The sequence below is a fragment of the Acinetobacter sp. 1294243 genome (genome assembly GCF_000588015.1).
Lineage (GTDB): Bacteria > Pseudomonadota > Gammaproteobacteria > Pseudomonadales > Moraxellaceae > Acinetobacter > Acinetobacter pittii.
In genome coordinates, this window is the sequence record NZ_JFXG01000011.1 from 1 (window position 1) to 57,671 (window position 57,671).

The 57,671-nt window shown below is 39.5% G+C and carries 52 protein-coding genes (1 of these 52 running past the window's edge); 20 read left to right on the forward strand and 32 right to left on the reverse strand.

What is annotated here, in order from left to right; all coding sequences use genetic code 11:
- From J655_RS25765 to J655_RS17395, 5 genes are all read right to left on the reverse strand, one after another.
- A partial coding sequence (locus J655_RS25765) for an Ig-like domain-containing protein (protein WP_416201984.1) occupies window positions 1-1,403 on the reverse strand: 1,403 nt, incomplete at its 3' end.
- Window positions 1,404-1,416: 13 nt separating this feature from the next.
- Complete coding sequence (locus tag J655_RS0104620) at window positions 1,417-4,296, reverse strand: Ig-like domain-containing protein (protein WP_416201983.1); 2,880 nt, start codon at window positions 4,294-4,296, stop codon at window positions 1,417-1,419.
- Window positions 4,297-4,753: 457 nt separating this feature from the next.
- Complete coding sequence (locus J655_RS17385; RefSeq protein WP_032052713.1) at window positions 4,754-6,256, reverse strand: cation:proton antiporter; 1,503 nt, start codon at window positions 6,254-6,256, stop codon at window positions 4,754-4,756.
- A gap of 240 nt (window positions 6,257-6,496) precedes the next feature.
- Window positions 6,497-7,396, reverse strand: a complete 900-nt coding sequence (locus J655_RS17390) for a neutral zinc metallopeptidase (protein WP_014207472.1) — start codon at window positions 7,394-7,396, stop codon at window positions 6,497-6,499.
- A gap of 27 nt (window positions 7,397-7,423) precedes the next feature.
- Window positions 7,424-8,353 carry a DUF808 domain-containing protein gene (locus J655_RS17395; RefSeq protein ID WP_017482085.1) on the reverse strand — a complete coding sequence of 310 codons (930 nt, stop codon included), beginning with the start codon at window positions 8,351-8,353 and terminating at the stop codon, window positions 7,424-7,426.
- 208 nt (window positions 8,354-8,561) lie between these two features.
- Between J655_RS17395 and trpS the strand changes: the two genes are divergently transcribed.
- Complete coding sequence (gene trpS / locus J655_RS17400) at window positions 8,562-9,575, forward strand: tryptophan--tRNA ligase (RefSeq protein ID WP_017482086.1); 1,014 nt, start codon at window positions 8,562-8,564, stop codon at window positions 9,573-9,575.
- 410 nt (window positions 9,576-9,985) lie between these two features.
- On the opposite strand, the gene sucD is transcribed toward trpS, so the two are convergent.
- From sucD to sdhC, 10 genes are all read right to left on the reverse strand, one after another.
- Entirely contained in the window at window positions 9,986-10,876 is an 891-nt protein-coding gene (gene sucD / locus J655_RS17405) for a succinate--CoA ligase subunit alpha (RefSeq protein ID WP_000114637.1), read from the reverse strand.
- A gap of 14 nt (window positions 10,877-10,890) precedes the next feature.
- Entirely contained in the window at window positions 10,891-12,057 is a 1,167-nt protein-coding gene (gene sucC / locus J655_RS17410) for an ADP-forming succinate--CoA ligase subunit beta (RefSeq protein WP_001048573.1), read from the reverse strand.
- 148 nt (window positions 12,058-12,205) lie between these two features.
- Complete coding sequence (lpdA, locus tag J655_RS17415; RefSeq protein WP_002116053.1) at window positions 12,206-13,639, reverse strand: dihydrolipoyl dehydrogenase; 1,434 nt, start codon at window positions 13,637-13,639, stop codon at window positions 12,206-12,208.
- Window positions 13,640-13,700: 61 nt separating this feature from the next.
- A complete protein-coding gene (gene odhB, locus J655_RS17420; RefSeq protein WP_032006544.1) occupies window positions 13,701-14,897 on the reverse strand; it encodes a 2-oxoglutarate dehydrogenase complex dihydrolipoyllysine-residue succinyltransferase in 1,197 nt (398 codons plus the stop codon).
- Window positions 14,897-17,737 (reverse strand): 2-oxoglutarate dehydrogenase E1 component, encoded by a 2,841-nt coding sequence (locus J655_RS17425; protein ID WP_025466613.1) that lies wholly within the window; start codon window positions 17,735-17,737, stop codon window positions 14,897-14,899. Before J655_RS17425 ends, odhB begins: the two co-directional genes overlap by 1 nt.
- Before the next feature lie 157 nt (window positions 17,738-17,894).
- A complete protein-coding gene (locus tag J655_RS0104625; protein ID WP_002116082.1) occupies window positions 17,895-18,023 on the reverse strand; it encodes a hypothetical protein in 129 nt (42 codons plus the stop codon).
- A 283-nt stretch (window positions 18,024-18,306) separates the two neighbouring features.
- Window positions 18,307-19,017 carry a succinate dehydrogenase iron-sulfur subunit gene (locus J655_RS17430; RefSeq protein WP_002116292.1) on the reverse strand — a complete coding sequence of 237 codons (711 nt, stop codon included), beginning with the start codon at window positions 19,015-19,017 and terminating at the stop codon, window positions 18,307-18,309.
- 14 nt (window positions 19,018-19,031) lie between these two features.
- Entirely contained in the window at window positions 19,032-20,867 is a 1,836-nt protein-coding gene (gene sdhA / locus J655_RS17435) for a succinate dehydrogenase flavoprotein subunit (protein ID WP_002116225.1), read from the reverse strand.
- A 12-nt stretch (window positions 20,868-20,879) separates the two neighbouring features.
- Window positions 20,880-21,245: a succinate dehydrogenase, hydrophobic membrane anchor protein gene (gene sdhD, locus J655_RS17440; protein ID WP_000833672.1), complete on the reverse strand. Its 366-nt coding sequence runs from the start codon at window positions 21,243-21,245 to the stop codon at window positions 20,880-20,882.
- On the reverse strand, window positions 21,245-21,646 hold the full coding sequence (gene sdhC / locus J655_RS17445; protein WP_075384165.1) for a succinate dehydrogenase, cytochrome b556 subunit: 402 nt from the start codon (window positions 21,644-21,646) through the stop codon (window positions 21,245-21,247). The genes sdhD and sdhC overlap by 1 nt, the downstream gene beginning before the upstream one ends.
- Window positions 21,647-22,120: 474 nt before the next feature.
- On the opposite strand from sdhC, the gene J655_RS24685 reads away from it, so the two are divergent.
- Window positions 22,121-22,246 (forward strand): hypothetical protein, encoded by a 126-nt coding sequence (locus J655_RS24685; protein ID WP_017400187.1) that lies wholly within the window; start codon window positions 22,121-22,123, stop codon window positions 22,244-22,246.
- A gap of 342 nt (window positions 22,247-22,588) precedes the next feature.
- Window positions 22,589-23,863 carry a citrate synthase gene (gene gltA, locus J655_RS17450; RefSeq protein ID WP_002116327.1) on the forward strand — a complete coding sequence of 425 codons (1,275 nt, stop codon included), beginning with the start codon at window positions 22,589-22,591 and terminating at the stop codon, window positions 23,861-23,863.
- A 73-nt stretch (window positions 23,864-23,936) separates the two neighbouring features.
- Here the strand turns inward: gltA and J655_RS17455 are convergent, their stop codons facing one another.
- Window positions 23,937-24,422, reverse strand: a complete 486-nt coding sequence (locus J655_RS17455) for a DUF1289 domain-containing protein (protein ID WP_005064555.1) — start codon at window positions 24,420-24,422, stop codon at window positions 23,937-23,939.
- 111 nt (window positions 24,423-24,533) lie between these two features.
- Between J655_RS17455 and J655_RS17460 the strand changes: the two genes are divergently transcribed.
- Window positions 24,534-25,466 carry a rhodanese-related sulfurtransferase gene (locus J655_RS17460; RefSeq protein WP_005064553.1) on the forward strand — a complete coding sequence of 311 codons (933 nt, stop codon included), beginning with the start codon at window positions 24,534-24,536 and terminating at the stop codon, window positions 25,464-25,466.
- 123 nt (window positions 25,467-25,589) lie between these two features.
- Here the strand turns inward: J655_RS17460 and J655_RS17465 are convergent, their stop codons facing one another.
- Entirely contained in the window at window positions 25,590-26,114 is a 525-nt protein-coding gene (locus J655_RS17465) for a YecA family protein (RefSeq protein WP_002116105.1), read from the reverse strand.
- Window positions 26,115-26,188: 74 nt separating this feature from the next.
- Entirely contained in the window at window positions 26,189-26,395 is a 207-nt protein-coding gene (locus J655_RS17470) for a PA3496 family putative envelope integrity protein (RefSeq protein WP_002116495.1), read from the reverse strand.
- 358 nt (window positions 26,396-26,753) lie between these two features.
- Between J655_RS17470 and rpoD the strand changes: the two genes are divergently transcribed.
- From rpoD to J655_RS17500, 6 genes are all read left to right on the forward strand, one after another.
- Complete coding sequence (gene rpoD, locus J655_RS17475) at window positions 26,754-28,640, forward strand: RNA polymerase sigma factor RpoD (protein ID WP_002116414.1); 1,887 nt, start codon at window positions 26,754-26,756, stop codon at window positions 28,638-28,640.
- Between the two features lie 97 nt (window positions 28,641-28,737).
- Window positions 28,738-29,025 (forward strand): YbeD family protein, encoded by a 288-nt coding sequence (locus J655_RS17480; RefSeq protein WP_002116017.1) that lies wholly within the window; start codon window positions 28,738-28,740, stop codon window positions 29,023-29,025.
- Window positions 29,026-29,228: 203 nt separating this feature from the next.
- A complete protein-coding gene (gene lipB / locus J655_RS17485) occupies window positions 29,229-29,882 on the forward strand; it encodes a lipoyl(octanoyl) transferase LipB (protein ID WP_005064548.1) in 654 nt (217 codons plus the stop codon).
- Between the two features lie 81 nt (window positions 29,883-29,963).
- A complete protein-coding gene (locus J655_RS17490) occupies window positions 29,964-30,497 on the forward strand; it encodes a hypothetical protein (protein ID WP_005072911.1) in 534 nt (177 codons plus the stop codon).
- A 1-nt stretch (window position 30,498) separates the two neighbouring features.
- Complete coding sequence (locus J655_RS17495) at window positions 30,499-31,683, forward strand: iron-containing alcohol dehydrogenase (RefSeq protein ID WP_002116403.1); 1,185 nt, start codon at window positions 30,499-30,501, stop codon at window positions 31,681-31,683.
- A 250-nt stretch (window positions 31,684-31,933) separates the two neighbouring features.
- Window positions 31,934-33,337: an APC family permease gene (locus J655_RS17500; protein WP_005064540.1), complete on the forward strand. Its 1,404-nt coding sequence runs from the start codon at window positions 31,934-31,936 to the stop codon at window positions 33,335-33,337.
- 47 nt (window positions 33,338-33,384) lie between these two features.
- Here J655_RS17500 and J655_RS17505 read toward each other — a convergent pair whose 3' ends face one another.
- Window positions 33,385-33,945: a flavodoxin family protein gene (locus J655_RS17505; protein ID WP_005064539.1), complete on the reverse strand. Its 561-nt coding sequence runs from the start codon at window positions 33,943-33,945 to the stop codon at window positions 33,385-33,387.
- A gap of 117 nt (window positions 33,946-34,062) precedes the next feature.
- Here J655_RS17505 and J655_RS17510 point away from each other — a divergent pair, with 117 nt between their 5' ends.
- On the forward strand, window positions 34,063-34,443 hold the full coding sequence (locus J655_RS17510) for a winged helix-turn-helix transcriptional regulator (protein WP_002116344.1): 381 nt from the start codon (window positions 34,063-34,065) through the stop codon (window positions 34,441-34,443).
- A gap of 43 nt (window positions 34,444-34,486) precedes the next feature.
- Here J655_RS17510 and J655_RS17515 read toward each other — a convergent pair whose 3' ends face one another.
- From J655_RS17515 to J655_RS17525, 3 genes are all read right to left on the reverse strand, one after another.
- On the reverse strand, window positions 34,487-35,119 hold the full coding sequence (locus J655_RS17515) for a hypothetical protein (protein ID WP_078224265.1): 633 nt from the start codon (window positions 35,117-35,119) through the stop codon (window positions 34,487-34,489).
- A gap of 16 nt (window positions 35,120-35,135) precedes the next feature.
- The gene (locus tag J655_RS17520; protein WP_017400190.1) at window positions 35,136-35,945 is read right to left on the reverse strand and encodes a DUF6502 family protein; all 810 of its coding nucleotides are present in this window, start codon (window positions 35,943-35,945) and stop codon (window positions 35,136-35,138) included.
- An 85-nt stretch (window positions 35,946-36,030) separates the two neighbouring features.
- Window positions 36,031-37,221, reverse strand: a complete 1,191-nt coding sequence (locus J655_RS17525; RefSeq protein WP_017400191.1) for a cupin-like domain-containing protein — start codon at window positions 37,219-37,221, stop codon at window positions 36,031-36,033.
- Window positions 37,222-37,322: 101 nt separating this feature from the next.
- Between J655_RS17525 and J655_RS17530 the strand changes: the two genes are divergently transcribed.
- Entirely contained in the window at window positions 37,323-38,912 is a 1,590-nt protein-coding gene (locus tag J655_RS17530; RefSeq protein WP_032006543.1) for a PT dipeptide repeat lipoprotein, read from the forward strand.
- A 60-nt stretch (window positions 38,913-38,972) separates the two neighbouring features.
- Here the strand turns inward: J655_RS17530 and J655_RS17535 are convergent, their stop codons facing one another.
- From J655_RS17535 to rplU, 7 genes are all read right to left on the reverse strand, one after another.
- Window positions 38,973-39,446 (reverse strand): tRNA (cytidine(34)-2'-O)-methyltransferase, encoded by a 474-nt coding sequence (locus J655_RS17535; RefSeq protein WP_002116042.1) that lies wholly within the window; start codon window positions 39,444-39,446, stop codon window positions 38,973-38,975.
- Window positions 39,447-39,489: 43 nt separating this feature from the next.
- On the reverse strand, window positions 39,490-40,863 hold the full coding sequence (gene cysG, locus J655_RS17540) for a siroheme synthase CysG (RefSeq protein ID WP_032042404.1): 1,374 nt from the start codon (window positions 40,861-40,863) through the stop codon (window positions 39,490-39,492).
- A 67-nt stretch (window positions 40,864-40,930) separates the two neighbouring features.
- Window positions 40,931-42,202, reverse strand: a complete 1,272-nt coding sequence (serS, locus tag J655_RS17545) for a serine--tRNA ligase (protein WP_032006541.1) — start codon at window positions 42,200-42,202, stop codon at window positions 40,931-40,933.
- Window positions 42,203-42,320: 118 nt separating this feature from the next.
- On the reverse strand, window positions 42,321-43,121 hold the full coding sequence (locus tag J655_RS17550) for an RsiV family protein (protein WP_032006540.1): 801 nt from the start codon (window positions 43,119-43,121) through the stop codon (window positions 42,321-42,323).
- A gap of 116 nt (window positions 43,122-43,237) precedes the next feature.
- Complete coding sequence (gene lolA / locus J655_RS17555) at window positions 43,238-43,933, reverse strand: outer membrane lipoprotein chaperone LolA (RefSeq protein WP_004789378.1); 696 nt, start codon at window positions 43,931-43,933, stop codon at window positions 43,238-43,240.
- Window positions 43,934-44,172: 239 nt separating this feature from the next.
- Entirely contained in the window at window positions 44,173-44,430 is a 258-nt protein-coding gene (rpmA, locus tag J655_RS17560; protein WP_002116037.1) for a 50S ribosomal protein L27, read from the reverse strand.
- A gap of 18 nt (window positions 44,431-44,448) precedes the next feature.
- Window positions 44,449-44,760, reverse strand: a complete 312-nt coding sequence (gene rplU, locus J655_RS17565) for a 50S ribosomal protein L21 (RefSeq protein WP_000271409.1) — start codon at window positions 44,758-44,760, stop codon at window positions 44,449-44,451.
- A 441-nt stretch (window positions 44,761-45,201) separates the two neighbouring features.
- Here rplU and sdsA point away from each other — a divergent pair, with 441 nt between their 5' ends.
- From sdsA to J655_RS17605, 8 genes are all read left to right on the forward strand, one after another.
- On the forward strand, window positions 45,202-46,179 hold the full coding sequence (sdsA, locus tag J655_RS17570; RefSeq protein WP_002116233.1) for an All-trans-nonaprenyl-diphosphate synthase: 978 nt from the start codon (window positions 45,202-45,204) through the stop codon (window positions 46,177-46,179).
- A gap of 14 nt (window positions 46,180-46,193) precedes the next feature.
- Window positions 46,194-48,254: a site-specific recombinase gene (locus J655_RS17575; RefSeq protein WP_032006537.1), complete on the forward strand. Its 2,061-nt coding sequence runs from the start codon at window positions 46,194-46,196 to the stop codon at window positions 48,252-48,254.
- Between the two features lie 183 nt (window positions 48,255-48,437).
- A complete protein-coding gene (locus J655_RS17580) occupies window positions 48,438-49,064 on the forward strand; it encodes a phosphatase PAP2 family protein (protein ID WP_032006536.1) in 627 nt (208 codons plus the stop codon).
- Between the two features lie 24 nt (window positions 49,065-49,088).
- Entirely contained in the window at window positions 49,089-50,336 is a 1,248-nt protein-coding gene (gene adeI, locus J655_RS17585; RefSeq protein ID WP_032052714.1) for a multidrug efflux RND transporter periplasmic adaptor subunit AdeI, read from the forward strand.
- A gap of 12 nt (window positions 50,337-50,348) precedes the next feature.
- Window positions 50,349-53,525 (forward strand): multidrug efflux RND transporter permease subunit AdeJ, encoded by a 3,177-nt coding sequence (gene adeJ / locus J655_RS17590; RefSeq protein ID WP_032006535.1) that lies wholly within the window; start codon window positions 50,349-50,351, stop codon window positions 53,523-53,525.
- Window positions 53,525-54,976 carry a multidrug efflux RND transporter outer membrane channel subunit AdeK gene (adeK, locus tag J655_RS17595; RefSeq protein WP_002116015.1) on the forward strand — a complete coding sequence of 484 codons (1,452 nt, stop codon included), beginning with the start codon at window positions 53,525-53,527 and terminating at the stop codon, window positions 54,974-54,976. The genes adeJ and adeK overlap by 1 nt, the downstream gene beginning before the upstream one ends.
- A gap of 108 nt (window positions 54,977-55,084) precedes the next feature.
- Window positions 55,085-55,435: a YbjQ family protein gene (locus tag J655_RS17600; protein WP_000927245.1), complete on the forward strand. Its 351-nt coding sequence runs from the start codon at window positions 55,085-55,087 to the stop codon at window positions 55,433-55,435.
- 7 nt (window positions 55,436-55,442) lie between these two features.
- Window positions 55,443-55,877, forward strand: a complete 435-nt coding sequence (locus J655_RS17605; protein ID WP_032052715.1) for a YbjQ family protein — start codon at window positions 55,443-55,445, stop codon at window positions 55,875-55,877.
- Here the strand turns inward: J655_RS17605 and J655_RS17610 are convergent.
- The 3 genes in view from J655_RS17610 to J655_RS17620 are tightly spaced (at most 53 nt apart) and all read right to left on the reverse strand, a layout consistent with a single transcriptional unit that may run on beyond the window.
- On the reverse strand, window positions 55,874-56,308 hold the full coding sequence (locus J655_RS17610; RefSeq protein ID WP_005064505.1) for a nuclear transport factor 2 family protein: 435 nt from the start codon (window positions 56,306-56,308) through the stop codon (window positions 55,874-55,876). The two genes, J655_RS17605 and J655_RS17610, sit on opposite strands and share 4 nt — an antisense overlap.
- A 53-nt stretch (window positions 56,309-56,361) precedes the next feature.
- Window positions 56,362-57,168, reverse strand: a complete 807-nt coding sequence (locus J655_RS17615) for an SDR family NAD(P)-dependent oxidoreductase (RefSeq protein WP_032052716.1) — start codon at window positions 57,166-57,168, stop codon at window positions 56,362-56,364.
- Window positions 57,169-57,193: 25 nt separating this feature from the next.
- Window positions 57,194-57,671, reverse strand: partial view of a hypothetical protein gene (locus J655_RS17620; RefSeq protein WP_032052717.1) — the 3' portion only. The gene runs 194 nt beyond the window's last position; only the last 478 of its 672 coding nucleotides appear in the window; the start codon falls outside the window, past its right edge; the stop codon is at window positions 57,194-57,196.

Genomic DNA, 57,671 nt, shown 5'->3' on the forward strand with positions numbered 1-57,671 from the left:
CCATCCACGTTCACAACCACAGTGGCTGTTGGATCGTTCACTGTACCAGTGAGTGCTGGTGTGCTGTCATTCGTCAACACATCATCAAGTGCAACCACCGGCGGTGTGATGTCGGCAGAGACTGTGCCTGTATCTGGCAATGAAGTATTGCCTGCAGGGTCAGTCGCTGTTGCAGTCACTGTATCGCCATCCACCAGATTGCCCGGGTTTGGTACTGACCAGCTGCCATCTGTGCCTGCCACGACTGTTGCAGTGGTGCCATCAGGATATGTCACAGTCACTGTAGAACCAGGTTCTGCTGTACCGCTCACTGGGTCAGTTGCATTGATTGGATCAAGTACAGGTGCATTTGGTGCGGTGGTATCAATTGTTACCACTGCTGTATCTGTACCTGCATTGCCTGCTGCATCTGTTGCAGTCACGGTAATGGTGTGTGGACCATCAGTTAATGCAGGAAGTGTATTGTCTGCAAGCGTCCAGGTGCCGTCACCATTGTTCACTGCTGGATAGTCAACACCATCCACGTTCACAACCACTGTTGCTGTCGGATCGTTCACTGTACCAGTGAGTGCTGGTGTGCTGTCATTCGTCAACACATCATCAAGTGCAACCACCGGCGGTGTGATGTCGGCAGAGACTGTGCCTGTACCTGGCAATGAAGTATTGCCTGCAGGGTCAGTCGCTGTTGCAGTCACTGTATCGCCATCCACCAGATTGCCCGGGTTTGGTACTGACCAGCTGCCATCTGTGCCTGCCACGACTGTTGCAGTGGTGCCATCAGGATATGTCACAGTCACTGTAGAATCAGGTTCTGCTGTACCGCTCACTGGGTCAGTTGCATTGATTGGATCAAGTACAGGTGCATTTGGTGCTGTGGTATCGACTGTATAAGTTTGTGTATCATTAACAGTGCTGCTATTACCTACTGCATCAGTGAAGGTTACTTTGGCATCAATTGTTTTATCTGCATCCGCTGTTAAACCACTACCAGGCACACTTACTGTCCATGTACCTGCGGCACTGTCTACAGTTGCAGTATAAGTTACCCCATTAATAACAACTGTAACGGCTGTAGTAGCCGCATCTGAAGGAACGTTTGTCAGAACACCAGTAATCGTGACATTACCCGCTGCTTCTGATGCATTAATCACATTGTCAGCTGTTACTGAATCAACTGTGAAGTTAACACCATCGGTATTTGGGCCTACCGCATCAACCACAGCTGTTGCTGGGCCTGATGTATTGCCAGCAGGATCTTCTGTTACTGCTGTTACCGTATCGCCATCATTTAAGCCTGGGTTTGGCACAGTCCAAGTACCATCCGGTCCTGCTACAACACTTGCTGTACTACCGTCTGGATAAGTTACTGTTACTGTTGAACCAGGTTCTGCTGTACCTGTAATTGGGTCTGTCCCGTTAACCGGGGTCGATCACTGGTGCTGCTGGAGCAGCTGTATCAACTGTCACAACACCTGTATCTGTACCTGCATTGCCTGCTGCATCTGTTGCAGTCACGGTAATGGTGTGTGGGCCATCAGTTAACACAGGAAGTGTATTGTCGGCAAGCGTCCAGGTGCCGTCTCCATTGTTCACTGCCGGATAGTCAGTACCATCTACATTCACCACCACGGTTGCAGTCGGATCGTTCACTGTACCGGTTAACTCAGGTGTACTGTCATTGGTCAATACATCGTTAAGCGCTACTGTCGGCGCAACCGCATCAACCACAGCTGTTGCTGGGCCTGATGTATTGCCAGCAGGATCTTCTGTTACTGCCGTTACTGTATCGCCATCATTTAAGCCTGGGTTTGGCACAGTCCAACTACCGTCCGGTCCTGCAACAACACTTGCTGTACTACCATCCGGATAAGTCACAGTTACTGTTGAACCAGGTTCTGCTGTACCTGTAATTGGGTCTGTCCCGTTAACCGGGTCAATCGCTGGTGCTGCTGGAGCTGCTGTATCAACTGTCACAACACCTGTATCTGTACCTACGTTACCTGCTGCATCTGTTGCAGTCACGGTAATGGTGTGTGGGCCATCGGTTAATGCAGGAAGTGTATTGTCTGCAAGCGTCCAGGTGCCGTCACCATTGTTCACTGCCGGATAGTCAGTGCCATCTACATTCACCACCACGGTTGCAGTCGGATCGTTCACTGTACCGATTAACGCAGGGGTGCTGTCATTCGTTAATAGATCATTTAGAATAACTACTGGTGCAACTGCATCAACAGTAGCTGTACCTGGTAAAGATGGGTTGCCTGCTGGATCAGTAGCAATTGCCTCAACTTTATCACCATCATTTAAGCCTGGGTTTTGTACAGTCCAAGTACCATCCGGTCCGGCTACAACTGTTGCTGTGTTACCATTAGGATAGGTTACTGTTACTGTTGAACCAGGTTCTGCTGTACCTGTAATTGGGTCTGTCCCGTTAACCGGGTCAATCACTGGCGCTGAAGGAGCAGCTGTATCCAGTGTATAAGTTTGTGTATCGTTAACTGTGCTGCTATTACCTGCTGCATCAGTGAAGGTCACTTTAGCATCAATCGTTTTATCTGTATCAGCAACCAAACCGCTGCCAGGTACACTTACTGTCCATGTACCTGCTGCACTGTCTACAGTTGCAGTATACGTCTGGCCATTGATCACAACAGTGACCACTGTATTTGCTGCATCTGCCGGAACATTTTTCAATACACCTGTAACAGTGACATTGCCTGACGCTTCTGATGCATTAATTACATTATCAGAAGTAACAGAATCAACTGCAAAGTTAACACCAGCTGTATTTGGTGCAGCTGTGTCAACAGTCACAACACCTGTATCAGTACCTTTATTACCTGCTGCATCAGTTGCAGTCACGGTAACAGTGTGTGGACCATCAGTTAACGCAGGAAGTGTATTGTCTGCAAGCGTCCAGGTGCCGTCACCGTTATTTACTGCAGGATAATCAACACCATCAATAGTAACCACAACAGTCGCTGTTGGGTCACTTACAGTACCTGTTAATGCAGGAGTATTATCATTAGTAGAAACATCTTCAAGTACAACCGTTGGTGCAGTCGTATCAAGTGTATAAGTTTGTGTATCGCTAACCGTACTGCTGTTACCTGCTGCATCTGTAAACGTTACAGTAGCATCAATGGTTTTATCTGCATCAGCCTCTAAGCCACTGCCTGGAACATTTACTGTCCATGTTCCTGCTTCACTATCTACAGTTGCAGTATAAGTCACCCCATTCACAACAACTGTTACTACAGTATTGGTTGCATCTGACGGAATATTTTTCAAAACACCTGTAATAGTGACATCCCCAGCCGCTTCTGATGCATTAATCACATTGTCAGCTGTTACAGAATCAACCGAAAAATCAACCTCATCCGTATTAGGAGCAGCAGTATCAATCGTATAAGTTTGTGTATCTTTAACAGTACTGCTATTACCTGCCGCATCTGTAAACGTTACAGTCGCATCAATGGTTTTATCTGCATCAGCTGTTAAACCACTACCAGGCACACTTACTGTCCATGTACCCGCTGTTTTGTCTACAGTTGCATTATAAGTTACCCCATTAATAACAACTGTAACGGCCGTATTGGCCGCATCTGCTGGAATGTTTTTCAAAACACCAGTAATCGTGACATTACCTGCTGCTTCTGATGCATTAATTACGTTATCTGAAGTAACAGGGTCAACAGAGAAAGTAACTCCATCTGTATTTGGTGGAGTAGTGTCAGCAGGTGTTGAGTCATCATCATTATCACTATTCGATGCTGCAGCGATAATACCGCCCGCAACTAAAGGAATAGCTGCCCACAACCATGGGTTTACACCTGCATCGTGATAAAGTAATGGTTCAATTGAAGAAATAGGCTGGTAAATAACGTCAGATACCAACTCTTGTGGTGCTTCTGCCGGTAAAGCAGCAGGTAAATCCTCAGCTACCAGAGCTTGTGGTTCAACATCACTGTCTGCGTCAGCGTCCGCATCGGCATCGGCGTCCGCATCATTTTCAGCATCTTTGAATTTTGCCCAAATCAACTGTCCATTTTCATCTTGAAAAACAAGACTGTTATCTTTAGGCTCAGCTGTTCCACTAAAGAAGCCTTCAATAACAATAGTCTCGCCATTTTTCAGGCGAATGACTGCATTGGTCCCCTCCCTATTCACTACCAATACATCACTGGCAGCCACTTTTACCAATACGACCGACGCTTCTGAAAGCTTTGCAGAAGTTCCCTTGATTGTTGACAAGGTATCGTGACTATCCTTGGCAATAATTTGTATTTCAGGCATATCTGTATTCCTTTTATATTATTGATTTAAATGATTTTATATATAATTCTTTTTACTTAATCTTTCTAAGTTTTTGACCTACAACTTAAAAACATTAAGTAATGTGATCATTTTTACATTAAACACTTTAAAATAAAAAAAACAAATACTAAAGTACCTAAAGAAAAAATTTTAATTAATAGAAATTATATATAAGTCTTAGTTAAGTTTTTCTTAAGTTAATTTAATGAAAAATCACGTTAAACGTTTTATATATAAAACAAATTTATTATTTTTCTATTTACCATTTGTTGAAAAATCATTTAATTAAAATATTCATATAACAATTATTAATATCTTAATAAAATAAAATATATTATTAATGATATATATAGAAAAAAAAGGCTTTAGGTAATATTTTACTATTACACTAAAACCTCATTTTTAAATATCTTATAAATTTTAAAAATATTTATATTTAGAAATTATCTGGACTCTCAAATCTTTTTACTTCTTGTAACTTATTCGGATCATGCATTGTCGCAATTCCATCCTCAGTTTTTTGGTCTACAAGAATATCTGGATTATAAACGGTGATTGTTTCTCTACCCAGCGCATCCTCCCCCACAATATACTGAAAACCTCTTCGGTTCATCTTATGGCACAACCTTTGATAGAAGCCTTTTAAGCCTTCAGTTTCTTCGTTGGGGTTGTAATAAAAAGCATTCATCACAGCTGGTAAGCCTAAACCGCACACAATACCTGATAACAATACACTAATAAATGTATATCCAATCAGAATACTACTATAGGGACTTAAGGCAGGGATATTGGCTACTGCCAAAATCAATGCAAGTGAAATTCCTCCTCGTACCCCACCCCAAGATAAAATAGTCAAACTACCATTGTAGCTTTTGGTTCTACGCATTGTGGGGAAAAAAGCGAAAGCCATAAAGTTGGCAGCAAAACGAGAAATATGAAGAATAAAGAACGCAATAATACCGCCTAAAATCAGGCTAAAGTTTAGATCAAGAATAAATAACTCTAAGCCAATTAAAGTAAATAAGAATGAGTTAATAATTCCTTCCACTGTATGCCAAAAATGGTTAACCTCATGAATCTCCCGTTCTTCTCGTATTTCTTTCCATTTGTTTCCAACAATTAAGCCACCAATTACACAAGCAATCGGAGCTGATGCATGAGCAAACAAAGCGACTAAATATGTTCCACTTGCGAGTAAAGCTGTTGTTAAAATCAGGGACTCCATTTCGTGTTTACCACGTAATAAACGCAACCCTCCTACCCCAAATGCCCAACCAATCCCGACGGCGACAACAATTTCATAAAGTAGAGCTTCTAATGTCGCTACCAATGAAAAATGTTCACCCTGTAAAACATTAAGCAAAGTCATAAACAATGCAATACACATTGCATCATTAAATAATGATTCACCTTCTAGCTTAACAATTAAATGATGTGGTGCTCGAATCGAACTAAGCACACCTTTAATACCAATTGGGTCTGTTGCCCCTAAAGCTGCACCTAAAAGTAACAGCACCAGAATTGGCACATGATATCCAACCAGTAATTGGAATCCGTAGAGTAAACTACCAAACAATACAGCACAAAGTACTAAGGCAATCGTTGCCAAAATACTGATTTGCTTCCAATAACTTTTTAGATCTGAGATTTTAAATTTGAGTGCAGAAGAAGTTAGAATAAAACAAATAACACCATTAATTAAAAAATCATAAAAATCGATATGGCGTACTGCTTCTTCAATATTATGAATGTTAATGGTAATAAACTGGTTACCATTTAGTAGGCTGGCACCCCACTGTAGAATAAAGACAAAAATTGCTGAGACTAGAGGAACACCAATCGCCTGTGGAAAGCCTAAAATACGCTTATTAAAGATCGTGGTTGCAATTGATAGTGCAAAAACCACTGTAAAAGCTTGTAATAGAAAAAAATTACCCATGAATACCCTTCTTCTGGGTCAACGACCAAATAAACAACTTTGCTAGATCGACCAAACTTAATAAAAAGCTGACATAAACAATGCCATAATCATAAAAAACAGAAATTAGGATGCAAGTTTAACGAATTGATTGAACAATCTATCAATCTGTTAAATTTCTTAACATTATTTATAGTCATGATCGAAACAAAAAAGATGAGCTTATTAAATTATGTTTAACAAGACTCATCCTATAGAATTTTAAACTGGATTATTAAAAGTATCGCATTGGTTAATATCACCAGTTTTTAAACCAACCTGAAACCAATGCATGCGCTGTTCACTACTACCATGAGTAAAGCTATCCGGAACGACCTGACCTGTGGAACGCTTTTGTAAATAATCATCTCCAATTTTTTGAGCAGCATCCATCGCCTCTTCAATGTCACCTTGCTCTAAAAATTGAGTTCGCTGTTGATTATGACTCGCCCAAATCCCCGCTAAACAGTCAGCTTGTAATTCTTGACGAACAGATAATTGGTTACCTTCTCTTTGGCTGACTTGTGCACGGGCTTGCTGTACTTGTGACGAAATACCCAGCAAGGTTTGAACATGGTGCCCTACTTCATGTGCAACCACATAAGCTTGTGCGAAATCGCCAGCCTGATCTTCCCTAGAAAGTTCAGTTTGGTTCTGCTCACCAGAAATTCCCATTTGCTGACGCATATCTTTAAAGAATTCTGTATCGATATAAACCTTTTGGTCTGCAGGACAATAAAATGGCCCCATCGCAGATTGGGCAGTACCACATCCTGATTGAGCTATTCCACTAAACAAAACTAATTTAGGTGGCGTATAGCTTTTACCTAACTGTTTAAATATAGGAGTCCAGACGTCCTCTGTATCAGCCAAAACCGTTCCAACAAAATCCGAGGCTTCTTTTTGCTCGGCCGTTAAACTTTCTGGCGCAGTTGCATTTGATTGTTGTGAAGCAGTAACTTGCTGCGTTGCTTGATAAGCCTGTTGTGGATCAACACCAAAGAACTTCCACGCAACAAATGCAACAACTAAACCAATAATACTGATACCGCCAGCTCTAACACCGCCACCACCTCGACGGTCCTCAACATTGCTACTAATTCGTCGACCTTTCCAGCGCATAATTTCCCTCTTCTTTTTAGAATGGCATCATGAACCCGATGCTTTTTTAGGCCACATTTTTTGTATTAAGCTCACAATTAATAGAACAATTGCACCTGCAACAAGTCCTATTCCAAAGTTAATCAATGTTGGTGTTAAAGCACCAATGATGTTACCCACTGCTGGTATTGTTTCCACATGATCCACTGTGTCTTCAGTTAAGTGATGAAGCAATGGAATCGTATGATTAATAATCCCGCCACCCACTAAAAACATTGCAATAGTGCCCACGATTGAAAGTAATTTCATCAAAATAGGAGCAAAAGCTAATAGGCCTCGACCTATAGTTTGTTTAAATGAGGTCGACTGCTCTGTTAAAAATAATCCCAAATCATCAATCTTAACAATCATACCGACCAGGCCATAAACGCCAATCGTCATCACAACTGCAATAACACTTAAAACGCTTACTTTGGTCATTAAAGTAGCCGTAGCAACTGTACCGAGCGTAATCACCACGATCTCAGCCGATAAAATAAAATCAGTTCTTACTGCTCCTTTTATTTTTTCTTTTTCAAAAGTTGCTAAGTCTAATTCTTCAGTTTCAAGCTCTGCTTTTGCTTCCTCTGATGTAGAAGCTTTTTTATGCATAATGGTATGAAGAACTTTCTCTACTCCCTCATAACATAAAAATAAGCCTCCGAGCATTAATAGCGGATTAATAAGCCAAGGTGCAATCACACTAATTAACAATGCTAAAGGAACTAAAATAAGCTTATTAACAAATGAACCTTTGGCCACCTTCCAAACAATAGGTAGTTCACGATCTGCACGCACACCTGTTACTTGCTGAGCATTTAAGGCCAAATCGTCACCTAAAACTCCAGCAGTTTTCTTGGCTGCCATTTTGCTCATTAAAGCAACATCATCTAAAATTGTTGCTATATCATCTAGTAATAAAAGTAAGCCACTCGCCATTTCTTATCCAAGTTTGTATTTATTAAAGCTATTGTAAGATGATTTTTTTGAATTTCTGTAATTTTACTGAATAAATTCACAATATTATTTTAAGAAAAGTTTCCCCAATCGCTGACGAAAAAAATTTATTTCCCGTACAATAATGCCAATCTTTTATATTACAGGGCTTACTACCCCTGATTAAGCCAATACGATAGTGGAATAAATAATGAGTAATGTTGATCAGCGTCCAATTATTTTGACAGGCGACCGCCCAACCGGACAACTTCATCTTGGGCATTTTGTCGGTTCTTTGCGTTCTCGTGTAGGTTTACAGGATAGCCATCATCAACATCTCTTATTAGCAGATGCACAAGCATTAACAGATAATGCAGATAATCCAGATAAAGTTCGTCGTAATATTCTAGAAGTTGCTCTAGATTATTTAGCTGTAGGTATTGATCCAACAAAAACTACCATTTGTGTTCAATCTTGCCTACCAGCACTCAATGAACTCACAATGCTTTATCTCAACTTCGTGACTGTTGCGCGCTTAGAACGTAACCCGACCATTAAATCTGAAATTCAAATGCGTGGTTTTGAGCGTGACATTCCAGCTGGTTTCCTCTGCTACCCTGTTGCACAAGCGGCTGACATTACTGCTTTCAAAGCATCTGTGGTTCCAGTGGGTGAAGATCAGATTCCAATGATTGAACAAACCAATGAAATTGTACGTCGAGTAAATCGCCAAATCGGTCAAGATCTTTTGCCTGAATGTAAAGCTTTGCTTTCTAATATGGCACGTCTACCTGGTTTTGATGGTAAAGCGAAAATGTCTAAATCATTAGGCAATACCATCGTTTTAAATGCTTCTGATAAAGACATTAAAAAAGCTGTTAATGCGATGTACACCGATCCAAATCACCTTCGTATTGAAGATCCAGGTCAAGTTGAAGGCAATATTGTATTTACTTATTTAGATGCATTTGATCCAAATAAAGAAGAAGTTGAAGAATTAAAAGCTCACTATCGTCGCGGTGGTCTTGGTGACGGTACGGTTAAAAAACGTCTTGAAGGTGTCTTAAAAGAGTTAATTACACCTATTCGTGAACGTCGCGAAGAACTTGCTAAAGATCCTGACTATATTATGGATGTTTTACGTCAAGGTACAGATAAGTGCCGTCTTATTACTCAACAGACTTTAGACGAAGTTAAAGATGGTTTAGGTTTATTTAAATTTTAATCCTTTTTGAAAACTAAAAGCCCTTCGGGGCTTTTTTTATTTATTAGATTCAATAATATTCATTTTTTAGAATTACTAATGTATTGATAGCCATTCACAGGCTTTTACCCTATTAACGTGAAGTAACACTTATTAACGCTAATAGCGATGAAGAATATCTTAACTTTATCTATTATCCTCTATGTAGGTTACATCATATGAGCCTCACGACATTTCTCCTTAAACCGAAACTGTTTTTACAGATTCGTTGTTCTACGCAATGATCACCCCAATCATTGCGTATTTTTTTGCCTAAAAATTTTATTTATGAATTAGCTATACTTATAAAAATTCTGATTTTTCTTTAATAAATAAAAAAACACCGCATCATTTTTCAGATACGGTGCTTTTTAAGATTCAGCGTAAAGCGATTAAGCTAAACCTTTCTCTTTTAAAACTTGCAACATAGTTGAACCAAGCTCAGCTGGGCTACGAGTGTAAGCCATACCTGCTTTTTCAAATGCAGCGAATTTCTCTTCAGCAGTACCTTGACCACCAGAAATGATCGCACCAGCGTGACCCATACGCTTACCTTTAGGAGCAGTTACACCAGCAATGTAACCTACTACAGGCTTAGTCACGTTAGATTTGATGAATTCAGCAGCTTCTTCTTCCGCTGTACCACCGATCTCACCGATCATGATGATTGCATCAGTATCTGGATCGTCTTGGAACAATTGAAGCGCTTCGATTTGGTTCATACCTGGGATTGGGTCACCACCGATACCGATACAAGTAGATTGACCTAAACCAAGCTTAGTTGTTTGAGCAACAGCTTCATAAGTCAATGTACCTGAACGCGAGATGATACCAATACGGCCTGGTTGGTGAATATGACCAGGCATAATACCAATCTTACATTCACCCGGAGTGATCACTCCTGGACAGTTAGGACCAACTAAACGAGTACCGTTACCGTTAGTTTCTAAGTAGCGTTTTGCTTTAAGCATGTCGATTGTTGGAACACCTTCAGTGATCACAACGATTAGGCCAACACCTGAATCAACCGCTTCAACGATTGAGTCTAAAACAAATGGAGCTGGTACATAGATTACAGATGCATCTGCATTTGTTTCACGTACAGCTTCTTTCATTGTGTTGAATACTGGTAGGTCAAGGTGAGTAGTACCGCCTTTACCCGGAGTAACACCACCAACAACTTTTGTACCGTAGTCTAAAGCTTGTGCAGAGTGGAAAGTACCGTTTTTACCAGTAAAACCTTGTACCAATACTTTAGTGTCTTTATTAATTAATACGCTCATGATTGATACTCCCCTTACGCTTTAACTGCAGCTACAACTTTTTCTGCGGCATCAGACAAGCCGTTTGCAGAAATTAATTTCAAACCAGATTCATCAAGTAATTTAGCACCTAACTCAGCGTTGTTACCTTCTAAACGAACAACAACTGGAACAGTTACGTTTACTTCTTGAACCGCTGCAATAATCGCTTCAGCAATCATGTCACAACGTACGATACCACCAAAGATGTTGATTAAAACACCTTGTACAGATGTATCAGCAAGGATGATTTTAAACGCTTCGATTACGCGCTCTTTAGTTGCGCCGCCACCAACGTCAAGGAAGTTTGCAGGCTGACCACCATAAAGTTTAATGATGTCCATAGTTGCCATTGCAAGACCAGCACCGTTAACCATACAACCGATGTTACCTTCTAAAGCAACATAGTTAAGATCAAATTCAGATGCTTTTAATTCACGCTCATTCTCTTGAGATTTGTCACGTAAAGCAGCAACTTTAGGTAAACGGTAAAGCGCGTTAGAGTCGATACCTACTTTCGCGTCTACACATAAAATTTCGCCATTTTCACGAACTGAAAGTGGGTTAATTTCAAATAAAGCAAAATCATTTTCAACAAATGCTTGGTAAGCAGCTGTCATGATTTTTACGAATTGACCGATTTGTTTGTCTTTCAAACCTAAAGCAAACGCAACTTCACGTGCTTGGAATGGTTGTAAGCCAACTAATGGATCAACTTCAACTTTGATAATTTTTTCTGGAGTTTCTTCAGCAACTTTCTCGATTTCTACACCACCTTCTGTAGAAGCCATGAAAGTAATACGACGGCTAGAACGGTCTACAACCGCACCTAAGTAAAGCTCACGCTCAACTGGGTATACGTCTTCAGCAACAATAATGCTGTTTACTGGTTGACCATTTGCATCTGTTTGATACGTTACAAGACGAGTACCAATGATATTGTTTGCAAATTCGATAACGTCTTCTTTAGATTTTGCAACTTTAACGCCACCAGCCTTACCACGACCACCAGCATGAACTTGCGCTTTCATTACCGCGAATTTACCACCAAGCTGTTCAAATGCAGCAACTGCTTCGTCTGCATTGGTAGCCAAGATACCTTCTTGTACTGGCATACCATATTCTTTCAATAACGCTTTAGCTTGATACTCATGTAAGTTCATTTAGTTACCTACTTAACTTTGTTTGTTGTCTTCAATTTGCGCAACATTCTCATGTTACATATGCAAATTGCTGTCTACGTCTTTCACCTTGATGCTTTTTTAATCACACCATCGAATGTGAAAAAGAGCGGAGAACCCGCTCTTTATTTTATTTACGCTTACGTTGAATCGCGTGAATTGCACGACCATCTACAGCAAGTGCAGCTTCATGAACAACTTCAGAGAATGTTGGGTGACCAAAAGTCATCAACTGAAGATCTTCAACTGAAGATACAAATTCAAGAGCGATCATACCTTGGTGTACGATATCAGATGCTGCAGGTCCAATAACATGCATACCTAATAAACGGTCAGTTTTTGCATCAGCAACAAACTTAACAAAACCAGCACCTTCACCCGCCGCTAAAGCACGACCATTTACAGCAAAACCGAATTGACCAGTTTTAACTTCATGACCTTTTTCTTTAGCTTGTTCTTCAGTTAAACCAACCCATGCCGCTTCCGGATGTGTATAGATAACAGAAATGATTGTGTCATAGTTCACTTGAGCTGCATGACCATGAATACGTTCAACAGCCATTACACCTTCTTCCATTGCTTTATGAGCAAGCATTGGACCACGAACTAAGTCACCAATCGCGTATACACCTTCTACAGAAGTTGCACAGTGATCATTTACTTCAACTAGACCGCGTTCAGTCAATTTAATGCCTGAATCATCTGCCAATAAACCTTCTGCATAAGCTTTACGGCCTACACAAACGATTAATTTGTCAAAAGTCTGAGTTTTTTCTTCGCCGCCTTGAGTGTATTTAACAGTCACTTCACGACCATTAATTTCAGTACCAGAAACTTTAGCACCGATACGAATATCAAGACCTTGCTTAGTTAAAAGTTTTTGGTAGTCTTTTGCCAAAGCTTTATCAGCCATTGGTAAGAATGCATCCATTGCTTCAAAAACAACAACTTCAGCACCAAGACGACGCCAAACAGAACCAAGCTCTAAACCGATTACACCTGCACCAATTACACCTAAACGCTTAGGTACTTCTGGGAAGTTCAATGCACCAGTTGAATCAACAATAATATCTTGATCTACAGGAGCTACTGGAATATTTACAGGCACAGAACCAGACGCAAGAATAACGTATTTAGGTTCTAAAACTTGAGTTTCGCCTTCATGAGAAACGAACTCAACTTTTTTACCAGCAAGTAATTTACCAGTACCTTTTAACCATTCAATGCCATTGCCTTTAAGCAATTGATCGATACCACCAGTTAATTGGTCAACAATTTTGTCTTTACGAGCAAGAAGCTTAGCAAGATCAAAATTCACTTCACCTGTAGTGATACCGTGATCAGCTAAGTGATGTACTGTATCTTCGTAACGGTGAGAAGAGTCAAGTAATGCTTTAGAAGGAATACAACCTACGTTTAAGCATGTACCACCCAAAGATGGCTTACCGTTGTGAATACGTTTTTCGATACAAGCGACTTTAAAACCTAGTTGAGCAGCGCGAATTGCAGCTTCATAACCACCAGGACCACCGCCAATAACAACAAGATCAAATTGTTGAGACATTGTTTATCTCCATGGTCCGAGATAGAGGATCACTCTACCTCGGTAATATTATTCGAAGAAATTAAAGATCAAGGATGAGTTTAGCTGGCTCTTCTAACAACTCTTTGATTGCTACCAAGAAACCTACAGCTTCTTTACCATCGATCATACGGTGGTCATAAGAAAGTGCTAAATACATCATTGGCAAGATTTCAACTTGACCATTTACAGCCATAGGACGCTCTTGGATTTTGTGCATACCCAAGATACCAGTTTGTGGCTGATTCAAAATTGGAGTTGAAAGTAATGAACCGAAAGTACCACCGTTAGTGATTGTGAAAGTACCACCAGTCATTTCTTCGATAGATAATTTACCATCACGTGCTTTAGCAGCATATACACCAATACCAGATTCAACTTCTGCATAGCTCATACGATCAGTATCACGTAATACTGGTACAACAAGACCACGATCAGAAGATACTGCAACACCGATGTCGTAGTAACCGTGATAAACGATATCGTCGCCATCAATTGAAGCGTTTACAGCTGGGTAGCGTTTAAGCGCTTCAGTTGCTGCTTTAACGAAGAATGACATGAAGCCTAAACGAGCGCCATGACGTTTTTCAAAAGCATCTTTATATTGCTTACGCAATTCCATGATTGGCTTCATGTTAACTTCGTTGAATGTAGTTAACATTGCTGTTTCTTGAGTTGCAGCAAGAAGACGCTCAGCTACACGCTTACGTAAACGAGTCATTGGAACGCGTTTTTCGATACGCTCACCAACAGCCACACTTAACGGAGTAACGTTAGCAGCTGGTTTAGCTTGATGGTTTGCAACATCTTCTTTAGTGATACGACCACCACGACCAGTACCTTGTACGTCAGCAGCAGCAATACCAGATTCAGTTAATGCTTTACGAACTGCAGGAGCTTGATCAGATACAGTTTCTGTACGCTCAACAACAGGCGCTGCACCAGCTTGAGTTTGAGCAACTGCTTGCTCTACTGCTGCAGGAGCAGCCGCTGCTGCACCAGCACCAGCTTCAAATTGAGCAATAACTTCGTCAGAAAGAACTGTATCGCCTTCATCTTTAATGATTGCAACTAAGCTACCATCAGCAGGAGCAACAACTTCTAAAACAACTTTGTCGGTTTCAATATCACAGATTACTTCATCACGTGATACAGGTTCACCCACCTTTTTATGCCAAGTTGCGATGGTGCCATCTGCAACAGACTCTGGGAATACCGGTGCTTTAATTTCGGTTGCCATTATTGAGAATCTCCTGATTGTTCAGCTTCGATTGCCAATGCATCATTAATTAGCTGAGCTTGTTGTTTTGCATGCAAGTACGGTGAGCCACAAGCTGGTGCAGCAGAAGCTTCACGACCTGCAAAACTGATACGGATTTGTTTGCCAGATTTTAAGATATCGTCATATAAACGCGGTGCAATAAATAACCATGCGCCTTGGTTCTTCGGCTCTTCTTGTGCCCAAACGAGTTCTTTCACATTTGGATAAGCAGCCAAGATTTCCGCAAGACGTTGCTCTGGGTATGGATACAACTGTTCAATACGTACGATTGCAACATTAGTTAAGTTTTGTTCACGACGTTTTTCAAGTAAGTCGTAATAAACTTTACCGCCACAAAGTACAAGACGAGTTACATCTGACTTGTTAATTTGATCGATTTCATCAATTACAGTTTGGAATGAACCATTTGCAAGCTCTTCTAAAGTAGAAGTCGCAAGTTTATGACGAAGTAAAGATTTCGGTGACATTACAATCAATGGCTTACGAATTGGGCGTACAGCTTGACGACGTAATGCATGGAAAATCTGTGCAGGTGTCGTTGGAGTGATCACTTGCATGTTGTCTTCAGCACATAACTGTAAGAAACGTTCTAAACGAGCTGATGAGTGTTCTGGGCCTTGACCTTCGAAACCGTGTGGTAACAACATTGTTAAACCACAAACACGTTCCCACTTAGTCTCACCAGAAGCAATAAACTGGTCAATCACAACTTGAGCACAGTTTACGAAGTCACCAAATTGTGCTTCCCAAATAATCAAGCTCTTAGGAATTGTAGTTGCGTAACCATATTCGAATGCAAGAACTGCTTCTTCAGATAAAAGAGAGTCATAAATCGCAAAACGTGGTTGGTTCTCTTTCACATGACAAAGTGGAATGTAAGTTGAACCATCAGCTTGGTTATGCAATTTCGCATGACGGTGTGAGAAGGTACCACGACCCACGTCTTCACCAGTAATACGAACTAGATAATCTTCATCTAATAAAGTTGCATAAGCTAAAGTTTCTGCTGCACCCCAGTTTAATGGAGTTTCACCAGTTTGCATTTTTACGCGGTCTTCAATTACTTTTTGAACCTGACGCTGCATTACAAACCCTTCAGGAAGTTTGCTCATGCCCTCGCCTAATTCTTTTAAGCGATTTAAGTCAAATGAAGTATCCCAATCGTCTGTGTAGTCATGGCCCAAATATGGAGTCCAGTCAACAAACATTTTGGTATTTGGTTCAAGAATCAATGCATTTGCTACATGATTGCCCGCTTCTAGATCAGAACGGTAATCTTCAACCATTTGGTCTGCTTCAGCACGATCAAGTACTTTCTCTTGAACAAGTTGATCAGCATAAAGTGTACGAGTAGTCGCTTTCTTCGCAATTACTTGATACATCAATGGCTGTGTACCAGATGGCTCATCTGCTTCGTTATGGCCACGACGACGATAACAGAACAAATCGATAACAACATCTTTACGGAATTCGTGACGGAAATCATGTGCTAATTGAGTAGCAAAGATAACAGCTTCAGGATCATCGCCATTTACATGGAAAATTGGCGCCTGAATCATTTTAGCAACGTCTGTACAGTATTCTGTAGAACGTGCGTCACGAGGATCAGAAGTTGTGAAACCTACTTGGTTGTTCACAATAATATGAACTGTACCGCCAACCGTATAGCCACGAGTTTGTGACATCTGGAAGGTTTCCATGTTCACGCCCTGACCTGCAAATGCCGCATCACCATGAACAATAACTGGTAAAACGTCATCACCGCCAATGTCTCTACGACGTACTTGACGTGCACGTACAGAACCTTCAACTACAGGACCAACAATTTCCAAGTGAGATGGGTTAAATGCTAATGCCAAGTGAACTTCGCCACCTGGAGTCATTACATTACTTGAGAAACCTTGGTGGTATTTAACGTCGCCAGAACCTTTTTTATGAATTGATTTACCTTCGAACTCACCAAATAAGTCCGCAGGGTTTTTACCCATAATATTCACAAGAAGGTTTAAACGGCCACGGTGTGGCATACCAATAACAACTTCTTTACAACCTACAGCACCAGCACGCTGAATAATCTCGTTTACCATAGGAATAAAAGATTCGCCGCCCTCAACACCAAAGCGTTTAGCACCGACGTATTTATTACCAAGATATTTTTCAAGACCTTCAGCAGCAGTTAAACGCTCTAAGAAGCCTTTCTTTTGATCATTTGTGTAATTGAATTTACCACGGGCACTTTCAAGACGTTGTTGAATCCAACGTTTTTCTTTTGTGTCCACGATATGCATGTATTCAACACCAATCGAACCACAATAGATTGATTCCATTGCTTCAATCATTTCAGCAAGCGTTGCTTCGCTTTTGCCGATTTCAAGATTGCCGGTATTGAATACAGTGTCTAAATCTGATTTGGTTAAACCGTGAGCTGAAAGATCTAAATCTGGAATCTCTTCACGCTTAGCAAGACCTAATGGATCTAATTTAGCTTTTTGATGTCCGCGATTACGATAAGCAGCAATAAGTTGTAAAACGCCAATTTGACGACGCTCATGCTCAGTACTTACAGTACTTTGTACAACAGGTTGAACACGATTAGCATTACGTCCTAGTAATAGGAATTGCTCACGCACAGCGCTGTGTGGTTGGTCACCCTTTGGATATTTATCGAAATATTGGCGCCAGTCCTCAGCTACAGAGGTTGGGGAAGTCAGGTACTGCTCGTAAAGTTCTTCAATATACGCTGCACTATCAGCGGAAAGTTCAGTGTCAAGACGCAATGCGTCAGCAACTTCTTGCATTTGTGGACCCATTTCCTATTGCAAAAAATATTACAGGCTGCCTTTTAAGCACACCCATGATGCATAATGCCAAATTGGTAAAAAAGGCATTACTTACCCAACAGGTCTCTAAGACCATGGGGCGTCATACTACCTAGAGAGAAAACTCCATAGGTAATTAATGAATCACAACGCCCTCAATGGCATCATCACTCACCTTATACTCGATTAAAACCGAGCAATTTTTTGCAAATCTTTTTAGAAAAATTAACTTTAAAATTAACTTTTCTAAAATGACTTTAACCATAAAAATTAAGCACAGATCTAAGATCGTGCTACTTAAATTAATTTCACTAGTATACGCTTTTTTCACCTATAACTTTGTGGCAAATCGTATCATGTTCTTAAACAACGATTGATTTTTTTGACACATACCACCTATAAATTGGCGAAATACATAAGCGATTTTATCTTTTAATATATGGTGCAATATATAAAATCCTCGCTCTTTTCGACCAAAGTCTAAAGTTTACATTATAAAATTAAAAAAAAACGCACATCAAGGATGCGCGTTTTCTATTTGTGCAGAATTAACCCGCTTGATCTAATAGCATGTTACGGATGTGACCGATTGCTTTAGTAGGGTTTAGACCTTTAGGACATACTGACACACAGTTCATAATACCTTTACAACGGAACAAACTGAATGGATCGTCAAGACGAGCCAAACGGTCTGCAGTAGCAGTATCACGAGAGTCGATGATAAAACGGTATGCATTTAACAATGCTGAAGGACCCAAGAATTTATCAGGGTTCCACCAGAATGATGGGCATGAAGTTGAACAACACGCACAAAGAATACATTCATACAAACCATTTAAGTGTTCACGCTCTTCAGGAGACTGTAAACGCTCTTTAGGTGGAGCTGGTTGGTTATTGATCAAGAATGGCTGAATTTTGTCATATTGATCATAGAATTGGTTCATATCAACAACCAAATCTTTAACAACCGGCAAACCTGGTAATGGACGAATTACAATTTTCTCAGGCAGGTCATTTAAATTCCATAAACAAGCCAAACCATTTTTACCATTAATGTTTACACCATCCGAACCACAAATACCTTCACGGCATGAACGACGGAACGTTAATGATTCATCTTGAACCTTCAAAGCAAGTAATGCATCAAGCAACATACGGTGCTTATCAGTCAATTCAAGCTTGAAAGTTTGCATGTACGGCGCTTTATCCTTATCAGGATCATAGCGGTAGATTTCGAATGTACGAGTACCTCTACTCATCTTTATACTCCCGATTAGAATGTACGTGGTGCTGGTGGAATTGCATCAACAGTCAACGGTTTGAAGCGCACAGGCTTATATTCCAAACGATTGTCTGATGAATACCATAAAGTATGCTTCATCCACTCATCATCACGGCGACCGTATGAATAAGTTGGGTGATCAGCTGGCAATTCATAGTCAACTACAGTATGCGCACCACGACACTCTTTACGCGCAGCAGCTGAAATTAATGTAGCTTTTGCAACTTCATATAAGTTTTCAACTTCAAGCGCTTCAACACGTGCAGTGTTAAATACTTTAGATTTATCTTTCAAATGAATGTTGCGCACACGTGGCTCAAGAGCAAGAATCTCTTTAACACCTTTATCAAGCAAAGCTTGAGTACGGAATACACCAGCGTGGTCTTGAACGATATCACGAATCGCATCAGCAACTTCTTGTGCATTTTCGCCAGAAGTTGATTCATCCAATTTACGTACGCGATCTAAAGTTTGCTCTAATACGTTTGTTGGAAGTGGTGCATATTCATCACCATGATGCTTAGTTACGTAGTCGATAATGTGCTCACCAGCAGCTTTACCAAATACAACCAAGTCAAGAAGTGAGTTAGTACCTAAACGGTTTGCACCATGTACTGATACACAAGAACATTCACCAATTGCATAGAAACCTTTTACAGGTTTAGTGTAATTGTCTGTACCTGCTTCAGGTAAGCACACTTGACCATGCATATTTGTAGGAATACCACCCATTTGATAATGGATTGTTGGTACTACAGGAATTGGTTCTTTAGTAATGTCAACGTTCGCGAATTTTTTACCAATCTCAAATACAGATGGTAAACGCTTCATGATTGTGTCAGCGCCCAAGTGAGTCATATCTAGTAAGATATAATCACCTTTTGGACCACAACCACGACCCTCTTTAATTTCTTGGTCCATAGAACGTGATACGAAGTCACGTGGAGCCAAGTCTTTTAAAGTTGGTGCGTAACGTTCCATGAACGGTTCGCCGTCTTTGTTACGAAGGATTGCACCTTCACCACGACAACCTTCAGTTAACAATACGCCTGCGCCCGCAACACCCGTAGGGTGGAATTGCCAGAATTCCATATCTTGTAATGGAATACCAGCACGAGCAGCCATACCAAGACCGTCACCAGTATTGATATAAGCATTTGTTGATGCACGGTAAACACGACCAGCACCACCGGTCGCAAATAATGTCGCTTTTGCTTGGAATACTGCGATATTACCAGTTTCTTGGTCAATAGCTGTTACACCAAGAACATCACCTGCTTCGTTACGGATCAAATCAAGCGCGATCCATTCAACGAAGAACTGAGTACCCATTTTCACGTTGCTTTGATAAAGCGTGTGTAATAATGCGTGACCAGTACGGTCAGCAGCAGCACAAGCACGTGGAACTGGTTTATCACCATAGTTCGCAGAGTGGCCACCGAACGGACGCTGGTAAATTGTACCATCAGCGTTACGGTCAAACGGCATACCCATGTGTTCAAGTTCATACACAACTTTTGGTGCTTCACGACACATAAATTCAATTGCGTCTTGGTCACCTAACCAGTCAGAACCTTTTACCGTATCGTAAAAGTGGAAATGCCAGTTATCTTCTTGCATGTTACCTAACGACGCACCGATACCGCCCTGAGCAGCAACTGTATGTGAACGTGTTGGGAAAACTTTAGTAAGTACTGCAACTTTCAAACCTGCTTGAGCAAGTTGGTAAGAAGCACGCATACCAGAACCACCACCACCAACGATAACTGCATCGAAAGTGAGGTTTTGAATATTTGAATAATCTTCTTTAGGGGTTATCGCGCCCATGATATCTTCCTATCAATTCGCCCAGAAAATCTGGATACCCCAGATTGCGTACACAAACACTGCAATAATGACAGCCGTCGTCAGTACAAGGCGTAAACCTTTCGCTGAAGGACCCATTTGACGAGTAGTGACATAGTCAGTGAAAACTTGCCACATACCAATCCATGCGTGTGCGATAAGCGATAAAATTGCCAATAAAGAAAAAATCTTCATTGGTAATGTCATCATGAAGCCAGCCCACTGTTGATAGTCAAATCCACCTTTGCAGAGAATCCAACCAAAAAGAACAACAGTATAAGCTGCTAATACAACCGCACTTACACGCTGGATAAACCAATCACGAGAACCTGAACCAGTTAAACCTGTAGCACTTTTCATTAGAACATAATCCATACAAAGGCTGCGATAATGGCTACCACAGATAAGATCAATGAAATTGTCGCTGCAATACGACCACTTTGCAGTTCTTCAGCAAAACCTAAATCTGCAAGTAAGTGCTTAACTCCAGCAATAAAGTGGAATATCAAGCCGGCTGCAAATACCCAAACAACGAAACGTACAAGGATATTTCCAAAAACGACATTTTTAACGTAGTCAAATCCTTCTGGTGAAGATAATGATTTATCTAGAATCCATAAGAGAACTGGTACTAATAAGAAAACGATGACACCTGATAAACGGTGTAAAATTGATGCAATAGCCACGGGTGAGCGTAAATTTACCGCTAACACCTGACCCATGGACAAATTGACAGGTCTGTTGCTTTTCACAGCGGGCATCCTGTAGGTAGAAACTCCGACCGGAGTTTGTTGAATTAATTCCAAGGAAAGCTGGCATTGTTAGGCAAGCACAGCTCATGCCTAACCTATAAACGACACTGAATTATAAAACGCGAAGTATCAAAATACAAACAATCCACTTTGCCATTTCAGCAAAAAACCATTAAATAAGAATCATTCAAAACAATATTACATTATTAGGTCAATAAAAAAACTATACCTATACACACCATATCCTTGTTTAAAATAACTTTTTATTTAATTTCATTTTTTCTGAAATTTCTTTTAAATAAGCCGATTTTAGACTAAAGATAAAGTTATAAATTCCTCATATCAATAGAAAAATGATCGCAATACCCTCCTATTTTCAATGTGAGCCATATTTTAAATAAGTGAACAGACTTATATTTCACATAGATATTAAGCGATCTACACTAATTTTTCGAAAGTGAATTTCATTAAAAAACAGTTCTTATGATTTTAAACTCGTCTGATAAGCTATTTTTTATACAATTAAACTTAAAAAAAGAACAATATTCTTTGTTACAACTAAATAAAAATACAATTTTTTTTGAGTATAAATTTGAAATTACACCATGAGTTTTATGATTTTTTTAAGCAGATTGGCATTTTCTACCGCCTTATTATTCTAAATTGCAATTTATAAATTTGCTTACAATTGTACTCATCCTTCATTTTTTTCTGCACGTTCTTGTTGAATTGACTTATTATACCATCCCGATGCAGTGATTTTACTGACTTTTTTGCTCGGGTCTTGATGACTAACTCTCTGTGGGAACGTCATTTTTTATCCATAAGTATAATTGACAAAATTTCAGTACTCACTAATCTTATAGCAAATTTTGACACCGTCTGATTCGCACATGAGAACATTAGGATTTCGAGTCAGATCAACATTCACCAGGACAGGAGATCTATTGAATGTCTGAAGCAAATGGCAAAAAAGCCGTATTACATCTTGATGGCAAAGAAATTGGTTTACCAATCTACAGTGGCACTTTAGGTCCAGATGTAATTGATGTCAGCAGCATACTGAAAGAAGGTCATTTTACTTTCGATCCTGGTTTTATGGCGACAGCCGCATGCGAATCTAAAATTACTTTCATTGATGGTGACAAAGGTATTTTATTACACCGCGGTTACCCAATTGACCAGTTAGCAACTCAAGCAGACTATCTTGAAACTTGTTATTTATTATTAAATGGCGAGCTCCCAACTGCTGAGCAAAAAGTTGAGTTTGATACGAAAGTTCGTGCTCACACTATGGTTCATGATCAAGTTAGCCGTTTCTTCAATGGTTTCCGTCGTGACGCTCACCCAATGGCAATCATGGTTGGTGTTGTAGGTGCATTATCTGCGTTCTATCATAACAACCTAGATATTGAAGACATCAATCACCGTGAAATCACTGCAATTCGCTTAATTGCAAAAATTCCAACGCTTGCTGCTTGGAGTTACAAATATACAGTAGGTCAACCATTCATCTATCCACGTAACGATTTAAGTTATGCGGAAAACTTCTTGCACATGATGTTTGCTACTCCTGCTGACCGAGATTACAAGGTTAATCCTGTTCTTGCTCGCGCAATGGATCGTATTTTCACGCTTCATGCTGACCATGAACAAAACGCGTCTACATCTACAGTACGTCTTGCTGGCTCTACTGGTGCAAACCCGTATGCATGTATCTCTGCTGGTATCTCTGCACTTTGGGGCCCTGCTCACGGTGGTGCAAACGAAGCAGTTCTTAAGATGCTTGATGAAATCGGTAGCGTTGAAAACGTTGCAGAGTTCATGGAAAAAGTTAAACGCAAAGAAGTTAAGCTTATGGGCTTCGGTCACCGCGTTTACAAAAACTTCGACCCACGTGCTAAAGTAATGAAGCAAACTTGTGACGAAGTTCTTGAAGCTTTAGGTATCAACGATCCTCAATTAGCACTTGCTATGGAACTTGAGCGTATCGCATTGAACGACCCGTACTTCGTTGAGCGTAAACTTTACCCTAACGTAGACTTCTACTCAGGTATCATCCTTAAAGCGATTGGTATCCCAACAGAAATGTTTACTGTAATCTTCGCTCTTGCTCGTACAGTTGGTTGGATCAGCCACTGGTTAGAAATGCACAGCGGCCCTTACAAAATCGGTCGTCCTCGTCAGCTTTATACTGGTGAAACTCAACGCGACATCAAACGTTAATATTCGAAAGAAAATTAATAAAAAAAAGCTGCCTTCTGGCAGCTTTTTTATTTCCGTCTTTTCTACTCTAGACTTATTCTTCTTCATACATAGTTAACAAGTGATGGCTAATTCCATCTGCTCGCAACCAAGCCAACTCATAGCTCGCTTTAGCCAACGCTAAAACACGTCTTTCAAACTCAACCCATATTGTTTTGACTTGAGACTCCGAAATACCCAAACCACTCTCGTGTGCTAGATGTTTATTCTTTTCACATATTTTTAAGGCATGGTAAAGCTTACGACCCTGGCTCGCCCCTTCCATTAACCGAACACGCTTACTTAAAATAAAGCCCTCAACATGCTGTAAGTCCGCATGAGGCAGCATCGGCACTAAGATTTGATTCAATTGATCATCTAAACGCTTCCATACAGCTAAACGCTGCTCTGCCGTATAAGTGTTCCATTGAATCACCTCGTGGTTAAAACGGCGACAACCACGACAAACCTGATCACCAAAAACTGTTGAACAACGCCCTGCACATGGGGTGAGAGAGAGCGTTCGATGATCATTACTCAAAACAAACTCCTTAAATAAACCATATACTTTTTATGGTTTTCTCGCTTATTACTAATTTTCGCGCTAAAATATGCGCCTTAAATTTCTATCTTAATACATTTGGAGTTTTCCATGAACGCTACTGTAGAACAGCTTGCACCTGTAGAACAGCAAGCGACCGCAGGTTGGGTTGTTGCAGCACTATATCAATTTAAAGAAGTTCAAGATCCTGCCGATCTTCAACAACGTTTATTAGACTTAGTGAAAACAATTAACCTCTGTGGAACTCTGATTGTAGCAGGTGAAGGAATTAATGGTACTGTTGCTGGTGATCGCGTAGCAATTGATACACTACATCAGTTTTTGCTCAATGAAGGCTTTGGCGCTATGGAATACAAAGAATCCCATAGTTCTGACAAACCTTTCCGCAAAATGAAAATTAAACTTAAAGAAGAAATTGTGACTTTAGGTGTTGAGGTTAAACCTCGTGACTTAGTCGGTCACTACCTTGATCCTAAAGAGTGGAATGATTTAATCGCACGTGATGATGTAATTTTAATCGACACACGTAACGATTACGAATATAAAGCGGGTACATTTAAGGGCGCAATTGACCCTAAAACTGAAACATTCCGTGAGTTTCCAGAATACGTCAAGAAAGAATTAGAGCAACATAAAGACAAAAAAATTGCGATGTTCTGTACTGGTGGTATTCGCTGTGAAAAATCAACTTCTTTACTTCTTCAAGAAGGATTTAAAGAGGTTTACCATCTTAAAGGCGGTATCCTTAAGTACCTAGAAGAAACCCCTGCTGATGAAAGCTTATGGGAAGGTGAATGTTTCGTATTTGACGGACGCACTGCTGTAACTCATGGGGTAGAGGAAGGCGTGAATATTAAATGTCATGCTTGTGGTTGGCCTTTAACTCCTGAAGAGTCTGCTCTACCAAGTTATGAACACGGTGTTTCTTGCGTTTATTGCATCGACAAGACCACAGAAAAGCAAAAAGCTGGTTTCCGTATGCGCCAATCACAAATTGCTGCTGCAAAGCGTAAACGCCTATAAAACTATAATATAGTTTTTAAAGGGCATTTAGATTTCTAACTGCCCTTTTTTATTTATTCCACTAATTTTTTTACAATAAAAAACGCCCTAGAAAGGACGTTATTTATTATTTCTTCTAATAAATTAATTTGGCGTATGATACATCAAGTATAATTCATTCAAATTATCTGGGATTTCTTCTGCCAGTTCATCCATTAACTGTCCATTACGACGGAAAGATTCCATCTGTGGATCTTCTTCATCAATTCCACTAAATACCATCATTGGTAAAGTTAAATCAATTAATTGTTCTTCATATTCAGGTGCAAACCATGCATCTTCATTTAAGAACATCGCATCAACAAATCCAACACTCCAGTCGCCTAAGCTAGACTCAACATCCGCTTCCTCAATTTCAAACGGAAATTCAATTCCATTTTCATTTGCTAAGTCTTGTCGAATTGACTCTAACCACGCTTTGATCTGCTGAATAATTTCGGCAGGAACTTTTTTATGGTTATTATCAAACAATTCATCTAACCAACGATCGAACTGAGGGCCTACTGCAATTGCACACAGAAAACCATGAGTTGCAGCGAAATCCAGACCATACTCATTGTGGTCTCCATCTAGATATTCACTTAATTGGTCTAAATCTAACGCACTCATTGTGTTACCTGACTATAAAAAAGAAATCTACGATAGCATAGCATCTAAGCTGACGATGCCCTATTCAGATTTGATTAGTCTTCATCATCAAGATCATCATCGTCTAAATCGTAATCAAAATCTTTTAACTCACGCTCTAAACGGCGTTGAGCCAATAGATCATCAATTAATCTACGTTTTTCTAATGATTCTTTCGCAGTGATTTTGCCTGATGACTCATCAAAACCGACATCATCATCATCACCGTAGTTATCATCTAATTCAAAATCTGTAGAAGACACTAAAACTACCTCTAATGAAAAAATGTGAATGGGTCTAGCCGCTATTTATCTTGGTTATTAAATCGTGTCAAGTTTTATTTATATTTTTTTCATTAAACTGCATATTTGTACTTTTTTTCGCCCAAAAAATTGTGTATTTATAAAGCTGAACTATTTTTTTGATCAAAAAAAAATTCTATGATTTTTTCGATGATTTAAGCTTGAAAAAAATGATTTTATCCCAATATTCAAAAAACAGACGTGAATTCAAAGATATTTTTTATTTAACGGTTACTGATCAAAGCCAAAACATTTCAAGCAAATTGTGCTATCATGCACGGTTTTTCACTGCCACAGATTCAACAAAGAGTAAGCAAAGATGAGCGATATGCATTCCCCTACTTCTCAAGTAGCGGCTCTGATTAGCCGAGGCAAAGAACAAGGTTACTTAACTTACGCTGAGGTTAACGATCATCTGCCGGACTCGATTACTGAAAGCGAACAGATTGAAGACATTATTCAAATGCTTCAAGACGTTGGTATTCCTGTACACGAGCGTGCACCTGAATCTGACGATACCATGTTCGGTGAGTCGGCTGACGCAACTGATGAGGTTGCTGAAGAAGAAGCTGCTGCCGTACTTGCATCGGTTGAAAATGAGCCTGGACGTACGACAGACCCTGTACGTATGTACATGCGTGAAATGGGTACAGTTGAACTATTAACCCGTGAAGGTGAAATCAGCATTGCCAAACGTATTGAAGAAGGTATCCGTGATGTCCTTAATTCAATTGCTTACTGGCCAAATGCTGTTGAAGTTGTATTAAAAGAATATAATGATTTTTTAACTGGCGAACGCCGTCTTGCAGATATTTTATCAGGCTACCTCGATCCTGAAACCGATGAAGATATTCCAGAAGTTTTAGAAGAAGTTGAAGAACTTGAAGAAGAAGACGAATCATCTTCAAAATCAACGAAAGAAGTTAAGCTTGATGATGACGATGAAGAAGAAGAGTCTGAAGGTGATGATGACTCTGAAGGCGATTCAGGTCCAGACCCTGAGGTTGCAAAAGTTCGTTTTACTGAACTAGAAGCTGCTTGGGCTAAAACAAAAGCTGTTGTTGAAAAACATGGTCGTAACAGTCCAGAGGCTGAAGAAGCTTTAGAAGCTTTAGCTACTGTGTTCATGATGTTTAAATTTACACCACGTTTATTTGACATCATCTCTGAAATGATTCGTGGTACACATGAGCAAATTCGTGCCAATGAACGTGAAATCATGCGTTATGCAGTACGTCGTGGCCGTATGGATCGTACTCAATTCCGTACATCTTTCCCTAAACAGGAATCTAATCCAGCTTGGTTAGATGAACAAATTGCTAAAGCACCTGCTGAAATCAAGGCACATTTAGAAAAAGTTCGTCCAGATGTTTTAGCATTCCAACAAAAGATTGCAGATATTGAGAAAGAGCTTAGTTTAAGCGTTGCTGAAATTAAAGATATCTCTAAACGTATGGCGATTGGCGAAGCGAAAGCACGTCGCGCTAAGAAAGAAATGGTAGAAGCCAACCTCCGTTTGGTAATTTCAATTGCGAAGAAATATACCAACCGTGGTTTACAGTTCCTTGACTTGATTCAAGAAGGGAACATTGGTTTGATGAAAGCTGTAGACAAGTTTGAATACCGTCGTGGTTATAAATTCTCGACTTATGCAACTTGGTGGATTCGTCAGGCGATTACTCGTTCGATTGCCGATCAGGCTCGTACAATTCGTATTCCAGTACACATGATTGAAACAATTAACAAGATCAACCGTGTATCTCGTCAATTGTTACAAGAAATGGGCCGTGAACCAACACCTGAAGAATTAGGTGAACGTTTAGAAATGGATGAAGTTAAGGTTCGTAAAGTACTTAAAATTGCTAAAGAACCGATTTCGATGGAAACACCTATTGGTGATGATGAAGATTCACATCTTGGGGATTTCATTGAAGATCAAAACATCACTTCTCCAATTGATGCTGCGACTTCAGAAGGCTTAAAAGAAGCAACTCGTGAAGTATTGGAAAACTTAACTGAACGTGAAGCAAAAGTATTGAAGATGCGTTTTGGTATTGATATGCCAACCGATCACACACTTGAAGAAGTTGGCAAACAATTTGATGTAACGCGTGAACGTATCCGTCAGATTGAAGCGAAAGCATTGCGTAAATTACGCCACCCTTCTCGTTCTGAACATTTACGTTCTTTCTTGGAAAATGACTAAGTTTTGAAAGCTTGAAATTTCAAAACCAAGCCCCATTTAATAGAAAGAGCTATAAACGCCTGCGATAATGCAGGCGTTTCAAATCATGAGGTAACTTATGTTAGACCGCACTCCATCTCGCGAACTACAAGAACATCTTTGGGTATTTCCGATGGATTATCCAATTAAACTTATTGGCGATGCGGGTGAAGAATTACGTGTTGCTGTAGTCGATATTTTGGTAAAACATTTTCCAGACTTCGACCACTCAACATTAAAAGTTCAAGAATCTCGCACCGGCAAGTATCATTCTTTAACAGCACAATTGCGCTTTGAAGAATTGGAACAAGTTCATGCACTTTATGCTGACTTGGCTGCTTGTCCGCAGATTAGAACTGCGCTTTAATTTTAAGTTCTTCAATCAATACCACAGTCAGGCATTCTTACTGTGGTATTTTTTTTGGAAATTTTAAAAACTTCCTACCACGAAAAACCTTACAAATATTTAGAATTCCTTTTATAAAATCCTTTAAAATTACAAGATTTTCGGCTTTTATCTAGTAGATATTAACTGGGCGCCGCATAAACTAATTATAGGAAGAGATTGTGATGAGCCTTGATAAACCTAACTTAATCATTCGGCAATGGAACGATTTACAAGATTATCAAAGCAAGTTTGAAACCATGAAACTCTTAACAAATGAGCGAGATCAAGATACGCCTGATGAGTTATGGTTACTTCAACATCATAATGTTTTAACTCAAGGTCAAGCTGGTAAACCTGAACACATCCTAATTTCATCAGATATTCCTGTAGTGCAAACTGACCGTGGTGGACAAGTGACTTGGCATGGACCTGGTCAACTTGTTGCTTACTTCATGTTTGATCTTAATCGTCTAAAATGGAACGTACGAACATTGGTCAGTTTTGCTGAACAATTCATGATAGATGTTTTAAAAAAATACGGAATTGAAGCGTATGCTAAGCCTGATGCTCCAGGAGTATATGTCGATGGCCGTAAGATTGGTTCCTTAGGTTTTAAAATTCGTCGTGGTCGTAGCTACCATGGGTTAGCGCTAAATCTGGACTGTGCCCTAGATGGGTTCCAGACGATCAATCCTTGTGGCTACGCTGGTTTAGAAATGGTGCGTATACAAGATTTGGTGACTCCTTATCCATCATTCACTCAACTTTGCCAAGACTTTATTGAGTATATTAAGAACACTGGATACTTTAATGACCCAGAAGTCAAAACTGAATAAATCGCTTTGCGATGAAATAAAAATGGATTAGAGTAATTACTCTAAATTTGCTTTTGCATAATTTTAACAAGGGATACGCGAGTGATTTCGACAAAAGCTGTAAAGCCTACTCTGCAACTTGCCTACGTTAAGCTCATGATGGATGTTGTTGGTCGTGGCTTAGTCATGGCAAGTCAAGTGGACACTGAAATACAAGAGGAAGTATCTAAATTTCCTGTTCACTTTGTACTTTCAATGAATGTTTTCCCAAATGGACCAGCATTTTTTGCTCGAGTCACAGAAGACAAACAGTTAGAGCTACTCAAAAGAGCTGAAAGAAAGCCAGACTTAACTATTACATTCAAACATGTAACTCATGCCTTTTTAGTATTTTCTTTTCAAGAAAGTACTGCCCAAGCATTTGCTAATGACCGAATGATTGCTGATGGCGATGTATCTGCTGCCATTCGCTTAGTACGCTGTCTAAATAAAATGGAATCTCTCATTTTACCTAAATTGGTTGCGTCTCTTGCAGTCAAAGAATACCCAACCGAACTCACCCTAAAAGAAAAATTCAACGAAGCTGCAAATATTTACTTAAAAGTAGCTAAGTCCTATTTCAAGCGGAGCGCATAACATGGCTAAACCATATTACGAATTCTTTTGTCCTGTAAAAGTCATTGCCGGTAATGCTGCGTTAGAACATATTCCGTTTGAACTTGCGACTTTAGGTGCAAAACGTCCGCTCATCATTACAGATAAAGGTGTGCGCGCAAATGGCCTACTCAACCCGATTGAAGCTGCGTTCAGTACGACTGATGCTGTCATTGGTCATGTGTTTGATGATGTTCCACCAGACTCAAGTTTAGAAGTCGTTCGTCTTGCCGCAGAAGCTTATCGCAAGAATAAATGCGATGCGATTATTGCTGTAGGCGGTGGTTCAGTTATCGATACTTCTAAAGCAACTAACATTTTAGTGTCTGAAGGTGGAGATGACTTACTTCAATATTCTGGTGCACACAACCTACCAAAACCATTAAAACCATTTTTCGTAATTCCGACTACATCAGGTACGGGATCTGAAGTGACTATGGTTGCCGTGGTTTCAGATACGCAAAAGAATGTTAAATTGGCATTTGCCTCTTATTACTTAATGCCACATGCAGCGATTTTAGATCCGCGCATGACACTTACATTGCCACCTCATTTAACTGCAATGACAGGTATGGATGCCTTAACACATTGTGTTGAAGCCTATACATGTATGGCTGCCAATCCACTTAGCGATGCTTATGCAAGTGCTGGAATTAAAAAGATTAGTGAAAACCTATTTAATGTCCTAGAAAACCCAAATGACTCACAAGGTCGTTTAGAACTAGCACAAGCCTCTACAATGGCAGGTATTGCATTCTCTAACTCAATGGTAGGCCTTGTACATTCTTTAGGTCATGCTTTAGGTGCTGTTGCTCACCTGCCTCACGGTTTATGTATGAATTTATTCTTACCATATGTCCTTGAATATAATAAGCAGGTAAATGGCCAGAAAATTGGTGAATTACTATTGCCATTAGCTGGTGCTGATATCTATGCACAAACTCCAGCAACTCAACGTGCAGACAGAGCGATTGCAACAATTTTAGCGATGCGTGATCGTTTATTTACCTTAACCAAGTTACCACGTACTTTACGTGAAACTGGCAAAGTAACTGAAGCACAGCTCGATGAAGTTGCAGAAAAAGCACTAAATGACGGCTCAATTATTTACAATCCTAAAGAAGCAAGCCTAAAAGATATCCGCGATATTTTACAAAAGGCATGGTAATAAGATAAGTTAAATCAAAAATCCCCCATAAGGTCCTGATTTTTATATAAAATCAGGACCTTTTTTATAGATGTGAATCTATATTCATCATTTTATTTGTAAATATGGCAAAAAATTTGCTAAAAAATCGATGAAAGTACTGACAATTTGCATCAATTTAGGATAGATTGGCGCACTTTATCTTTTTCTGTAGGGGGGATCGTTCGTCTCAAACGATCCTTAACACCAAGCTGATCCTTGATCAACGATTATGAGGATAACGCCGTTGACAACTATCTCTGGGACTCCGTCTGTAGTTAAGCTACGAAAAACGCTAGGTCTTTGGCATATTATTATTATTGGTTTAGCCTATATTCAGCCAATGACATTATTTGACACATTCGGTCTAGTTTCCGAAGAAAGTCATTACCATGTTCCAACTTCGTACATTTTTGCATTAATTGCCATTTTGCTAACATCGATTAGTTATGGACATATGATTAAGCGCTATCCATCTTCAGGTTCAGCTTATACCTATGCACAAAAATCAATTCACCCTAATGTTGGTTTTATGGTGGGTTGGTCATCTTGGTTAGATTATTTGCTTTCACCAATGGTCAATATTATTTTGGCTGGTATTTATCTTGATGCATTATTTCCTACAGTCAATCATTGGGTATGGGTAATTGTATTAACCGCTTTCATGACTGGTATTAACTTACGTGGCGCACGCTTTGTTGCTAATTTTAATAGCCTGATTGTATTTGTACAATTACTCGTGATCGGCATATTTACTTATCTAGTCTATAGCAAATTACAAATGGGCTATAATGCAGAAGGTCCAATTACAGAAGCAACCCGTTATCAGTTATGGAGCTTAGAGCCTTTCTGGAATGAGTTGACATCCGTAGGGGCATTAGTCACTGGTGCAACATTACTTTGCTTCTCGTTTACTGGATTCGACTCTTTAAGTTCTTTAGCAGAAGAAACAAAAGACACTGAGAAAACATTACCTAAAGCGATTTTCTTAACAGCACTTATCGCTGGTGTAATCTTTGTCATCAGTACTTACTTCATGCAAATTTACTTCCCACATGATCCTAAAAACTACTTTGAAGATGTTGCAGCAACACAGCCAGACATTTTATTACTTGTAGGTGGTTCATTATTTCAATCATACGTTCTTGCTTTTGCAATTATTACTGTCATGGCATCTGGTATTTCAGCTCATGCAGGTGTATCGCGCTTAATGTATGCAATGGGACGTGATGGTGTAATCAATAAAAAAATCTTTGGTCATGTTAGTCCAAAGAACTATACGCCTTCATACAATATTCTTATTGTTGGTGTTGTAGCACTAGCAGCAGGTTTCATGAGCTTAGATATTGTCATTTCAATGATTAGCTTTGGTGCGTTAACTGCATTCACATTTGTTAATTTATCAGTGATTTCACGCTATGCTTTACGTGATGGCCGCACAAAGAATTTCAAAGATATTTTTAACTTTGTAATTATTCCACTTCTTGGCTTCTTCAGTATTTTCGCTCTATGGCTTGAGATTGAAGAGACAGCCTTGAAATATGGATTATGGTGGGCAATGTTCGGTATTTTATACCTAGGTTATAAAACTAAAGGTTTTAAATATCAAGCACCTCAACATAATGAACATGAATAACCATCCCTCATAAAAAAGGCGCTTAAAGCGCCTTTTTTATGGTCAAATTAACCAAAAATTTTGTTCACAATATTTTGTACACGTTGAGCATAGAGTTTCGCTGTTTCAAGGTCTCCAGCAGGGACTTCCTCTACACTTGCATCAGAAGGTGATTGAACTAAAAGTCCAACTGAACCACCTAAGTTATTTACATCTTCACGTGTTGCATCTTTTGTATTCGCTGGTAATAAACCAAGGCTCACCCAAATTCCACCATGTTGCGATGCTAAAGTCTGTAATTGAATAAGCGTAACCTGCTTATCCCCATTTAAGCTCGCGCTGTTTGTAAAGCCTGCAAATACTTTATCTTGCCAACCACGTGTAAACCAAACTTTTGAAGTTGCATCAGCAAACTTTTTAAACTGCCATGGTGCTGTACCCATATAAGTCGGAGCACCAAAAACAATCCCCTTCGCATCATTTAATGTCTGCCAATCTTGCTCAGTAATATTACCTTCTTGATCAATTTGGATGAGCTGAGCATTAATTTCGTTTGCAAACGTTTCAGCCACTACTTTGGTATGGCCATAACCAGAGAAATATACAACCGCGATATTAGAGTTAGACATGGGAGCAAACCTTTGTTTTATTAAATTCCACTTTATGATATATTTTAGAAACTAGGTGTCAATTAGTTACTAACTGGTAACTATGGTAATTTTTTAAGAAATTAGTAGGTAAATAGTATGAATGAATGTCTAAAATATAATGTTTTTCAACAACATTGCCCTGCTCGTTTATTTTTTGAAAAAATTGCAGATAAGTGGGTTTTATTAATTTTAAATGTGCTTGAAGAGGAAACTCAGCACTTCAACTTGCTCAAAAAGAATATTCAAGGTATTTCGCCTAAAGTCTTATCACAGAAGTTAAAAATGCTGGAAAGAGATGGTTTTATTGAGCGTAAAATTCAGAATACGTCTCCTATTCGTGTTGATTACTCACTAACTTCACTGGGACAAAATGTCGCTTCAATGGCGTTCCAATTAAAGGAATGGGCCGAAACCAATATTGAACAGGTTTTAGCAGCCCAAATGACTTATGATGAAAAAGTGCTAGAGCAAGCTTAACTCATACTTCCTTTAAAATTTTATCGCTCATGAGTGGCTCAACTTAATTAATTTTAATCGGCTCAGGTGGTGCACTTATTTTAAATTGGATAGTTAAAGGTTCACATTGCTTTAACTCTTGATCATTCTTCAAATAGTTGCTTTCTAGACCATATTTCCAAGTACCATTCATGACGTCAAATGCTGGATAATTGACAATAAAAGTTTTGGTTTCACCTGGCAGATATTCGTAAGTTTGAGTCTCTTTACACTCATTTTCTGGATAAGAGCGCTTCATGTTTCCAAGTAAATAGAGTTCTAAAGGTACATAACATGCAGGTTGTTTTTCTTGTATTTTCTCTAATCCCTTATTAGTTTGAGTAATCTGCAAAGCCAGAGTACCGTTTAGAGTTAACTGCTGTGCATATTTAAAAACAGTTTCTTTTTCTATGGGTTCCCGCGTTACATTATTGAGAAACTGTAGTTTGCGATGTAAGCCATTACAGCCATCTTCAACGGGTGCAGGCAACCAAATTTCATTATCTTTTGAGTCGCCTTTCTCTCCATCGGCCGGTGTTTCAAAATCACCCGGTTTACCAGGTTTAGTCGGATATCCTGATCCCCCTAAACTTGCACCACCTGCGAATAAATCCTCTCCACAAGCGGTTAAAAGACCACCTGTCAAAATGAAGCTCATGGATATTATTAATTTTTTATAAGTTGTTTTCGTCATATTGATAAGCTCCGAAACGGAAAGTTTTTGTTGCACCCTCTTTTCCTTCATCGAGTGCACAACGTTCAATAGCTAATTTAAGTACTTGTAGTGATAAATCTTCCCATAAACGTAAACTTGCTTCTTTAAGTATAGTGATCGATTCATCTGTTAGTTCATCAGCAAAAATTGCTTGTTCTAAATAGGGTTCTTTTTCGGGCTGAAATAAATTATGAACTCCTGCAGCTAAATGTGCTTCTAAGTTATTTGTTAATAATTTTCGAACCTCGAATTGCTCAACATCAGGCATAAAACTACGCTGCTGCAACATCACAAGGCCATCTTCTTCTTTCACAATATTTAGGCGTTCGAGTTCATTCAAAATAGATCTTGGATGCTTTTCAGTTGAGAATTTCTTTACTAAATTTTCAAAACTAACCTGATCATTACTTACAAATGGAATTTTTTCTGCCAATCCCTCTGCAAGCCACAAACCAATCACCCGAGCAGGAACACTTACTGGCTCTGCTACTTTGGCCTCTGTTAAAGGCTGTCCAGCCTGCATTGCCTTTTTAAATGCATTTACGTCTTTGCGATGTAACCCTGAAAGTAAACTGACTGCTGAATCAGTTGGCTTTTGCTCTATACGCTCTAGCTCACTTAAAGCCTGTTGATAGAAAACAGGTTTTAAAGCAGTTACAAAGTCGTTATATCCCACTCCTGAACGAATTAACCATTGCGTCAGGTATTCCATTAACATTAATACCTGCTTTTGATTAAGTTCTGCATTGTTCGTTTGGAGTGTGGTCATAGAGTAACAATTTTCCTTCATATTTGAAAAACAGTATGGGCCGAGCAATTGTCACACTGAACGGTTTAAGATGCAATTTTCATTCTTAGACCTCTTTGGGAAACCGATCTACATAATGATTTGGTGCATTAAAATGGGTAAAAGAAATACTAATTGAGACATCCAAACTTTCTACGCTATGCCACCAACCAATCGGGATGAATAGAGCTTCCCCTGCATTCAAAATACATTCAACAGGAGTAATTGATTTTGCTAAAGGATATTTTTCAAAATCAATTTTATTTGTATCACTCAACTCACTAAATACCCAATGATCGTTATATAGATGAGGAACTTGCAATGCAGGAATTAAAGTTACTTTTTTGCTCCCATAAATTTGAACTAACATATTATTCGTTAAATCATGATGTAAAGGTGTAAATGTTCCTTTAGGTCCAAACCATAAAAAACTACGGTCATCCTTTAAAGCCAAATCACAGTAACCATCTGCAAAATCATCTATATCTGAAAATAATTCTTGAAGCATCTGATGACTATTTGATGCATTATTTGCAGTCATATAAAAATCGTTACTAGCATCAACTGACATAACTTTTGATACAAACTCTGCCATCTTCATTTTTTGTTTTAATGATGGAGAATGTCTTTCAAACTGTTCATCTAAATTTCTATTCATCTGAACCTCAACTAAATGATGGCCAAATTTAGAAGCAAAATATTGCGGAGACCATTTGTGCAAAGCTGGCCAATGTTCTATTCCTTTTTTTAAAATCACAGGGCGATGTTGACTATAGTAATCCTTTATAAAACCAGAGAACCGTGGAGCAGTAATTGAAGGAATTTCTTTACTATAGTCAGAGTTTAGCTGTGCTAATTGATCTACAGTTTCTATTAACCATTCACGTTTTTTAAGTTGATGATGCTTTTTCTTCAAAATTTTATATAACTTATTATTTTCTAAATTATTTAAATATTCTTTTACTTTTAAACCATCATGCCCCTGCTCTATTAATATTTTTATAATTTCCGAAGACGTTACCTCATTTAAAACTTGTTCAATTATCCACTCTTGATCATGATCCAATAAAGTCTGAAATTTCAAATCATTCATTTCAAACTTTGGTTCAAATCCATTTGCTTTTAATACATCGACTAATTGTTCAACTCCACACCCTTTTTCTAAGTTTTCTTCAAGCCAGTTTTTCCACTCTAATGGCAACTGGTCAAACCATTTTTGGCTTTGTTCGAATATTTCAATTTGATTATAAGCTGCCATGTTGAACCTTTTTTCAAATTTGATCTTTACAACTGCATTATAATTGATCTATTTTAAAAATGTTAAATTTTCACATTTTTAATAAAAAAAGGGTTCATGTGATGAATAACATACTAAAAGGAAGCAGCATTGCTTTGATTTTTATAGCTTTAAGTGGTTGCGGATCTGATGATAACGATTCGGAACCGACACCGACACCGACACCGACACCGACACCGACACCAACACCAACACCAACACCAACACCAACACCAACACCAACACCAACACCAACACCAACACCAACACCAACACCAACACCAACACCAACACCAACACCAACAAGTGTAGCGGATCGCTTTGTTGGAAGTTGGTTAGCAGGCAAAGGAGGTTGTATTAACGGTTCTGCTCTAAAAATGAATGTCATTAAGGTTTCTGATAACAGCGTGCGATTTGCCAGTGAAACAGTACGTTATGAGAATGAATCGAACTGTACAGGTAACATTGTTGCAAGTTACCGCCAAGCTGAAGATTTTAGTCTGGTTTCAAATATTGGAGCACCTCAGACAGTACAAACCTCAAGCTATAACAAAGTAGATTGGCAGCTTGTAGTAGCAGGAAAGCTAACGCAGAAACAGCCAGCTATTTTAGGGTTTAAAAATGCAAACCAATTCTGTCTAGTTCCTACAGATGAACCAAATGCGATACATAATTATTTGCAGCAAGCAAACTTTGATCTCACAAATACCTGCTTCACAAAAACAACTCCACCAGCAAGCATGCAAAAGCCAACTCAAGTATTGGCAACAGCAAGTTTTAGACTAGGAGATAATAAGGAATCTTGGGCAGACGTATTAAGTCAACTTAATGATCAAGGACGCCAAGGCTACGCTCTTCTCACGCCATCTGTAAGATTAGATAATCCGGATGGAAGCTTTGCGCTGTATAAAAATTTATATGTTAAAAACAATAAATCCACTGACACATACACCTATAAAACAGTTGATGTTAAAACTAATTCAGTAGCAAACCGTTATTTACTATGGGTGAATGAGTTAAATAAACAAGGTAGCTTAGGCTATATATATAAGCTTTCATTTGGCGAGGTTACATCTGATACAGATAAATATTTATTTGTGAAAAATGATAAGAAACCTGCAACCTATTCGTATTCTAATCGCTTCTTAACCAACACTTCTCGCACAAGTATTCTAAATGCCTTCAATGAACTTGGTGCACAAGGTTGTAAGCTAATTTACGCAAACTCAGAATTCACTAATAATGGCACAACGAATGGAACCTTCTATGTACCTACTTGCGTAAATAGCAGTACCCATAACGGAACCTATGCATATCGTTATTTTGAAGTTCCACAACATATTCCTTTCAACAAGGATGATGCAATTAAACTTGAAAAACTTCTTAAAGAACAGGCAGCTGAAGGTTACAGATTAGTCGACGCGAACAATAACCTAGGCTTCTTTAATATTGATGGTTATCTATTTGAGCGCGACAGTGAAAATACAGGACCTATTGAATATAAAGTATTTATTGAAGATGCTGCATCCGAAACAGATGAGCCTTATATTTTTGAAAATCGGATTCAAGACCAAGGTACATTAGGCTGGTTCTTTGCAGTTCGACTTGGATCGGTCTATACCAACTCACCAACAAATTATGATTTAGCAAGTGGTGTTGTTTTCCCCAAATAAGACATCTAAAAACAAATAAGGCCACAACTGTGGCCTTATTTTTATTTAAAAACTATTAACTTATCCTAAGTTTTTAAAACCCTGCTGACGCCATGCTTCATAAACAATCACAGCCGTTGCATTAGATAAATTTAAACTTCTTGAGTTTTCAGCCATTGGCAAACGAATCCACTGTTCTTGTGGAAACATCAAGCGAACATGCTCAGGCAAACCGCGTGTTTCTGGTCCCATCAGTAAAGCCACAGGTCGATTCAAATCAACTGTATGCGGAGTTGCAGAACCTTTAGTGGTGAGTGGAAAAACATGCTCGACACCTTTAGCTTTCAAGTCGGCAAGGCAAAGTTCTATGTTGTCCCAAATTTGCATACGTGCCCATTCATGATAATCAAGGCCTGCCCGTTTGAGCTTTTTATCATCCAATTCAAAACCTAAAGGCTTGACTAAATGTAGCTGTGCACCAGTATTAGCACATAAACGAATGATATTGCCTGTATTGGCAGGAATTTCAGGCTCGTATAGGACAACATGAATCACAAATTTTCTCGACTTTAATAACCAGCAATAAACTCAAATGAACTTATTGCCATTTTAACTGTTCACGTAAATTCACCACTTCACCAATAATGGTTAAAGTCGGTGCTACGATATGATGTTCAGACACTTTTGTTGCGATATCAGCTAATGTTCCAACCACAACTTTCTGGTCTGGTGTGGTTCCTTTAGAGATTAAAGCTACCGGCATATCAGCACGTTGGCCATGAGCAATAAGTTGTTCACAAATACGCTCCAAACCAACTAGCCCCATATATAAAACTAAAGTTTGATTTTCATAAACTAGCTCATTCCAAGGAAGTTCAGGTGAACCTTCCTTTAAATGCCCAGTCAAGAAACGAACACTTTGTGCATAATCACGATGTGTTAATGGAATGCCCGCATAAGCTGAACAGCCTGATGCTGCTGTTATACCTGGTACAACTTGGAAAGTGACATTCGCCTCAACGAGCTCTTGAATCTCTTCACCACCACGTCCAAAGATAAATGGATCACCACCCTTTAAACGACAAACACGCTTTCCTTTTTGAGCATATTCAACCAGTAAAGCATTAATACCATCTTGGGGAACGGAGTGATTTGAACGGGCTTTACCGACATAAATTTTAGTCGCATCACGACGGCAAAGCTCTAAAATGGGCGCAGAAACAAGACGATCATAAATCACAACATCAGCTTGCTGCATAAGACGTAATGCTTTTAGTGTCAGTAACTCCGGATCACCCGGTCCAGCGCCTACCAAATAAACTTCACCTTTAGGTGCAGTCCATTCTGTTAAGGCTTGCTGAATCAAACCATTTGCAACTTCTAAATTGTCATTGAAAACTTGTTCTTTCAATGGGCTAGCATAGAGGTTTTCCCAAAAAATCCGACGCTCATCTGGATTGGGAATTTTTTCTTTTACCTGCTTACGCCACTGACCAGAAAACTCAGCCAACTTACCCATGCCATGCGGAACAATTGTTTCTATTTGAGTACGAAGTTGTCTTGATAAAACTGGTGATGCACCATTTGAAGCGACAGAAATAATTAACGGAGAACGATCAATAATAGCTGGAACCATAAAGCGACAATGTGGAATATCATCAACACTATTGACCAATAAATTACGCGCTTCACATTGTTCAAAAACAGCTTTATTCACTTGCGCATCATTAGTTGCAGCAATCACCAATCGATATGGTGTATTTAATATTTTTTCAGCAAAGGACTCGGCAAAATACTCTCCGCCTGTCGTTTTGACTAAATGTAAAAGCTGCTCTTCAATTGCAGGAGCAATAATATCGATTACTGCTCCCGCTTTGGCTAAAAGATTTGCTTTGCGCAATGCAATATGCCCACCACCCACAATCAGACAATGTTGCTGTTGCAACTTTAAAGAGATTGGAAAAATATCCACCTTAAACCTCTACATTAATCATCTGATTTGGGTTAAGCAAAAACCGTGCACAATTTAGATGCAAAGCTTAGTCAATAAACGTTGCACCACCCATATATGGGCGTAATACTTCTGGAATCTCGATAGAACCGTCTTGACGTTGGTAATTTTCCATTACAGCAAGCAAAGTACGTCCAACTGCCAGACCTGAACCATTTAGTGTATGCACCAATTCGGTCTTCTTTTGATCCATTCTGTAGCGTGCTTTCATGCGGCGTGCCTGAAAATCACCCATATTAGAGCAACTAGAGATTTCCCGATAAGTATTTTGGCTTGGAACCCAAACTTCTAAGTCGTAAGTTTTGGTAGCACCAAAGCCCATATCCCCACCACAGAGCAAAATTTTGCGATATGGCAAACCTAGTGCCTGCAAAATGCCCTCAGCATGTGCAGTAAGCTCTTCAAGTGCTTGCATAGATGTTTCAGGTTTAACGATTTGCACCATCTCAACTTTATCAAATTGATGCTGACGAATTAAACCACGGGTATCACGACCATAAGAACCAGCTTCACTACGGAAACATGGCGTATGCGCTGCATATTTTAAAGGCAAACGTTCGGTATCAATAATCTCATCGCGAACGAAGTTAGTAACTGGAACTTCTGCTGTAGGGATGAGGTAATATTCTTTTTCACCTTGAAGTTTGAATAAATCTTCTTCAAATTTTGGCAACTGACCTGTACCACGAAGTGAATCAGCATTTACCAAATAAGGCACGTAAGCTTCTGTATAGCCATTCTTTAAAGTATGGGTATCAAGCATGAACTGTGTTAACGCACGTTGTAGACGCGCTAAAGAACCTTTCAGTACGCTAAAACGTGAACCAGTCAATTTAGTAGCAGTTTCAAACTCTAAACCACCCATCCACTCACCTAAGTCAGTATGATCTTTGATTTCAAAATCAAACTGACGAGGCGTACCCCATTTTGAGATTTCAACGTTATCATCTTCATCTTTACCAGCAGGAACAGACTCATCTGGTAAGTTAGGAATACTCAACGCTTTTTGTTCAATCTCGTTTTGTAACTCTGACAAAGCAACTTCAGCAGCTTTGATTTCGTCGCCAATGGCTTGCATACGCGCCATGATCTCAGAAGCATCACCACCGGATTTTTTAATCTGACCCACTTGTTTTGCACCGGCATTACGTTCTGCCTGCAATTTTTCAGTTTTTGATTGCAAATCTTTACGGCGAGTTTCTAAAGAAGCCCATTCTTGAACATCTAATTGAACACCGCGTTTTGCCAAAGCCGCATTAACGGCTTCAATATTATTTCTGAGTAACTTAGGGTCGATCATAATCAATCATAATATGGGTAAAAAACTGGCTATAGTGTAAGGCCTTAACACTAAAAAATATAGTGATCATATTCATAACGAATAGCTTTCACACAATTCTTAGAATAGATCACTTATTTTAAAAGTTATAGTTTGGCACACTTGGCAAATACTCAGGTTTAATGAACTTACCCGCTTCAAAATATGGCAGCGTTAATTCAGACATTCCCTCTGCATATGAAGCCAGCTCATAAATTGGATAGACAAATACAATGCCATTAGCACCATAGTAGAAATTATCGCTTAGCTGAAGTTTTTCACGGCTAATATTGTGTGCTTGAAGCCAATTTGTATTTGCTTCAAAAAGAGCATCAACCAACTGTTTTTCAACATCTGGCTGAATAAGTTCAGCAACAGTAATGTGCTTTTTATTTAATAAGTCAAAATTTACAAATTCTTGATGAGACATGCCGTGTGCAGCACCAGCTGAGTACGAATAAGTCTGTAATGCAAAGGTGGCAAGATTATAGTTTTGCCCTAAATAGCGAACATAAATTGCACTCTGACTTGAACTTGGTTCACCTTCAGGTACTTCAACTGGTTGATCGGCTAAATTTGCAAAAGCATTCGGATCTGCTTTCTTTATACGATTGGTGAAGTAATCATTAATCCATTTTTGATTGGTCTGTACTGTTTGAAAATCATACTCAGTACAACCATCTTCTAAGCAAACTTTTGATTTTGACAATTTTACTGGGATTACTTTTGCTTGAATTACAGGAACACCAGCCTCTTTCGTTTCTTTAACTTTTGCAGTCGAAGCAGCCTGCTCTTCTTTGGCTGCTGACTTTGGTTGACAACCAGTCACAATTGCCATTGCAGCCATTAATGGAAGAATACAAATAATTTTCTTATCGTAAAGTCGCATAATAATCCCCATGAATTTACCTCTAACACTATACAAAGCGTAAGAATAAGACGGGGTTAAAAAATGTATCTGTCTCTCTTATATAAAAAAAGCTACCTTTTACGGTAGCTTTTTTGAAGAGGCTTTAATTATTGGTCAATAACATCTGTACCTTTTGGCGGCGTAAAGTTAAAGACTGATGCCGGAATTGAAGCATTTACTTTAACATTCTTAAAGCGTACATAGGTGGTTTGACCTAATGAGTCTTGTAATACCATAAGTGTAGGCGCTTTATTTGCTCCGAAGCTAATTGTTAAGCTTTGGAATGCCCCATCTTCTTTTTTAGGGAATAAGGTGAAATAAAGTTTAGATTTATCGGGTTGTGTTACACGATAAGACTTCATGATTTGGTTGGTATTACCAGAGAGTAATAATGCTGGTGTATCTGCAACCTGATCATCTAAGCTTTGGCGGACCGCTTGTTGTAAATCCGGATCATAGATCCAAACTGTTTTTCCACTCGTTACAATAGTTTGTTTAGCAGGACTTACTGTTTCCCAATAAAATTTCCCCGGACGCTCAACTTTCATTGAGCCTTTAAATGTCTGGTTCATATGCTGTGCACTTAAACTCTTTTTCTGTGCCACAGTTTTTGTATTGGCTTTAGTTGTTTGTTCAAAGTCGGCAGTCAAACGCTGTAAACCTGATAACTGATTAACCAGGTTCCCAATTGCCTGTTGCTCCGGTGCTGCTACAGGCGCAGCAAACACTGTAGTACTCATTACAGGAGCAAGCACTGACGCGCTAAGTGTAATAGCACACATAGTTTTACGAAGCATATTCATGTCATCACCTTTTTAGTTGCTGTAAGACAACTTACTCTCTTTCATAGTTATGAAACTGAGTAAGCTCTTAATTCAAGACTCATATTAACCGACAAACTCTGTGCTAATCATTGAGAAAATAAGATATTTTGTTATGTTATTCATGTTGTTTGTAGAATTTCATTCATCATGATGAAGATGAATAAAAATAAATGCCATAAAAAAAGCCCACAAAATGTGGGCTTTTTTCGAGCTAAAACTTATACAGTTTCAACTTTTACGTAGCGACGGCCAAATTGACCTTTCACTTCGAATTTTACTACGCCGTCAGCAGTAGCAAATAAAGTATGGTCACGGCCCATACCAACATTTGCACCAGCGTGGAACTCTGTACCACGTTGACGAACGATGATGTTACCAGCAGTTACAGCTTGACCGCCGTAAACTTTAACACCTAACATTTTTGGGTTTGAATCACGACCGTTCTTCGTCGATCCACCGGCTTTTTTAGTTGCCATGTCTCTTACTCCTCGTGATTAGCCTGAAATACCAGTAATTTTCAACTCAGTGAACCATTGACGGTGACCTTGTTGTTTACGGTAGTGTTTACGACGACGCATTTTGATGATGCGGATTTTGTCGTGACGACCATGACCAATCACTTCTGCAGTTACTTTAGCGCCAGCTACAACTGGAGCACCGATTTGAATGTTGTCACCGTTTACAACCATTAATACATCATCAAATGTAATAGTCGCACCAGATTCAGCTTTCAATAATTCAACTTTAAGGGTTTCGCCCTCAACTACACGGTGCTGTTTACCACCGCTTTGGATTACTGCGTACATAATGTACTCCAATCAGCCCGTGTCGTCGTGTCGATAAAGGGATATATCGATCTTAAAACGATCGCCACTGGGGTTATACAAGGCGACAGATTTTAAGTGAAATTTGATCAAACGACAAGTATTTTCTATCTATCAGTAAAGCATGATCCCCTATTCTTACAAAATCAAACAGCTTGGACTGGAATTTAGCAGTTTTCATTGATTCTGAATGAAAATTAAAATACAGTTCCAAACACAAATTGCGTCAAGAACAAGTTGTATTAATGCTGATGTCATTAAATTTATTGTTTTGCCGAAAACATCGTATTTTGCTTAAATAAAGAACAAAAAACGCTTAAAAACAATAGAAATGATTAATATCAGCCACTTGTTAACCTGTGCAACACATCTTTAATTGATACACTAACGCCACTTATCTACCAATACGGGGTTTTTCTTCATATGGTCATCGATTTCAAGCAAGACATTCTTGCGCCTGTTGCTTCAGACTTCGCTGCGATGGATCACTTGATTAATGAAGGAATTAGCTCAAAAGTCGGTTTAGTCATGTCTGTCAGCAAACACGTCGTTGAAGCTGGCGGAAAGCGTATGCGTCCAATCATGTGTTTGCTTGCAGCACGTGCTTGTGGTTTAGATAACATGGCAAATGCACAGCGTTTAGCTGCAATCATTGAAATGTTACATACCGCGACACTGGTCCATGATGATGTGGTAGATGAATCTGGCCTTCGTCGTGGTCGCCCTACAGCAAATGCTACATGGAACAATCAGACAGCTGTTTTAGTCGGTGACTTCCTGATCGCCCGTGCTTTCGATTTACTGGTCGATTTAAACAACATGACTTTATTGAAAGACTTTTCAACAGGTACATGTGAAATTGCTGAAGGTGAAGTATTACAACTTCAATCACAGCATCAACCAGATACAACTGAAGAAACTTATTTAAAAATTATTCATGGTAAAACGTCTCGCCTGTTTGAGCTGGCTACAGAAGGTGCTGCTATTTTGGCGGGGCAAGAAGCGTATCGTGAGCCATTAAGATTGTTTGCCGGTCATTTTGGTAATGCATTCCAAATTATTGATGATATTTTAGACTACACCTCTGATGCTGAAACATTAGGTAAAAATATTGGTGATGATTTAATGGAAGGTAAGCCAACTTTACCGTTAATTTCTGCATTAGCACGCTCAACAGGTGAAGAGCATGCGATTATTCGTCGCAGTATCGCAACCGGTGGAGTAGACCAACTATCTCAGGTCATCGAAATTGTACAGAAGTCTGGTGCTTTAGATTATTGCAACCAACGTGCCCAAGAAGAAACAGAAGCAGCACTGCAAGCTTTATCAAACCTACCCGATACACCGTATCGTCAGGCTTTGATTAACTTAACTCAGCTTGCGTTACATCGAATACAATAGATATTATTTTGCCTATGCATATAAATTTTTCAGATCTTTTTTTAAAAATAGAGAAGCAGCTTGAGGATCCTCAAGCTGTCATTGATGAAAATCTACTGATTGAACTCGTCAATGTCATCCGACCATCCAACCCACAAGATACGGATGAAATTAAGAAAAAAATACAGGCTTTTATTGAAAGTCTTTTGCGCACACCTACAGCGCCCTTCTTACTACAAACTTTTTTATTACGTTTAATTAATCGCTATAAGCAAGTTAGTTTATATGCTGATAGTGGAATTTTGTCTTTAGATGGTTTCTGGAACCAGCTTGGGCAAAGACTCGGAGCACATTTTTTACCTTTAATAGAAGATGCGAGCCAACTCAAAATATTAATTGGAAAAATTTTCTATTTAGAAAGTGACAAAATCTGGCTCAATAATATTGATGATGAAGATTGGGCAAATTTATTTAGTCTTATTGGGCAAAGCCAAAGTAATGTCGATGAGAAGTTAGTCATTCAAAGTGAAATGATTAAAGCCATTACAGTCTTATCTTATCGAATTAGTGGAATTGGTCTTTATCCCGAATTTATTAACGCTCAGCCAGAATTAACAGAATATGAGTCGCCGTTTTTAGTTCAGAACCGTGAAATTATTGAGTTTATTGAAAAGTATAAAAAACAAGAAATTTCTGAACATGAAATTGCAGTTATTTCCCCGCCCGATGCATCACAAGCATTTGTTATGTTGGAACAGTGCCGAGATGTCGTTTTAAAGATTCGTCGTGCGACCAAAAGAATTGGTGTCAGCTTAAGTTTGACTTACTTACTGTCATTACTTGAGCAATGTCTTGATCGAATTGAGTTATTACTTTATCTGGTCGTAGATAACACTAAAGGAAAATATGTTTCTTTAGGACATCTGATTTCCGATTTAACCAAGGCACATTACAGCGAAAAAAGTGTTCGCTCATTACTCAGTACGACTAGTGAACTCATTGCCTTTCAAGTTACAGAAAATGCCAGCCGAACAGGTGAACATTACGTAAGTACGGATACCAAAGGCTTTTGGGGAATGTATAAAGCTGCCGCTGGTGCAGGTGTCATTATTGCCTTTATGGCATCTTTAAAAATTCTTGCTGCAAGAATGACAATGGCCCCGCTCATGCAAGCTTTTACTTTCAGTATGAATTATTCCCTAGGTTTCATTCTGATTCATGTTCTGCATTTTACAGTTGCGACTAAGCAGCCCGCTATGACGGCGGCGGCTCTTGCTGCAACAGTACAGCAACGTAAAGGCTCTAAAACGGCTCAAATTGCAGAGTTAGCGGCGCTTATTATTAATATTATCCGAACGCAATTTATTGCTATTTTGGGCAATATTTCAATTGCGATTCCTACTGCGGCACTCATCACTTTTGCATGGCAATTTTATCTTGATGAACCGTTATTAACCCATACTAAAGCCACTTATCTTCTACACAGTCTAAATCCATTCACTTCACTAGCAGTTCCACATGCAGCAATTGCTGGAGTCTGTTTGTTTTTGTCAGGTCTCATTGCAGGATACTTTGACAACATGGCTGTTTACCGAAAAGTCGGCCCGCGCCTAAGAGCACATCGCCGTTTAGCTAGCTGGTTTGGGCAAGATCGCCTTAACCGTTTTGCTGAATATATTGAACGTAATTTAGGTGCGTTAGCCGGTAACTTCTTATTCGGTATTATGCTAGGAAGTATGGGGACCATAGGCTTTATCCTAGGTCTACCTTTAGATATTCGCCATATTGCCTTTGCATCCGCTAACTTTATTCAAGGTTTAATGACTATTAACGGCAGCCCAGATATCGGACTGATTATCGTGTCCTTTCTTGGTGTACTATGCATTGGTCTCACTAACTTATTTGTGAGTTTCACCTTAACGATTATTGTGGCATTACGAGCGCGTCGAGTCCGCTTTGAACAATGGAAACCTTTAGCCAAATTGGTCATGACCCATTTTTTAACTCGCCCAAGCGATTTTTTCTGGCCACCAAAACAACCATTAGAACTTGAAGAAAACACCTCAACAAATAACGGGAAAAAAGCAGACCACTAAGAATTTTGCTTTGTACACAAAATGTGATTTTCGTCAATTTTGTTGTGATTGTTTTTCCAAATGTTAAAAAATTTTCAAAATGAATTTACGATGATCTATCAGGCTTGAAAAAAAGTGTACTGGCAAGTACACTTTTAACGGCTTTCAGTAGTAGACACTGCTTGAACAAGCAAAGGTATATACATGCCCTATTTATTGCTTTTTATTGGTTGTATTTTTTTAGGATTAGGTGTTCTTGGTCTTTTTGTACCAAGACTTCAATCTTTGGATCTTCTCACCGTTCAAATATTGAGTGAAAATCGATCAGATTATCTTAACTCTATTACGACCTTTCTAGCACGTGTAGGTGGTATGCCTTTTGTATGTTTTTTATCCTTATTGGTGTGTATATATCAAGCATGGTATAAAAAATATATTACTGTTATTTTCATTAGCGTGGGTGTTCTTGGCAGTATCATCACGGGTTGGCTGCTCAAGTGGTGTGTTGACCGTCCAAGACCTCCACAGGCATATCATATTGTCGAAAGTTATGGTGCATCGTTCCCAAGTGCACATAGTGTTTATGCATCAACACTGGCTTGTATGGCAATCATAATGTTATGCCATAAGCCCAACACTAACTCTCCTTATATCATTTTGATTTCCTGTCTTTGGTTTATCTGCATGGGGCTTTCAAGAATATATGCTGGAGTTCATTTTCCAACAGATGTACTCGCCGGTTGGGGCATAGGTTTTATTTGGATTGCACTGCTTTGGCTCTGGTTATTACAAACACAAAGTAGGTTAAGTAGAAAACAAATATATTTTTAGATTTTATCTAAACGAGGTGGAACAATGATGTCGGCTAAGCTTTGGGCTCCTGCCCTTACTGCTTGCGCATTAGCAACAAGTATCGCACTTGTTGGTTGTAGCAAAGGCTCCGATGAGAAACAGCAAGCTGCTACTGCTCAGAAAATGCCGCCTGCAGAAGTAGGTGTTATTGTTGCTCAACCACAAAGTGTTGAACAAAGCGTTGAACTCTCCGGCCGTACTTCAGCATATCAAATTTCTGAAGTTCGCCCTCAAACAAGTGGTGTGATTTTAAAACGCTTGTTTGCTGAAGGAAGTTACGTTCGTGAAGGACAGGCTCTATATGAACTGGATTCTCGAACTAACCGTGCAACGCTTGAAAATGCAAAGGCTACCCTTTTACAACAACAGGCAAATCTAGCTTCACTACGTACTAAGTTAAACCGTTATAAGCAACTTGTTTCAAGTAACGCTGTATCTAAACAAGAATATGACGACTTACTTGGTCAGGTTAATGTTGCCGAAGCACAAGTTTCTGCTGCAAAAGCGCAAGTAACGAATGCAAATGTAGATCTTGGCTACTCTACAATTCGCTCACCAATTTCTGGTCAGTCTGGACGTTCTTCTGTAACAGCTGGTGCTTTAGTGACTGCCAACCAAACTGATCCGTTAGTGACGATTCAACAGTTAGACCCAATCTATGTTGACATTAACCAGTCTAGTGCCGAGTTATTACGTTTACGTCAACAACTTAGCAAAGGTAGTTTGAACAATAGTAACAACACGAAAGTGAAATTGAAGCTCGAAGATGGTTCAACCTATCCAATCGAAGGACAACTTGCTTTCTCTGATGCTTCTGTAAATCAGGATACAGGAACGATTACTTTACGTGCCGTATTCTCGAACCCGAATCATCTGTTACTTCCAGGCATGTATACCACTGCACAGATTGTTCAAGGTGTAGTTCCTAATGCTTACCTGATTCCTCAAGCTGCAATTACACGTTTACCTACAGGTCAAGCTGTAGCAATGCTTGTTAATGCCAAAGGTGCTGTTGAGAGTCGTCCTGTTGAAACCTCTGGTGTTCAAGGACAAAACTGGATTGTAACTAACGGTCTTAAAGCTGGTGATAAAGTGATTGTTGACGGTGTTGCCAAAGTTAAAGAAGGGCAAGAAGTTTCAGCAAAACCTTACCAAGCTCAACCAGCGAATCCACAAGGTGCAGCTCCAAATGCGACAAAACCGGCTCAATCAGGTAAACCTCAAGCAGAACAGAAAGCATCTAATGCATAAGGGGTAGATTGAATGGCACAATTTTTTATTCATCGCCCCATTTTTGCGTGGGTGATTGCATTAGTCATTATGTTGGCGGGTATTCTCACGCTAACGAAAATGCCTATTGCACAGTATCCGACGATTGCACCACCGACAGTTACAATTGCTGCAACTTATCCTGGTGCATCTGCTGAGACTGTTGAAAACACTGTAACCCAGATCATTGAACAACAAATGAATGGTCTAGATGGTTTACGCTACATTTCATCTAACAGTGCTGGTAACGGTCAGGCTTCTATTCAATTAAACTTTGAACAAGGTATTGATCCAGATATTGCACAGGTTCAGGTTCAAAACAAACTGCAATCTGCAACTGCGCTTTTACCTGAAGATGTACAGCGTCAAGGTGTAACAGTAACTAAATCTGGCGCAAGCTTCTTGCAAGTTATTGCATTTTACTCACCAGATAACAGCCTTTCTGACTCGGACATTAAAGACTACGTAAACTCATCAATTAAAGAACCACTTAGCCGTGTTGCTGGTGTGGGTGAGGTACAAGTCTTTGGTGGTTCATACGCAATGCGTATTTGGCTTGATCCAGCTAAGTTAACCAGTTATCAACTTACTCCTAGTGATATTGCAACAGCTTTACAAGCGCAAAACTCACAAGTAGCAGTAGGTCAATTAGGTGGTGCGCCAGCTGTACAAGGTCAAGTGCTTAACGCAACAGTGAATGCACAAAGTTTGCTGCAAACACCTGAACAGTTTAAAAATATCTTCTTGAAGAACACAGCATCTGGTGCTGAAGTTCGTTTAAAAGATGTTGCGCGTGTAGAGTTAGGCTCTGATAACTATCAGTTTGACTCGAAGTTTAACGGTAAACCTGCTGGTGGTCTTGCAATTAAAATTGCAACTGGTGCCAACGCACTTGATACCGCAGAAGCTGTTGAACATCGTTTATCTGAATTACGTAAGAACTATCCAACAGGTCTTGCAGATAAACTAGCTTATGACACGACTCCATTTATTCGTCTTTCAATTGAAAGTGTTGTACACACATTAATTGAAGCGGTAGTTTTAGTATTCATTGTGATGTTCTTGTTCTTACAGAACTGGCGCGCAACGATTATTCCAACACTTGCTGTACCTGTTGTTGTGTTAGGTACATTCGCTGTTATTAATATCTTTGGCTTCTCAATTAACACCTTAACCATGTTCGCCATGGTATTGGCAATTGGTCTTCTGGTCGATGACGCCATCGTTGTGGTCGAAAACGTCGAACGTGTTATGAGTGAAGAGCATACCGATCCAGTCACGGCGACGTCACGATCAATGCAACAGATTTCTGGTGCGTTAATTGGTATCACAAGCGTATTAACAGCGGTATTCGTACCAATGGCATTCTTTGGTGGTACAACTGGTGTAATTTACCGTCAGTTCTCGATTACCCTTGTAACAGCAATGGTTCTATCGTTAATTGTAGCGTTAACATTTACACCAGCACTTTGTGCAACCATTTTAAAACAGCATGATCCTAACAAAACACCAAGCAATAATATTTTTGCTCGTTTCTTTAGAGGCTTTAACAATGGTTTTGACCGCATGTCGCATAGCTACCAAAATGGTGTTAACCGCATGCTTAAGGGCAAAATCTTCTCTGGCGTGCTTTACGCTGTAGTTATTGCTTTACTAGTGTTCTTGTTCCAAAAACTCCCATCTTCATTCTTACCGGAAGAAGATCAGGGTGTGGTAATGACACTTGTTCAATTACCGCCAAATGCAACGCTTGACCGTACAGGTAAAGTGATTGACACCATGACAAACTTCTTTATGAATGAAAAAGATACAGTGGAATCGATTTTCACCGTTTCGGGCTTCTCATTCACAGGTGTTGGTCAAAATGCTGGTATCGGCTTCGTTAAATTGAAAGACTGGAGTGAACGTACTTCACCAGAAACTCAAATTGGCGCATTGATTCAGCGTGGTATGGCATTGAATATGATCGTTAAAGACGCATCTTACATCATGCCTTTACAGCTTCCAGCAATGCCTGAACTCGGTGTAACAGCCGGATTCAACTTGCAACTTAAAGATTCAAGTGGTCAAGGCCATGAGAAACTTATTGCCGCACGTAATACGATCTTAGGTTTGGCTGCACAAGATAAACGTCTTGTGGGTGTTCGCCCTAATGGTCAAGAAGATACACCTCAGTATCAAATTAATGTAGACCAAGCTCAAGCTGGTGCCATGGGTGTGAGTATTGCCGAAATTAACAATACAATGCGTATTGCATGGGGTGGCTCATACATTAACGACTTCGTTGACCGTGGACGTGTGAAGAAAGTTTATGTTCAAGGTGATGCGGGCAGCCGTATGATGCCTGAAGACTTAAACAAGTGGTATGTACGTAATAACAAAGGCGAAATGGTACCGTTCTCTGCATTTGCTACTGGCGAATGGACATATGGTTCTCCACGTCTTGAACGTTATAACGGCGTGTCATCGGTTAACATTCAAGGTACACCTGCACCTGGCGTGAGCTCTGGTGACTCGATGAAAGCAATGGAAGAAATTATTGCTAAGTTACCATCTATGGGCTTACAAGGTTTCGACTATGAATGGACAGGTTTATCACTTGAAGAACGTGAGTCTGGTGCTCAAGCTCCATTCTTATATGCGCTTTCATTGTTAATCGTTTTCCTTTGCTTGGCTGCATTGTATGAAAGCTGGTCTATTCCGTTCTCGGTTTTACTTGTGGTACCACTCGGTATTATTGGTGCAATCGTATTAACTTACTTGGGTATGATTATTAAAGGAGATCCAAATCTCTCAAATAACATTTACTTCCAGGTAGCGATGATCGCGGTAATCGGTCTTTCTGCAAAAAATGCGATCTTGATTGTTGAGTTCGCAAAAGAGCTGCAGGAAAAAGGTGAAGACCTGATTGAGGCAACTTTACATGCCGCAAAAATGCGTTTACGTCCAATCATCATGACTACCCTTGCCTTCGGTTTCGGTGTACTTCCGCTTGCCCTTTCAACAGGCGCAGGTGCAGGAAGTCAGCATTCTGTTGGTTACGGTGTACTCGGTGGCGTACTCAGTGCAACGTTCTTAGGTATCTTCTTTATCCCTGTATTCTATGTGTGGATTCGTAGTATCTTTAAGTACAAACCAAAAACCATAAACACTCAGGAGCATAAATCGTGATGCAAAACGTATGGTCTATTTCAGGTCGTAGCATTGCGGTATCTGCACTTGCGCTTGCTTTGGCAGCTTGTCAAAGCATGCGCGGCCCAGAACCAGTCGTGAAAACCGATATTCCACAAAGCTATGCATATAGCGCTTCTGGTACGTCTATTGCTGAACAGGGTTACAAACAGTTCTTTGCTGACCCTCGTTTGCTCGGAGTGATTGATTTGGCACTTGCCAACAACCGCGACTTACGTACAGCAACGCTCAATATCGAACGTGCTCAACAGCAATATCGAATTACACAGAACAATCAGCTTCCAACAATCGGAGCAAGTGGTAGTGCAATTCGTCAGGTTTCTCAAAGCCGTGATCCGAATAACCCCTACTCTACTTATCAAGTAGGTCTGGGTGTAACTGCCTATGAGCTTGATTTTTGGGGCCGCGTACGTAGCTTAAAAGATGCTGCGTTAGATAGTTATCTTTCAACGCAAAGCGCACGTGATTCGACTCAAATCAGTCTAATCAGTCAAGTGGCTCAAGCATGGTTGAACTATTCTTTCGCAACCGCGAATTTAAGACTTGCAGAGCAAACACTTAAAGCACAGCAAGACTCTTACAATCTCAACAAAAAACGTTTTGATGTGGGCATCGATAGTGAAGTTCCACTACGTCAGGCACAGATTTCTGTAGAAACTGCGCGTAATGATGTAGCGAACTACAAAACACAGATTGCTCAAGCACAAAACTTGTTGAACTTGTTAGTTGGCCAATCAGTTCCACAAAACTTGTTACCAACCCAACCTGTAAAACGCATTACTCAACAAAATGTATTTACAGCGGGTTTACCAAGCGACTTACTTAACAACCGTCCAGATGTAAAAGCTGCTGAATATAACTTAAGCGCTGCTGGTGCGAATATCGGTGCTGCAAAAGCACGTTTATTCCCAACCATTAGCTTAACGGGTTCTGCAGGTTATGCATCAACTGACTTAAGTGATCTATTTAAGTCAGGTGGTTTTGTATGGTCAATTGGACCAAGCTTAGACTTACCAATCTTTGACTGGGGCACTCGTCGTGCCAATGTAAAAATTTCTGAAACTGATCAGAAAATTGCATTATCTGATTATGAAAAATCAGTTCAGTCTGCGTTCCGCGAAGTTAATGACGCGCTTGCAACTCGTGCCAACATTGGTGAGCGTTTAACAGCTCAACAACGTCTAGTAGAAGCAACTAACCGCAACTACACACTTTCAAATGCCCGCTTCCGTGCTGGTATTGATAGTTACTTGACAGTTCTTGATGCACAGCGTTCATCTTATTCAGCAGAACAAGGTTTGTTATTGCTTCAACAAGCAAACTTAAACAACCAAATCGAGTTATACAAAACTCTAGGTGGTGGTTTAAAAGCAAATACTTCAGATACAGTGGTTAATCAACCATCTAGCGCTGAACTTAAAAAGCAATAAGTTTTAAATAACTTATTCATAAAAGCTCACTTCGGTGGGCTTTTTTATTGCAACTCATCTGAATATTTTTTATCTTGAAACCTTAAGAATTTAGATTGATAAAAAACAATGTTATTGAGTAATTTAGAAAGTGTTCCAGGCCACCAAATTTTAAAGCAGCTGGATGTTGTTTACGGAAGTACCGTTCGTAGTAAACATGTTGGCCGTGACTTGATGGCAAGTTTAAAAAATATCGTGGGTGGTGAACTTACGGGTTATACCGAATTATTAGAAGAATCTCGCCAAGAAGCCATGCAGCGTATGATTGTAAAAGCTCAGCAACTTGGTGCGAATGCAATTGTGGGTATTCGTTTTTCAACTTCAAATATTGCCCAAGGTGCTTCTGAATTATTCGTATATGGCACAGCTGTGGTTGTCCAGCCTCAAGCACCTCATCTACCCGATCCATTTAATGCATAGGTAGAAAATGGATAATTTTATTTTTCAGCTTGTTATTTTTCTCATTCTTTTCAGTATTGGTTGGGCTTTTGGCCGCCATATTGAACGAAAACATTTGAATGAACTTCTAGAAAAAGAGCAACAATTTGCCCATATCAGAATTGATACCAATCGTTTTGCAACGAGTGATCAGCCAGGCCACTTTATTAGCAGTAATGTTGTGATTTCTCATGATTACTTTAAATATGTATTGGCATCTATAAAAAACGTTTTGGGCGGAAGACTGACCAGTTATGAAAGTATTGTTGAACGTGCTCGCCGAGAGGCGATTGTACGTTTAAAACAACAAGCTCAAAGTGTCGGTGCTACTCATATTATGGGAGTTCGGCTGAGTACAACCGAACTCGGAATGCAAGGCGGAATGGTCGAAGTTTTTGCTTATGGAACAGCAGTTAAAGATTAATACTGCCCAACCTCAGAAAAATGAATACGTGGATTGCCAATATTTTTAGTTAAATGCTGGCAAATTCGGGTAATTTTCCAACGGTCTTGTTGTTTCGCCAAAGTAAAATAATAACGACCAAAAGAATGAAAATAATCATTTTCTGAAAAACGATAAATTTGATAATTACATTCTAGCCATGCTTGATCTTGTTCAATCCGAACCAGAGGATTGCTCAAATTGTGCTGTAGTCGTAAATGGGATAATGCTTGCTGCCGAGAACCTTTATATTCATGACAAGACACGACACATAAAGGCTCTCCTCTAAATTGGAAATAGTCCACCTCAAGTTGATCTGCCAACAACTCATCAAAAGCGTCCCAATTTTTCTGATCAAAGACCAATTGAAAACGCGTGACGACTTCTAAAATACGGTGATAATCCTGATCCATGGTGAACCTTCTATGCGGGTTTTTCACCAATTTAGCACGGCAAAATCACTTTTTTATTTTACTTTTGTTTTCCGAATCATTTTATAAAGAAGTTTTGGTGACATCCGAGAAACCATTACACCTAGTTTTTCTTTAGCCCCACCCACAACAATATATTCTTGACCCTGTACTAACGCTTTGACAGCCTGCTCTGCAAAAACATCTGCCTCTAAACCATTTTCAATTGCTTCGTCTTGATGGCCTTGGGGTTCCCCTGCACCATTGAGTGCATTAAAAGAAACATTAGTTTTTACAAAACCAGGGAAAATAACTGAAACTTCGACACCTTGATCTGAGACCTCAGCACGTAAACTATTTGCCCACATGTGAATTGCCGCTTTAGCAGCCGAGTAGCTTGCACGGTACTGTGTGCCTAATAAACCCGCTACACTCGACACAAATACAACTCGGCCAGACTTTTGTTTTAGCATGGTCGGTAGGACGGTTTTAGTTAACGCAACTTGTGAGAAATAATCGACTTCCATGATGGCGCGTTCGGTTGCCATTGTCGTGTCTTTAATTAAAGCACGTTGACTCAAACCTGCATTATTGATGAGCCAGTCAATACGGCCTTTCGCCTTTAAAATCTGCTTGTAAGCCTCTTGAACCTCCTTTTCATCAGTAATATCTGCAACGACAGACAAATGATGATCGGGATTTAATAAACCAACCCGAACCTCTTCTAATTCTGCAAAACGACGTGAGGTTAAAATCAACTTTGCGCCTTGTAAAGCCAACTCTCCTGCTAAAGCCTTACCTAAACCAGAAGATGCGCCCGTAATCCATACCACTTTATTTTGCAAAGTATCAAGTTTGGCCATGTGATGTTCCTATTATCTTTTTAAATTATGCTGCTTGATGCATGAAGGCCAAAAAGTGATTGATATAATGAGTTGCTGTCGTCTGATCGACCTGTGTCCCTAACTTTTCCAAACGTTTATAGCCCAAATGCGTCGTCATGTTGATGACTCCGTTAAGAGTTTTATCGACAACCAAATTAAATTTTAAACGCTTTTTAGGCTCACGTACTAGGCTTGTTACGCCTAAATCCACAATTTGTATGAGCGTTTCAAATGCAGCCGTAATACTTTGCATATTACCGTCACGAATTTGCTGCGTAAGGGTTTCAGCTTGTTGCACCAGTTGAAGTGTAACTGGATAGGTAATATAAACTTGCTGCCCTTGCTCTTTCATGAGTGATGTCATGTAGTCAACCAAGGGTAAAAGACGTTCATTTCCAAAGAATGAAACTGACCAAGGCATGTATTTTCGAAAAGTCTCTAAAACTTGCTGAATGACTTTTTCAGACTCAGCTTGTTGTTTT

What these genes read in the sequence shown, in the direction of transcription:
- J655_RS24685 (WP_017400187.1), top strand. Translation starts at nt 22,121, where the DNA reads ATGATTTTAAACTCGTCTGATAAGCTATTTTTTATACAATTAAACTTA.
- sdhA (WP_002116225.1), bottom strand. Translation starts at nt 20,867, where the DNA reads ATGGGCGCGATAACCCCTAAAGAAGATTATTCAAATATTCAAAACCTC.
- serS (WP_032006541.1), bottom strand. Translation starts at nt 42,202, where the DNA reads ATGATCGACCCTAAGTTACTCAGAAATAATATTGAAGCCGTTAATGCG.
- odhB (WP_032006544.1), bottom strand. Translation starts at nt 14,897, where the DNA reads ATGGCAACCGAAATTAAAGCACCGGTATTCCCAGAGTCTGTTGCAGAT.
- J655_RS17575 (WP_032006537.1), top strand. Translation starts at nt 46,194, where the DNA reads ATGCATATAAATTTTTCAGATCTTTTTTTAAAAATAGAGAAGCAGCTT.
- sdsA (WP_002116233.1), top strand. Translation starts at nt 45,202, where the DNA reads ATGGTCATCGATTTCAAGCAAGACATTCTTGCGCCTGTTGCTTCAGAC.
- J655_RS17430 (WP_002116292.1), bottom strand. Translation starts at nt 19,017, where the DNA reads ATGAGTAGAGGTACTCGTACATTCGAAATCTACCGCTATGATCCTGAT.
- rplU (WP_000271409.1), bottom strand. Translation starts at nt 44,760, where the DNA reads ATGTACGCAGTAATCCAAAGCGGTGGTAAACAGCACCGTGTAGTTGAG.
- sucC (WP_001048573.1), bottom strand. Translation starts at nt 12,057, where the DNA reads ATGAACTTACATGAGTATCAAGCTAAAGCGTTATTGAAAGAATATGGT.
- J655_RS17500 (WP_005064540.1), top strand. Translation starts at nt 31,934, where the DNA reads ATGAGGATAACGCCGTTGACAACTATCTCTGGGACTCCGTCTGTAGTT.
- rpoD (WP_002116414.1), top strand. Translation starts at nt 26,754, where the DNA reads ATGAGCGATATGCATTCCCCTACTTCTCAAGTAGCGGCTCTGATTAGC.
- J655_RS17610 (WP_005064505.1), bottom strand. Translation starts at nt 56,308, where the DNA reads ATGGATCAGGATTATCACCGTATTTTAGAAGTCGTCACGCGTTTTCAA.
- gltA (WP_002116327.1), top strand. Translation starts at nt 22,589, where the DNA reads ATGTCTGAAGCAAATGGCAAAAAAGCCGTATTACATCTTGATGGCAAA.
- J655_RS17605 (WP_032052715.1), top strand. Translation starts at nt 55,443, where the DNA reads ATGGATAATTTTATTTTTCAGCTTGTTATTTTTCTCATTCTTTTCAGT.
- J655_RS17395 (WP_017482085.1), bottom strand. Translation starts at nt 8,353, where the DNA reads ATGGCGAGTGGCTTACTTTTATTACTAGATGATATAGCAACAATTTTA.
- J655_RS17530 (WP_032006543.1), top strand. Translation starts at nt 37,323, where the DNA reads ATGAATAACATACTAAAAGGAAGCAGCATTGCTTTGATTTTTATAGCT.
- J655_RS17615 (WP_032052716.1), bottom strand. Translation starts at nt 57,168, where the DNA reads ATGGCCAAACTTGATACTTTGCAAAATAAAGTGGTATGGATTACGGGC.
- J655_RS17505 (WP_005064539.1), bottom strand. Translation starts at nt 33,945, where the DNA reads ATGTCTAACTCTAATATCGCGGTTGTATATTTCTCTGGTTATGGCCAT.
- J655_RS17465 (WP_002116105.1), bottom strand. Translation starts at nt 26,114, where the DNA reads ATGAGTGCGTTAGATTTAGACCAATTAAGTGAATATCTAGATGGAGAC.
- J655_RS17550 (WP_032006540.1), bottom strand. Translation starts at nt 43,121, where the DNA reads ATGGGGATTATTATGCGACTTTACGATAAGAAAATTATTTGTATTCTT.
- J655_RS17520 (WP_017400190.1), bottom strand. Translation starts at nt 35,945, where the DNA reads ATGACCACACTCCAAACGAACAATGCAGAACTTAATCAAAAGCAGGTA.
- lolA (WP_004789378.1), bottom strand. Translation starts at nt 43,933, where the DNA reads ATGAATATGCTTCGTAAAACTATGTGTGCTATTACACTTAGCGCGTCA.
- J655_RS17580 (WP_032006536.1), top strand. Translation starts at nt 48,438, where the DNA reads ATGCCCTATTTATTGCTTTTTATTGGTTGTATTTTTTTAGGATTAGGT.
- sdhD (WP_000833672.1), bottom strand. Translation starts at nt 21,245, where the DNA reads ATGAAAAGTGCTACAGGTTTAACTGGTTCAGGTTCTCGTGATTGGTTT.
- adeI (WP_032052714.1), top strand. Translation starts at nt 49,089, where the DNA reads ATGATGTCGGCTAAGCTTTGGGCTCCTGCCCTTACTGCTTGCGCATTA.
- J655_RS17525 (WP_017400191.1), bottom strand. Translation starts at nt 37,221, where the DNA reads ATGGCAGCTTATAATCAAATTGAAATATTCGAACAAAGCCAAAAATGG.
- J655_RS17515 (WP_078224265.1), bottom strand. Translation starts at nt 35,119, where the DNA reads ATGAGCTTCATTTTGACAGGTGGTCTTTTAACCGCTTGTGGAGAGGAT.
- adeJ (WP_032006535.1), top strand. Translation starts at nt 50,349, where the DNA reads ATGGCACAATTTTTTATTCATCGCCCCATTTTTGCGTGGGTGATTGCA.
- J655_RS17480 (WP_002116017.1), top strand. Translation starts at nt 28,738, where the DNA reads ATGTTAGACCGCACTCCATCTCGCGAACTACAAGAACATCTTTGGGTA.
- lpdA (WP_002116053.1), bottom strand. Translation starts at nt 13,639, where the DNA reads ATGTCTCAACAATTTGATCTTGTTGTTATTGGCGGTGGTCCTGGTGGT.
- adeK (WP_002116015.1), top strand. Translation starts at nt 53,525, where the DNA reads ATGCAAAACGTATGGTCTATTTCAGGTCGTAGCATTGCGGTATCTGCA.
- J655_RS17460 (WP_005064553.1), top strand. Translation starts at nt 24,534, where the DNA reads ATGAACGCTACTGTAGAACAGCTTGCACCTGTAGAACAGCAAGCGACC.
- J655_RS17390 (WP_014207472.1), bottom strand. Translation starts at nt 7,396, where the DNA reads ATGCGCTGGAAAGGTCGACGAATTAGTAGCAATGTTGAGGACCGTCGA.
- J655_RS0104620 (WP_416201983.1), bottom strand. Translation starts at nt 4,296, where the DNA reads ATGCCTGAAATACAAATTATTGCCAAGGATAGTCACGATACCTTGTCA.
- J655_RS17425 (WP_025466613.1), bottom strand. Translation starts at nt 17,737, where the DNA reads ATGCAAGAAGTTGCTGACGCATTGCGTCTTGACACTGAACTTTCCGCT.
- J655_RS17385 (WP_032052713.1), bottom strand. Translation starts at nt 6,256, where the DNA reads ATGGGTAATTTTTTTCTATTACAAGCTTTTACAGTGGTTTTTGCACTA.
- lipB (WP_005064548.1), top strand. Translation starts at nt 29,229, where the DNA reads ATGAGCCTTGATAAACCTAACTTAATCATTCGGCAATGGAACGATTTA.
- J655_RS0104625 (WP_002116082.1), bottom strand. Translation starts at nt 18,023, where the DNA reads ATGGTTAAAGTCATTTTAGAAAAGTTAATTTTAAAGTTAATTTTTCTA.
- sucD (WP_000114637.1), bottom strand. Translation starts at nt 10,876, where the DNA reads ATGAGCGTATTAATTAATAAAGACACTAAAGTATTGGTACAAGGTTTT.
- J655_RS17510 (WP_002116344.1), top strand. Translation starts at nt 34,063, where the DNA reads ATGAATGAATGTCTAAAATATAATGTTTTTCAACAACATTGCCCTGCT.
- rpmA (WP_002116037.1), bottom strand. Translation starts at nt 44,430, where the DNA reads ATGGCAACTAAAAAAGCCGGTGGATCGACGAAGAACGGTCGTGATTCA.
- J655_RS17495 (WP_002116403.1), top strand. Translation starts at nt 30,499, where the DNA reads ATGGCTAAACCATATTACGAATTCTTTTGTCCTGTAAAAGTCATTGCC.
- sdhC (WP_075384165.1), bottom strand. Translation starts at nt 21,646, where the DNA reads ATGCCCGCTGTGAAAAGCAACAGACCTGTCAATTTGTCCATGGGTCAG.
- J655_RS17600 (WP_000927245.1), top strand. Translation starts at nt 55,085, where the DNA reads ATGTTATTGAGTAATTTAGAAAGTGTTCCAGGCCACCAAATTTTAAAG.
- trpS (WP_017482086.1), top strand. Translation starts at nt 8,562, where the DNA reads ATGAGTAATGTTGATCAGCGTCCAATTATTTTGACAGGCGACCGCCCA.